This window comes from Agrobacterium sp. LR_9 (genome assembly GCF_041954855.1).
Lineage (GTDB): Bacteria > Pseudomonadota > Alphaproteobacteria > Rhizobiales > Rhizobiaceae > Agrobacterium > Agrobacterium leguminum.
In genome coordinates, this window is the sequence record NZ_JAVAYA010000019.1 from 1 (window position 1) to 57,318 (window position 57,318).

The following is a 57,318-nucleotide window of genomic DNA, read 5'->3' on the forward strand; positions in this document are numbered from 1 at the left end:
AAAGAGAGCTTTCAAAACCTTTCCAGGTCTAACCCACAGCGAACCGCAGGCTGTATTGAAGGCAACGGCTCCGGATGTGGAGGTTACATCCCCTGCGGGCCGCGATTCATCGCCGCGATACCGGTGCGGCAAATCTCGATCAGGCCGAGCGGCTTGATGATCGCCACGAACTGGTCGATCTTCGACGACTTGCCGGTGATCTCGAAGATGAAATGCTCCACCGTCGCATCCACTACCTTGGCCTGAAACGCATCGGCAAGGCGCAGCGTCTCAGCACGGTCCTCGCCGGAACCGGCGACCTTGATAAGCGCCACTTCGCGCTCGATAGGCCGCTCCTGCCCCAGTTCGCGGGCGCGAACGGTGAGATCGAGAACCCGGTGCACCGGCACGATGCGTTCCAGCTGCGCCTTGATCTGCTCCAGCACGATGGGCGTGCCGCGCGTGACGATGGTGATGCGCGACAGATGCGCCTCATGTTCCGTTTCCGAAACCGTCAGGCTCTCGATGTTGTAGCCGCGGCCGGAGAACAGGCCGATGACCCGGGCGAGAACGCCCGGCTCGTTGCTGACGAGAACCGACAGCGTGTGATTTTCAACGGCGGCCGTTTCCTTCTGGATGAAATAGGCCGAGCCGGTGGGTTGTAGGTGTGCGTTCATGTCCTTTTCCTCTCCCGGCTCAGACTAGCTGACGGCCCTTGGCGTCAATGGCGTTGGCAACCGCTTCATCCGTCGCCTCATCCGGCAACAGCATCTCGTTATGGGCTTTACCAGACGGGATCATCGGGAAGCAATTGGCAAGATTGGCGACGCGGCAATCGAAGATGACCGGCTTCTTGACCGCGATCATTTCTGCAATCTTGTCGTCCAGTTCCTTTGGATCGTCGCAATACATGCCGACCGCGCCATAGGCTTCCGCCAGCTTGACAAAATCGGGCATGGCTTCCGTATAGGAGTTGGACAGGCGGTTGCCGTGCAGCAGCTGCTGCCATTGGCGCACCATACCCATATACTGGTTGTTGAGGATGAAGATCTTCACCGGCAGACCGTACTGGATGGCGCAGGACATTTCCTGAATGCACATCTGGATCGAGGCGTCACCGGCAATATCGATGACCAGCGCGTCCGGATGCGCGACCTGAACGCCGATGGCCGCCGGCAGGCCGTAGCCCATGGTGCCGAGACCGCCCGAGGTCATCCAGTGGTTCGGCTCCTCGAAGCCGAAGAACTGCGCCGCCCACATCTGATGCTGGCCGACTTCGGTGGTGATGTAGGTGTCGCGGCCCTTCGAGGCCTCATAAAGCCGCTGCAAGGCATATTGCGGCATGATGACATCGTTGGAATTCTTGTAGGCGAAGGAGTTGCGGGCGCGCCAGCGCTCGATCTGCGCCCACCAGTCGGCCGTCTGCGCCTTCTCAACCTTCTTCGGCAGAGCGCGCCACAGGCGAACCATATCTTCCAGAACATGGCTGACATCCCCGATGATCGGCACGTCGACGCGAACCGTCTTGTTGATCGAGGACGGATCGATATCGATATGGATCTTCTTCGAATTCGGCGAAAACGCATTGATGCGGCCGGTAATTCGGTCGTCGAAACGCGCGCCGACGCAGACCAGAACGTCGCAATCATGCATCGTCATATTGGCTTCGTAGGAACCGTGCATGCCCAGCATGCCGAGCCAGTTCTTGCCGGAAGCCGGATAGGCGCCGAGACCCATCAGCGTCGAGGTGATCGGGAAGCCGGTCAGCTCCACCAGTTCGCGCAGCAGCCGGGTTGCCTCCGGACCGGAATTGATGACGCCGCCGCCGGTATAGAAAACCGGCTTCTTCGCCTTCGACATCAGGTCGATGGCGGCATGAATGGCGTTCAGATCGCCCTGAACCTTCGGCTTGTAGCTCTCGTGCTGGGTGGCGGCGGAGGGCGGCGTATAGGTGCCGGTGGCGAACTGGATGTCCTTCGGAATATCGACGACGACAGGACCGGGACGACCCGTCTGCGCGATACGGAAGGCTTCATGGATGATGCCCGCCAGCTCGTTGACGTCCTTGACCAGCCAGTTGTGCTTGGTGCAGGGGCGCGTGATACCGACAGTATCGCATTCCTGGAAGGCGTCGGAACCGATGAGCGTGGTGGGAACCTGACCGGACAGGCAGACGAGCGGAATGGAATCCATCAGCGCATCCTGCAGCGGGGTGACCGCATTCGTCGCACCGGGTCCGGATGTGACGAGCATAACGCCAACTTTGCCGGTGGAGCGTGCATAACCTTCGGCGGCGTGGCCAGCGCCCTGCTCGTGGCGCACGAGGATATGCTGGATGTCTTCCTGCTGGAAAATCTCGTCATAGATCGGAAGCACGGCACCGCCCGGATAACCGAAGATGTGCTCGACGCCATTGTCCTTCAGCGCCTGCAGAACGATCTCCGCACCTGTCATGCGATTGCTGTTTTCCGTATTGTCCTTATCCGTCATTGCCTGTTTCCATCCCGCTTTGGCTTTGGATATCGAGGAGCCCGAGGGCCTGTTTGAAGACATAAAAAAAGGCCCCTAGAGGAGCCTCGTTCAGCGCATGGGTGCTTTCGCCGGATGGTTACACCATCCTGCCCATGCGCCGTCCCACCACGATAAGTACGTTAAGATTTTTCATGGGCCGGAGTGTTAGCCACAAAAGCCCCAGCCGTCAACGCATATTGCAGGAAAAAATCGCCGTCGCCTTCTTTTATTACCTGAAAGGCTGCTTGCGCGAAATTTTCGAACGCAGCCGATACACATGTTGTTAAGCATAATCTTTTAATATCGAGAACGCAGATACTGCCCGAACCACCGCGATCATCCGCATGTACCGGGAAAAAATGTGAGTAACGACACGTTTCATAGTGCGTCCCGCATGGACGAAAACGAACGGCGATCCGGCCAGCAGCCGGCGAACCGCATGCTGGGCCGCGTCATCGCCTGTAACGGTGCGCATGCCACCATCGCCGCCGAAACGGAACCCGGCACCACCGATGTCTCGCAGCTCTGGTCCGTCGGACGCCTGATCTCCATCGAGATGGGTACGAGCCGTGTCGCAGCGCTGGTTTTTTCCATGCGAACCGGCGAGGACTACTGGGCGGCGGACAGGCCGAACAGGCTGCTGATCGACGTTGAACTGGTTGGCGAGGTCTATCGCACCGAGGATGGCAGCGAGCGCTTTTCCACCGGCATCTCCCGTTACCCCTATCTGGGTGCGGTGGCGCATCGCATCCGCACCAGCGATCTTGCCAAGATTTACGACAGCGGCAAGCGCGACGCCTGCACGATCGGCAGGCTGACGCAGGACGATACGATCAACGCCACCATCAGCATTCCCCAGATGCTTTCCAAACATTTCGCCGTCGTCGGCTCGACGGGCGTGGGCAAGACCACCGCCGTCTCGCTGCTTCTGAACAAGGCGATCGAGACCGACCCGAAGCTGCGTGTCCTCATTCTCGATCCGCATAATGAATTCGCGGCCGCCTTTCCCGATCATTCGGTCGTCATCGACACCGATACGCTGGATCTTCCCTTCTGGCTGATGCGCCTTGAAGAATTTGCGGAAGTGATTTTCCGCGGACGCAAACCCGTGCCGGAAGAAATGGATGTCCTTCGCGACCTCGTTCCGGAAGCGAAAAAGGCATTTCGCGGCACCGATGGTTCCGCCGTGCGCCGCACGTCCGACAAGAGCGCGATCACGCCGGATACGCCGGTGCCCTATCGCATGGCCGATCTCCTCGCTCTCATCGACGAGCGTATCGGCCGGCTGGAAGGGCGTGGCGAAAAACCCGCGCTGCGCTCGCTGAAAGGCCGCATTCTCTCGGCCATCAACGACACACGCTACAATTTCATGTTCTCCAGCAATACGATCAGCGACACCATTCTGGAGACGGTCGCGCATATTTTCCGCATTCCGGGGGAAGGCAAACCGATTTCGGTGTTCCAGCTCTCCGGCATCCCCTCCGAAGTGGTGAATTCGGTGGTCTCCGTCCTGTGCCGCATGTCCTTCGAACTGGCGGTGCTGGCGCGCGGCTCGCTGCATATGCTTGTCGTCTGCGAGGAAGCGCACCGTTATGTGCCCGCCGACCCCGAGCGCGGCTTTTTCCCCACCCGGCAATCCATTGCCCAGATCGCCAAGGAGGGCCGCAAATACGGCATTTCGCTCGGCGTCATCAGCCAGCGGCCAAGCGAACTGGACCAGACCATCCTGTCGCAATGCTCGACCGTTTTCGCCATGCGGCTGTCGAACGAGATCGACCAGAAGATCATTCTCTCCGCCGTACCGAACGCATCGACCTCGACCACCAGCTTTCTGTCTTCCATCGGCAATGGCGAGGCCATCGCCTTCGGCGAGGCCGTCAATGTACCGATGCGCATGCGTTTCGACCGCGTGGCCACCGCCAAATTGCCGAAGGCGAGCGGCACCATCAGCCATACGAACCATGAAACCCCGGACACGGTCGATCTGAACAACATCGTCACCCGCATGCGCGCCACGGCCAAGCCTGTCATCACCGGCTTCCAGCAAAGCGTCGAAGCAGCCTTTTCCGATCTGCCGGAGCCGGCAGCCGCACCACGGGAGACAGACGATATCGACCGCTGGAAGCGGGAACTGGGAACGGCCGCACCGGAGGGATACGAGCCGTACCGCCCGGACATGCTGCCCGGCCGCACACTCTCCGCATCGCCAAATCCGGCGGCACCCGATGCGGCCTCCGGCGCCGTCAACGAATTGCGCAAGGCGAGTTTCCAGATGCAGGCACAGAATGGCCCACCGCCCGGCGATGCACGTCCTTCGCTCCGCGAAAGCCTGCTGAAGAAACCGCTCGGCAGTCTCTACCGGAAAGACTGATGGGCGCTCTCACGGCTGGATACGTGTCCAGTCGTCCCCCATCTGGTTGCGAAACCAGGTCATCTGCCGTTTGGCATATTGACGTGTCGCGGCCGCCGATTTTTCGATCACCTCCGCCTCGCCGATGCGCCCGGCCAGCATATCGGCAATCTGGGCAACGCCGATCGCCTTCATTGCGGTGGCATCGGATGCGAGGTTGAGCGCGAGAAGCGCCTGCACCTCCTCCACTGCCCCGCTATCCATCATCATCTCGAAACGCCGGTTGATGCGGTCATGCAGCACCGGCCTTTCCGGCAGGACGACGAATTTTTGCGCCCGCTCGGGATCGACGATCATCGGGCCGCTGGCGCGCTGAAAATCCCGGATCGACTTTCCGGTCGCCTTGAGCACCTCCAGCGCCCGGACGATACGCTGGCCGTCTCCCGGCTGCAGCATATCCGCCATGGCCGAATCGTGCCGTGCGAGTTCGGCATGGAGCGCAGCCGCCCCCTCCCCGATCAGCCGGGCGCGCAGCCCATCGCGGATGTCATCGGGAATGGCGGGCATATCGGAAAGCCCACCCGTCAGCGCCTTGAAATAAAGCCCCGTACCGCCGACGATGACGGGCAAACGCCCCTGCCCGCGCAAATCCGCAAGCAGGGCGGAAATCTCCCGCAGCCATTCGCCGGTTGAGTAGAGGCTGCTCGCCGGCACATGGCCGTAGAGAAGATGCGGCACGCCCTCCATCTCGTCTTCGGACGGCCGCGCGGTCAGCACCCGCAGCGTGTCGTAAACCTGCATGCTGTCGGCATTGATGACGACGCCGTCCCGCTCCCGCGCCAGACGAAGCGCAAGCGCGGACTTGCCGCTTGCCGTCGGGCCGGTTATCAGGATCGCATCAAAATTCTCATCAAGGTTTTTCATCATGGCTCTCGTTGCCACGCTTATCGCCAATCCGTCAAATCCTGTTCTGACACCGGCCCTCGGCGAGGCGGCCGCAAAGGCCGTCAACGCATCGGGCCTTTATTGGCTGGCCGATGGCATCGCCTGCGATATCGCCCTGCCTTCCGGCACCGCAGCCGAGCAGGCTCGCAGTGCCATTGCAGCCGAGCTTGTCGGAAAACCGATCGATATCGTCATCCAGGAACAGGATCAGCGCCGGAAGAAACTGCTGATCGCCGATATGGATTCGACCATGATCGGCCAGGAATGCATTGACGAGCTGGCCGCCGAAGTCGGGCTGAAGGAAAAAGTTTCCGCTATTACCGCCCGCGCCATGAATGGCGAGATCGCCTTCGAACCTGCATTGCGGGAACGTGTGGCGCTGCTGAAGGGCCTGCCTGTCTCGGTTATCGACGATGTCATCGAAAAGCGCATCACGCTTACCCCCGGCGGCAGGGAGTTGATCGCCACCATGAAGGCCAAGGGCTATTATACCGCCCTCGTTTCCGGCGGCTTCACCGTCTTCACCGGCCGTGTCGCCGCCATGCTGGGTTTCGATGAGGACCGCGCCAATCTGCTCGGCGAAGCCAATGGCGAACTTGACGGCACCGTTGCCGAACCCATCCTTGGCAAGCAGGCCAAGGTGGATGCGCTGAACGATATTGCCGCAAAGCTCGGCATCTCGCCGGAAGAGGCGATGGCGGTCGGCGATGGCGCCAACGATCTCGGCATGCTGCATCTCGCCGGCGCCGGCGTTGCCCTGCACGCCAAGCCGGCAGTGGCCGCCGAGGCGCAGATGCGCATCGACCATGGCGACCTGACCGCGCTTCTTTACATCCAGGGCTATCGCAAGACGGATTTTGTCACTCCATGATCATCCGAGAGACGCCACGACTCATTCTGCGCGAGTGGAAGGAGAGCGACCGTGACCTGTTCCGCGAAATCAACGCCGACGAAAAGGTCATGGAGTTTTTCCCCTTCCGCCGCAGCCATGCGGAAGCGGACGCCGTGCTGGAAACCATCAACGGCATGATCCGCGGCAGCGGCTATGGCTTTTATGCCATGGAGCTGCGTGAAACCTGCGAAGTCATGGGCTTCTGCGGTATCTCCCCGGTCATGAACCTCGATCCCCCCTTCCCGGTCGGCACCATGGAGATCGGCTGGCGGCTCGCCACCCGCTTCTGGGGCCACGGCTATGTCACGGAAGCGGCGCAGTCGCTGCTCGTCATGGCCTTCGATGAAAAGGAAACGCCGGAAATCGTCTCCTTCGCCGTCCACGACAACCACCGTTCGACGGCGGTGATGGAGCGCATCGGCCTGAAGCGCGATCCTTCGCGCGACTTCGACCATCCGCGCGTGCCGGAAGACACACATCCGCATCTGCGGCCGCACGTCACCTATGCGCTGACGCTGGAAGAATGGCGGGCGCGATAAGACACCTGCCCGCCAGTTCCCAAGGTCATTTCACGGCGGCATTGCCGCCATCGGCGAACAGAGCGGCACCGGCGACGAAGCTCGCCATGGGGCTCGCGAGGAAAAGCGCTGCCCGCGCAATTTCCGGCGGCTCAGCGATACGTTTCATCGCGTGCAGGCCGGCGGCCCATTCCTTCTGGGCGTCGTCTCCCGCAGCAGCTGTATCGACCCCGCCGGGCAGCAGCGCATTGGCGCGAATGCCATTGATCGCATAGTCGGCGGTGATGCCTTTCACCAGCCCCATCAACCCCGCCTTGGCCGCGCCATAAGCCGCCATGCCCGGTATGCCGGCGCTGGTGCCGACGAAGCTCGAGGTGAAGACGATGGAACCGCCACCCCGCATCAACATCGGCGGAATCTGGTAGCGCGCGCCCAGAAAGGCGGAAGTGAGATTGACATTGAGCGCATGATCCCATTCCGCAGGCGAAATCTCCGCCAGCGGTTTCATGGCTCCTACCGCTCCGGCATTGTTGACGCCAATATCGAGGCCACCGAAGACGCTTATGGCCGCATCCGCCAACCGGGCATGGGTTTCAGCAACACCGGCATCGCCGGCAACCGTGTGGACGCAACCGCCGGCCTCACGAATGTCGGCGGCAACCTCATGCAGGGCCTTTTCGCCGCGCGCATTGATGACAACGGCCGCACCTTCGGCGGCAAACAGCATCGCCGTCGCCCGGCCGATGCCGGATGACGCGCCGGTGATGATGGCAACCTTGTTTTCGAGTAATTTCATATTCTTGGCCTCCGTTCGATGGAGACCAAGAATTAGAGAGCAGCCGGGATCACAACCACCCGATTCCTGCCTGACCGGGAGGAAAGCGCCTTATTCCAGCGGCAGCGCCACGACGCGCAGATTACCCTGCGCATCGGCCACCATCATATGCGCATTCTTGCGGCCCTCGGATTTCAGGCCGTTGACGCGCACCAGCACGTCGCCCGGCACTTCCATGAAGTCCTGCCCGACCTCGACGATGATATCGCCGGCCTTCATGCCCTTCTGCTCGGCGGGCGAGCCCGGATCGACGCTCGCCACCAGCACGCCTTCGACGCTTTCGGCAATGCCCTTTTCGGTGCGCAACTCGTTGCTCAGCACCACGAGATTCATGCCGAGCACGCTTTGCGGCGCCTCGCGAACTTCCGGAGTCTGGTCCTGCGCCTGATCGTCGGCGCCGCCATCATCTTCCGGTGCAACCACACCGCCATCGCCGTCTTCGCTCTGCTGATCTTCCGCCGAGGCCTTTTCGTCGGTCGTATCCTGCAATTGCCCGAGCTTGACCTTGACGGTTTCCTCCTTGCCGTCACGCAGGATCACCACATCGACCTCCTTGCCGACCGGGCTTTCCGCCACGATCCGCAAGAGGTCGCGCATCTCATGAATATCCTTGCCGTCGAATTTCAGCACGACATCGCCGGCCTGGATCGGGCCGTTCTCCACCGGTCCGCCCTTGGCGACGCCGGAGATCAGCGCACCCTTGGCGCTGTCCATGCCGAGGCTTGCCGCCACATCGTCGGTGACCGGCTGGACACGAACGCCAAGCCAGCCGCGGCGCGTCTCGCCGAACTCGATGAGCTGCTGGACGATATTCTGGGCAAGCTCCGTCGGCACGGCGAAACCGATGCCGATCGAACCGCCGCTCGGGGAAATGATCGCCGTATTGATGCCGATAACCTCACCCTTCATGTTGAAGAGCGGACCGCCGGAATTGCCCTTGTTGATGGCCGCATCCGTCTGGATGAAATTATCATAGGGACCGGCATTGATGTTACGCCCGCGCGCGGAAATGACACCCACCGTCAGCGAGCCGCCAAGCCCGAAGGGGTTGCCGATGGCCATCACCCAGTCGCCGATGCGCATGCTGCGCGAATCGCCGAACTTGACGGCCTTCAGCGGCGTTTTCGGTTCCACCTTCAGCACCGAAAGGTCGGTCTTGGTATCCGTGCCGACCAGCGTCGCCTTGAGCTTCGAGCCGTTCGGGAAAATCACCTCGATAGCGTCGGCACCCTCGATGACGTGGTTGTTGGTGACAACGTAGCCGGCCGGATCGATGACGAAACCCGAACCCAGCGAACTCACCTTTTCGCCACCCTCGGGCTTCTGGCTGTCGAAATAATCCTTGAAGAATTCCTGAAAGGGCGAGCCCTCCGGCAAACGCGGCGGAACCGGGCCCTTGCCGTCGGTCTTGACGTTCTGCGACGTGGAAATATTCACGACCGCATCGAGAAGCGGCTCGGCGAGATCGGCCACCGATTCCGGCCCATGGCTCTGCGCTCTCGCAGCAACCGGTGCCGTCAGGCTACCTGCCACAAGCGCGATGCCCGCGACGGCGGCGATGCTGCTGCGAAAAGGCGAAAGAAGGGTCACGGCCATAAGCGTCCTCGCGTTTCAAATAGTCTTGCCCTGCATATATCGGCAAAGCATAAGGCGGAATGATGAAGTGTAAAAATACCTTTTCGTGAACAGGCGGGAGACGCCTTGCCCTTAGCCACAGCATTGGCACGAAAACGGACCAAAAAGAAAGGGCCGGTAAAACCGGCCCCTCCAAAATCATTTTTTCCGCTATCAGTTCGCCGGTGCCGGCGCAGGGGCAGCCGGAGCCGCACCGTCGATATTGTTGAAATAACGGAAGAAGGTCGAGTCCGGGGAAAGAACCAGCGTCGTGCCGTTGCCGTTCAGCGCATTGGCATAGGCCGACATGGAGCGATAGAACTCGAAGAAGTTCGGATCGCGCTGGAAAGCCTCACCGAACACCTTGTTGCGCTCCGCATCGCCTTCACCGCGCAGCACTTCGGACTGACGGCGGGCGTCGGATTCCAGCTCGACGACCTGACGGTCGGCGATGGCGCGGCGGCGCTGCGCCTCTTCGTTACCGCGGGCGCGGATCAGTTCGGCCTCGGCCAGACGTTCCGACTTCATGCGCTCGAAGGTCTGCTGCGAGACTTCCTGCGTCAGGTCGGTACGGCGGATGCGGACATCGACGATGCTGATACCGAGCGATTCCGCATCGGGACGCAGATCGTCACGTACTTCCTGCATCATCGATGCACGGGCGTCCGAGAGCGCCGATTCGAAGCCGCGCAGACCGTAGACCCGGCGCAGCGAGGCGTCGAGACGGGTACGCAGGCGCGATTCCGCCGACATCTGGTCACCCGAGACCGTCTGCCGGAAGCGGCGCGCATCCGTGATGCGATAGACCACGAAGGCATCGACCTCGTAGAACTTGCCGCCGGAAACCTGAACACGGATATTGTCGTGATCGAAGCGCAGCGCCCGGTTCTCGATATATTGTACCCGGTCGGCATCCATGAAGGCGAAGGGCAGCTTGAAATAGAGGCCCGGCGCGGTTTTCACATCCTGGATTTCACCGAAGCGGACGACGATGGCCTGCTGGCGCTCGTTGACGACGAAGATCGACGAGTAACCGAGGAAAAGCACGACGGCGAGGCCGACGAGAATGGCAGAAAGACGGTTACCCATATCAGTTGCCTCCCTGCTGTGCTGCGCCCGGATTGTTGCGCATGATCTCGTTCAGAGGCAGATAAGGCACCACGCCCTGTTTTTCGTCGATAATGATCTTGTTGGAGCCCTTCAGAACCTGTTCCATCGTTTCCAGGAACATGCGCTGGCGGGTCACGTCCGGCGCGGTGCGATACTGGTCATAGATGGAGACGAAGCGCTGCGCCTCACCCTGCGCCTCGTTCACGACGCGCGACTTGTACGCATTCGCTTCTTCGAGGATCTGCGCGGCCTGACCGCGAGCGGCGCCGAGTTTCTGGTTGGCGTACTGGTTGGCTTCCTGAACGAAGCGGTCTTCGTCCTGTTCGGCACGCTGCACTTCATCGAAGGCATCGGCCACTTCGCGCGGCGGCGCCGCATCTTCGATCGCCACGGCATTGATGGAAATGCCGGCGCCATAACCGTCCATGGTGGACTGGATGATGGTGCGCACATCCGCCGCAATCGCCTGACGGTTATCGCGGAAAATATCCTGTGCCGGACGACGGCCGACGACTTCGCGCATGGCGCTTTCGGAAACCTGCTGCAGGGTTTCGGCCGGGCTGTCGACGTTGAAGAGATAGGATTTCGGATCCGAAACCGTATAGAGCACCGAGAACTGCACGTTGACGATGTTCTGGTCGCCGGTCAGCATCACGCCGCTCGACGAAGACGATGAGGCCCGCGAACCGATATTCTGCTGCTGCTCGGTGACCTTGACGATTTCAACCGTCTCGATCGGCCACAGATGGAAATGCAGACCGGGCATCGAGATTTCGTCCTTCGGGCGGCCGAAACGCAGTTCCACGCCGCGCTCGTCCGGCTGGACGGTATAGATGGACTGAATGCCGAGGAAAACCAGCACGACGAGAACCACGATGGCAACCGCGCCGCCGTTGAAGCCGCCGGGCAGCACATTCTTGAAACGGTCCTGGCTGCGCCGGATGATCTCTTCGAGATCGGGCGGGCCACCATTGCCGCCGCCACCGCCGCGAGGCCGGTTAGGCCCCTGCCCCCATGGGCCGCCACCGCCGCCCTGGTTGTTTCCTCCACCGCCGCCGCCCCAAGGGCCGCCGCCGCCATTCTGATTGCTCCAGGGCATCAATACCTCTTTATAAAAGCCTCTCCCGGTTCCGTTCGAAAGCGATTGCTCGCGTGCGGCGGGAATATCGACCCGTTATAGGAAGGAGAAGCGTTCGTTTCAACGCAGAGGTGGTAACTAAATACCCAATCAGGGTAAATAGTTCACTTTGACGCGGCTCTTCGCACATAAGTGGTAAACAGAACCGGATAATTGTCCTTTTCCCCTGCGGGAGCAGGGATTTCCTCGATTTTCTCAAAAACGGCAGGATCGATTTCCGGAAAAAAAGTGTCGCCATCGAGCTTTACCGCGACGTGGGTGACGGAAAGTTGATCGGCGAAGGGCATGGCCTGACGGTAAATCTCACCGCCACCGGCCACGAAGACCTCATCCACACCCAGTTCCGCAGCCCTGCTTGCGGCAAGCTTCAAAGCCTCCTCCAGCGAGGAGACGACATCCACGCCTTGCGGCCGGTAATCGGCATTGCGGCTGACGATGATATGCGGGCGGCCCGGCAATGGGCGCTCGCCGACGGATAAAAATGTCTTGCGGCCCATGATGAGCGGCTTGCCCATCGTCATCGCCTTGAAGCGTTTGAGGTCGGTGGAAAGTTTCCACGGCATGTCGAGGTCGCGGCCGATGACGCCGTTTTCGGACACCGCAACGATGATGGTGACACGCGGTTCGCTCATACCGCGATCGGCGCCTTGATACTTGAATCGGCCTCGTAATTTTCCAGCGTAAAGTCTTCGAACTTAAAGCTGAGAAGATCCTTCACATCCGGATTGAGGCGCATCGTCGGCAGGGCCTTGGGCGTGCGGGTCATCTGCAGCTTCGCCTGTTCGAAATGATTGGCATAGATATGCGCATCGCCGAGCGTATGGACGAAATCGCCCGGCTTCAGGCCGGTGACCTGCGCCACCATCAGCGTCAGCAGCGCATAGGATGCGATGTTGAACGGCACGCCGAGGAAAATGTCGGCCGAGCGCTGATAGAGCTGGCAGGAGAGCTTGCCATCGGAAACATAGAACTGGAACAGGCAATGGCAGGGCGGCAGCGCCATCTCGTCCACCAGCGCCGGGTTCCAGGCCGAAACGATGTGACGGCGGGAATTCGGATTGGTTTTCAGGCCCTCGATCAAAAGCGCGATCTGGTCGACATGGCGACCGTCCGGTGCGGGCCACGAGCGCCACTGCGCACCATAGACCGGACCGAGATCGCCGTTCTCGTCGGCCCACTCATCCCAGATGGAAACGCCGTTTTCCTTGAGATAGGCGATATTGGTATCGCCCTTCAGGAACCACAGCAGTTCATGAATGATGGAGCGCAGATGCAGCTTCTTGGTGGTGAGAACCGGAAAGCCTTCGGAAAGGTCGAAACGCATCTGGTAACCGAACACCGAGCGCGTGCCCGTACCGGTGCGGTCTCCGCGGTCGGAGCCGGTTTCCATCACATGCCGGAGAAGATCGAGATATTGTTTCATGCGTTCTGCCGCCGATTCCCTGATATCAGGGCAATATAATAGCACAGGGCGGCAGAACCAATCATCTAATGCGGGCTTATCCCCGTTAAATCAAAGCGACTGGAGCTTGCCCAGTTCCTTGGCGACCAGATAATAAAAGGTCACGCGCGATTTGGAGCGGTCCGCAGCCATGGCCTTGGCAACGGCATCGATTGCCTGATCGGCCGTGCCGTCGGTCACGCCGAGCTTCTTGCCGCACCAGCTCGCCTTCACACGTGCAAGCTCTTCCGGATCGGAAGCGGACACCAGCGAGGAATCCCGGTTGCGCAGGGCGATGCCGAGATGTTTGACGATCTTGCCGACCACCGCTTCGTCGGCTGCTGCGTCGTATTTCTTCACATCTGCGAGATAGTCAGTCATGTCCACTCCTTCGTGTGCCCCCGGCCCGGTGTTGCTTCTGGTGACCGGTTGCATGGACAATGGGACAGCAATCCCTCGTCGTCAAGAATTGTCTAAAGTGCGGGCCGCAATCACGAAACCTTTTCATGGAATTGTCATCACCCCCCTTTTCTCAGGCGGTCGAAACGCCTATATGAGCCTTGCCGGGGCAACCCGGCTATGGCGATAAACGGTCGGTGTAATAAACCTATTGGACCCGGGGGCGGTACCCGGCGCCTCCACCAAAAACCGGCGGACTTTCATGAAACGAAGGCCGGCTTTTGATGGGGGCGAAATAGGATCGACAAGGGCGTAAAGATCGAACTTTTGCTCGGCATGATACCGCCGTTATCGGGTCACAAGTGTAGTTGCAAACGACAACAACGCTAAGGAATATGCTCTCGCTGCCTAATGGCGGTGCGGGAATTCCGCTCTAAAGTCCTCACGGTTAGCCCCGTGAGGCGGGGTTCGGAGGTACCTGGCAACAGAAACCTCCACCTTCTCCATTTTGCCTGAATTGGTTATATGATAGCTGACTCGCAATAGGCATCGGCTTTTCCGTTGCTGCCGTTCAGGACATTGCGTATACTTTGTCAACGCGTGAGCGTCAGGATCGGGAATGATCCCGGCTCAAGGATTACGCGGAGATTCAAAGTGTTACAGCGTCCTTGGCGCGCAAGCCGCGCCGTGCATTAAAAGACGTTCGAATAAGGGAAAGACAGGACCGCATGGGGCAGGATCATATCCGTTACGACATTCTCGCACAGGATGCCCTTCGCGGCGTTATTCGTAAGGTTTTGGGTGAAGTGGCCGCAACCGGCCGTCTGCCCGGCGACCACCACTTTTTCATCACCTTTCTGACCGGCGCGCCGGGTGTGCGGATTTCCCAGCACCTCAAGGCGAAATATGCCGAGCAGATGACCATCGTTATCCAGCATCAGTTCTGGGACCTGAAAGTAACCGAAACCGGCTTCGAAATCGGCCTGTCCTTCTCGGATACCCCGGAAAAGCTGGTGATCCCTTATAACGCCATTCGCGGTTTCTACGATCCTTCCGTCAATTTCGAGCTCGAATTCGACGTGCCTCTGGCCGAAGAGGAAGAAATCGAAGACGCAGAGATCACCGCTTATCCCGTTTCCCATGAGGCCAAGCCCGCTGCCGCTTCCGAGACGCCCAAATCCGGAGAGGAAAAGAAGGAAGGCTCGGTCGTTTCGCTGGATGCCTTCCGCAAGAAGCAATAACGGCTTTTACGCAGCGCTTACGAAACCCGAGGAGACATATCCCCATGGCGGCCGATATCGTCAATCTGCGTCAGTTTCGCAAACAGAAAGCCCGTAGCGAAAAAGAAAAGCAGGCGGAGCAGAACCGCCTGTCCTTTGGCCGCACCAAGACCGAAAAAAATCTCACCTCGGCCCTGAACGAAAAGGCCGAAAAGGCGCTCGATCAAGGGCGGCTCGAAAAAAACGATGACGGGGCCGGCAAAGACTGACAGGCCGGCCGGACGCCGCTGATTTCGGGACTATCGGAAAAGAATCGCAAACAGGGACTTGCCGGGGAGACATGATTCAGACCTCCAACCGGTTTCACCGGAGACCGATCTGATGATCCGCAAGCACTCCGCGACGTTGCACGGCCACCGCACTAGCATTTCACTCGAGGACGCATTCTGGGACGAGCTGAAAACCATTGCGGAAAGACGCAAGATCAGTTTCGCGGCCCTGCTTGCCGAAATAGACGACAACCGCTCCGCCGACAGCAATCTGTCCTCGTCACTGCGGGTTTATGTGCTGAACTGGCTGAAAACCCGCTGAGGTTTTCCGGCGTGAGTAAAGATACGCAATCGGTCACGGCCTGTGGATGCCTCTGTCCGCATTTGTCCCTCCGGACTACAAAAATTACTGCCAAAAACTCGTAACGCCGTGAAAGCATTCATTAAACATTGGCGGCCTAGTCTGCGCTGCAAGGCATTTCCCGTATTGCGTAGCCTTGCTTTCAAATACTGTTCCCCGACCTATCACATCCACCGCGAAGCGTTCCCGGGTTTCCGCCGTTAGGGAACGAGTTTATCATGAGATTCTCGACTCATGCTCGAGGATGATGCAACGTTCCGGGACAGGTTTCCCCACTTTCGCAATATGAAGACCGATCAGCCCTCCCCTACCCGCAAGCTCACGGCGTCGCGGGAGCATTTTCCGGCGCCAGTTGCCGGATGGCATTTTCCGTCGGAGGCACCACCAGAACCGGCGCGGACTGCCGCTCGGGCGTCGGCTGTTGCCCCTGTTCCTGCTGTTGCTGTTGCTGCTGTTGCTGCTGCAACCGCTCCTGCTGTTCCTTTTCCTGACGCAGACGTTCTTCGGCCGCAGCCTTCAAACGCGCCTCTTCTTCGGCCTTGGCCTTGGCTTCCGCCTCCGCCCGTTCCTTCTCGGCCTGCCGCTCGGCCGCCTGCGAGCGATAAAGGGCCACTTCGCGGCGCAGACGCTGCTTTTCGAGAACGCTGGCCTGCATAGCCTCCACCCGGCGACGCTCCTTTTCGAAAGCCCGGAGCGACAGGTAGTTGCTGAGCGCCGAAACGTCGGTCGTCAAAGCCGGCGCCGCAAGCGGGCCGTTATAATTCAGGCGCACCGAAGGCTCGGCCCCCGCAACCGTTTCGGTGCCGGGATTGAACAGGAGATCGAGGTCGCCATTCACCGTCGAAGCCGCAAGATCGACCGTTGCATCGGCCGTCAGCGTTACCGGATCGATCCCCGCACGCAAATTCTTGAAATGAAGCGCGCCGCCATTCAGCGAGAACGGCAAGGTCACATCGCCGAGGCCAATTTCACCCTGCCACAGGCTCTGGTCCACCAGCGGCCGCACCTTGGGCGCGTCGATCGGCTGCTGCAAGCCGTCCGCCGCCTGCAGGATCGGCGGCAGAGTGCCGGGATTGAGCCCCTTCAGCACCAGCCCACCGACCCGGATTTCACCCGAACCGCCTGCCGATTTCAGCATTTGACCGACGCTCTTGCCGGTCGATTCGGCCGTCAGGTCGATGGCGACCCGGCCCGCCGCGACCGGCCCGTTGGCATTCGCCCACAGGATCGGCTCCGGATTGGCGTCGGCGACCGCGATCTTGGTGCGGAAAATGCCCGCCCCCTCGCCCGTCGACATGGCGAGCCGTCCCGTCAGCTTGCCGCCCATGAAGGTGCCGGCAACATCGTCGAGCGACAGGCTGCCCGCATCATGCGTGACCTTGGCCGAAACACCCGTGACCGTGCCGAAAGGGCCGGCCTCGAAGCTTTCCGCTTTCAAGGCAAGCGAAGCCTTGAGCTGCGGGAACGCGGCCATGGCCAGCGGCTTGGCGTTGAGCGCCCCGGTTTCCGGATCGATCACCGGCCCATAGATCGCATCACCCAGCCAGGCGAGATCGGCCGTTCTGACCGCAAGATCGCCGGTGACGGGATAGGGCGCGGCGCGCTGGAAGGTCAGATTGCCCGAGAACGGATTTCCGCCCGCCTGCCCGCCTATCGAGGAAAGCGCGATCTTCTGCCCATCCACCGCCACTTTCGCGTTGGCCTTCAACGCCATGCCGCCGCCAAGCTGCGGCAGCCCAACGGCGTTCATGATGAGATAGGGCTCTATGTCGGCGCTTTCGAGCGCCACGTCGGCGCTGCCCTCACCGAAATTGGCGGACGAAACGGCAAAGGAACCGTTCATCGAAAAATGCGTGCGCTCCGTCGAGAAGCGCAGTTCCGTCTGGGCGGGCGAGCCGAGCGTGCCGTTGAGCTTGATGGATAGAAGGCCCTCGCCATCCGCATCGAAGGGCAGCGGATCGAGCCCCGCCTGCCCGAACAGGATGGCCGTCGACTGGTTTTTCAGAACCGCTTCCAGCGACATGGCGGTATCATCGGTGATCGACAGGAAATCCGGCATCTTGGCCACGGCCGACAGCCGGCTGCCATTAACGGTGCCGGAAACGGCGACATTGGCACCGCCATTTTCGCTATTGACGGAAACGTCCATTGCCAGGTCGGAATTGGCGTACCACGGCGCACTCGCCGCCAGACGGCTGAGGAATGGATGGTTCGGCAACTTCTGCTGCAGCATGGTGAAGAACGGCTGCATATCCGCCGCATGCAGGTTCACCGTGCCCTTGCCCGCATATTTCAGCAGCGAACCCTGCAGCTCACCCCTTGCCCTGACTTCCGCACCGGCGATGTCTCCGGCCGTCATGTTCTCCAGCGAGAGAACGCCGCCCGCCATGGTGAAGGCGGTCTCGACATGATTGGCGGTCACACCGGCCATGTTGAACCGGTCGGCCTTGAATTTCGCGGTAATGCGGTGGTCGAGGACGGAACTGCCGACCTGATCGCCAAGCGCCAGACTGCCGAGCGCCTTCAGCGCATCGAGATCGATTTCATTGCCGGCAAGATCGATGGAAAGATTGGAAGTCTTGCCGTCGGAGCGCCGCTCCAGCTCCCCCTTCAGCGACGCATCGCCGACTGCAAGCTCCAGATTGTCGAAACGCTGGTTGAGCGTCGTCAGCGAGACATCGGCGGAAAAACCGGCGGCATTGAGCTGGCGGATCGCCGGATCGACGGAACCGGAAAGCCAGTTCGCCAGACCCGAGGGCTGGTTGGAGGCGAGAAGCAGATTGCCGTTGAAGGCAGGGCCGCCGAGAAGCGTCAGCGACCCCTTGGCTTCGAGCTGCGTCCGGCCCGGCAGGGTCGCAACCGCATTCACCACCTGCCAGCCGCTGCCTTCAGGGCGCACATCCAGCCTGATGTCGCGAATGGTCGTATCATCGGAAACGAGCGCCGGAAGGCTGATGCTGGCCTTGCCCGGCACCGGCGGCACCGGAATGCGGGCCACCATGGCCGCAAAGGCCTCGATACGCTGGCGCACCGAGGCGGTGGGCTGGCGCGAGGTCTTGCCAGCCTGCACGACGGGCGGCGCAAACCGGGCGACATCGATCTGCTGGCCATCGGCCGTCAGCAGGAATTCCGGCTTGGCGCCGGTATCAAGCGTCGCTTCCCCTGTCACGACATAGGGATTTTCGCTGCCGCCGAGCTCCATTCGGTAGCTCGGTATGCGCACGCTTTCATTGGTGAGTTCAAAGCTGCCGCGTGTGCGGGGCGAGGAAAACAGCGATTGTCCGGCCTGCTGTTTCTGCTTTTCGTCTTCGCGGAAACTGAAGGAGAAAGAACCGCTATAGGCCGGCTTTCCCGCCGTTGCGGCAATCGCGCCATCGAGATCGACCTCGACCGGGTGTTCGTCCGGCACCAGCCGCATCCTCAGCCCCATGCGGCCGGCGGCATAATCCGGCTCGCTGCTGGAGAGCGAGAAGGAGCCCGGATGTCCGTCGACGGCGGCGCGTCCCTCCGCCTTCCACGGCCCGGCCAGCGAATTGGCGGACATGTCGGCATTGAGACCGGTCACGACACGGTTGCGGCCGGATTGCTCATCGATGAATTCGATCTGCCCGCCTTCGATCTGTACGCTTTCCAGAACCACGGTGCGGGCGGGAATTTCCGCCCGGCTGCCACGCATCCAGTCCAGCGTGCCGTCCTTAAGCAGCCTTATCTTGGCCTTGGGTTCCTCGATGCGCATGTCGAAGATACGCGCCTCGCCCGAGAGGAAAGGCGCAAGCTCGGCATCCATGGAAAAACGCGCGACCTGAATGAGCGGCGATCCATCCGCATCCGTTCCGGCGCGCACATCATGCAATGTTACCGAAGGAAAAGGCAGGATACGGGCTTCGACGCGGCCATGCACCACCACCTTTTTGCCGAGAATACGGCTTGCCTGATCCTCGAAATCGCGGCGGAAATCCGTCCAGTCGACGAAATAGGGAATAAGCAGCGCCGAAAACAGCACCACGGCCAGCAGTCCGCCCAGAAAAACCAGAATACGTCCGAGCACTGACCTGCATCTCCCTTCGCGAACGCTGCAAACCTATTCTTTTCTGCCTTAACGGCAAGCAGCCTTTTGTACCAATCAAATATGAGAATGATCAGACAAGCCGGAACAACTTGCCCGGATTGAAGATGTTATCGGGATCGAGCGACGTTTTGATGGCGCGCATGAGATCCAACGCATTGCCGGCCTCTTCGGCGAGGAAACTCATCTTGCCCTGTCCGATGCCGTGTTCACCGGTGCAGGTGCCGTCCATAGCGATGGCGCGGCGGTTGAGACGGGCGACGAAGGCTTCGGTTTTCGCCACACTTTCCGCGTCCTTGCCATCGAACAGAATAAGGACGTGGAAGTTCCCGTCGCCCGCATGGCCGACGATGGGTGCCAGAAATCCGTTTTCCTGAATATCCCGCTGCGTTTCCACCACGCAATCCGCGAGCCGCGAAATCGGCACGCAGACATCGGTGGAAAGCCCGTCGAGATGCGGCGCGAGCGCGCGAGAAGCCCAATAGGCATCGTGCCGCGCTTTCCAGAGCTTGTTGCGCTCGGCAGCGTCGCTCGTCCAGCGGAAATCGACGCCGCCGCATTCGGCGGCGATTTCGGCGAACTGCTGCGATTGCAGCGCCGCCGTTTCCTCGGTGCCGTGGAATTCCACGAAGAGTGTCGGCTTCTCGGCGTAGTTCAGGCCGGAATAGGCATTGCAGGCCCGCACCTGCACTTCGTCCAGCAATTCGATGCGGGCGACCGGAACCCCCATCTGGATCGTCATGATGACGGCATCGCAGGCCGCCTTGATGCTGTCGAAGGTGCAGACCCCGCCGGCGATTTTTTCAGGAATACCCTGCAAGCGCAGCGTAACGGAGGTAATGACACCCAGCGTTCCCTCTGCACCGACGAAAAGCCGCGTCAGATCGTAACCCGCAGACGATTTGCGGGCACGGCGGGCGGTGCGGATTTCCTCGCCATTGGCAACGACGGCGGTGACGGCCAGCACATTGTCCTTCATCGTGCCGTAACGCACGGCATTGGTGCCGGAGGCTCGCGTCGAGGCCATGCCGCCGATGGAGGCATTGGCGCCGGGATCGATGGGGAAAAACAGGCCGGTATCGCGCAGATAGACATTGAGGTCCTCGCGCGTCACACCCGGCTCCACCGTCACGTCCAGATCTTCGGCATTCACCTCAATGATGCGATTCATCCGGCTGAAATCGATGCAGATTCCGCCGTTCGGCGCATTCACCTGCCCTTCCAGCGAAGAGCCCGTTCCGAAAGGAATGACCGGCACCTTATATTGCGCGCAGACCTTTACCACGGCCTTCACATCATCGGCGCTCTCGGCAAAAACGACGCCGTCAGGGGCCTGCAGCGTCAGATAAGTGGTGGTGTGGCCATGCTGTTCGCGGAACGCCTGTCCGGTCTGGAGCCTGTCTCCAAGCTGCTGCTTCAGCACCGCGAGTGCCGACGCGATGCCCTCTTCGTTCCGCTTTCCCGCCACCACATCTTTCAGCGCCATCGTCCGTCTCCACCGCAACATCTGCCCGTAAAGGATTCGATCCGTTACGAAATTCCGTCAGGTGGTATGGGATAAGGTTAACGCTTTGTCCAGCATCGCGATTGCGCCAAACACTGTTTGGCGGCAACCGCTTTTATTCCGCCGCCAGCAGCGGCTTGTCCTCTTCCAGCGCCTTGCGGCGGGCGGCAAGTTCAAGCTCGCGGTGAAGACGGATTTCCTCATCCGCCTGCGGTTTCGCGAAGCGGGCGATCAGCAGGTAGGAGACCGGCGTGATGTAAAGCGTCACCAGCGTCGCAAAACCGAGGCCGCCGACGATGACCCAGCCGAGCGCGATGCGCGCTTCCGCGCCAGCACCCTGCGCCAGCACCAGCGGAACACCGCCGAGAATGGTCGCAATCATCGTCATCATGACAGGGCGCAGACGAATGCTGGTGGCCTTTTCAATGGCTTCCCGCACGGTTGCGCCCTGATCGCGCAGATGATTGGCGAATTCCACGATGAGAATACCGTTTTTCGCCATCACCCCGACGAGGAGTACGAGCCCGATCTGGCTATAGACGTTGAGGCTTGAACCGGTAACGAGCAGCGCGATGACCGCGCAGGCAAGGCCTAGCGGCACCGTCGTCATGATGATGACCGAGCTCAGCACGCTTTCGAACTGCGCAGCAAGCACGAGGAAGATGATGGCGATGGCAAAACCGAAGGTCAGCAACATGCCGCTCGAATTTTCCTCGAGCGTCGCCGCTTCGCCCAGCGGCAGCAGGCGTGCGCCGGCCGGCATGACGGATTGCGAAAGCTCATTCACCTTTTGCAGCGCCTCACCCAGCGAAACGCCGTCCTTGAGATTGGCGGTAAAGCCGACGGAGGGAAGCTGCTGCTCGCGGTTGAGCTGCGGCGCAACCGCATTTTCCTTCAGCGTGGCGATGACCGACATCGGCACGATCTTGCCGTCGCCCGTCTTCAGGAAGACGTTTTCCAGATCGGTCGGATCGTTGATCGGCCGGGTGGAAGACAAAAGCCGCACGGGAATCGCATCGCCATCCACGAAGACGTCGACAATCGAGCGCCCTTCCAGCAGCGACTGCATGGCGCGCGACAGGCCGGTGATATCGATGCCGAGATCCGACGCACGCTCGCGGTCGATGGAGACGGAGATTTGCGCCTGATTGGGTTCATTGTCGAAACGCGGCGTATCGAACAGGCCGCTTTCCTCCATGGAAAGCAGCAATTTCTGCGTCGCCTCGGTCAGCGCCGCATAGTTGCTGCCAACCATCGCCATCTGCAGGCCGTTACCGGCACCGCGAATTCGCAGGCTGTTCGGCTGCATTGCATTGCCGCGCAGCGCCGGCACCCTGTTGGCGGCGGAAGTGACATCGGCGGCAATCTGGTTCTGCGTGCGCTCACGATCTGCCCAGGGCGCAAGCGTCAGCACCATGAAACCGGTATTGGACGAGCCGTTCATGCCGGTGATGGAGTAAATATTGCGGATTTCACCGCTGTCGCGCAGCGGCTGCAGGTTTTCTTCGATCCGCTGCAACTGGTCGCGGGTATATTCGAGGCTGACGCCCTGCGGCGCGGTGACCCGCATCATGATCGAGGCGCGGTCCTCGCGCGGCGTCAACTCGTTCTGGATCATGCCGAAGGCGATCCACGACAGGCCGGAAAAGATCAGCGCCACGACGATGACGATCAGCGGATTGTTGAGGCAGGCGGAAAGCGTCGTTTTGTAGGTGGAGGCAAAGACATTGCCGAACCATGCGAGCGGCCCCGTCGGCTCCTTCAACCCCTCCTTCAGCATGCGCGAGGCCAGCATCGGGCAGAGCGTCAGCGCCACGATGGAGGACAAGCCCACCGCGAAGGCCAGCACGAAACCGAATTCACGGAACAGACCGCCAAGCTGGCCCGGCAGGAAGGAGAGCGGAATGAACACGGCGGCAAGCGTCGCCGTCGTCGCGATGACCGCGAAAAAGACTTCCTGCGTGCCGAGAACGGCAGCGGCCCGCGGCCCCATGCCTTCCGCCCGGCGGCGCACGATATTTTCCAGCACCACGATGGCGTCATCGACCACGAGGCCCGTCGCCAGAACGATGGCAAGCAGAGTCAGGATATTGACCGAAAAGCCGACCATATAGATGGCGACAATGGTGCCGATCAGCGCCACCGGCATGGTGATTGCCGGGATGAGGGTGGCGCGCCAGTCGCGCAGGAAGAGATAGAGCACGACGACCACGATGATCGCCGAGAGACCGAGCGCCAACTCGACCTCATGCAGCGCGCCTTCAATGAAGACGGCATCGTCACTGGTGACGACGATACGCGTACCTTCGGGCAGATTGGCCGACATGGCGTCGACGGCGGCCTTCACGCCGGTCGAGATGCTGAGCGTGTTCGACTGCGCCTGCCGGATGACACCGAGACCGACACCCTGCACGCCGTTGGAGCGCAGCGAGGTGGATTCATCATCCGCGCCCAGCATGACGGTCGCGACGTCCCTGAGGCGGATATTGTTCTTGATCAGGAGATTGGAGAAATCCTCGGGCTTCGTCAGGCTGGCGGTGGCGCGCACGACGATGTCCTGCGTCGTGCTTTTCAGCGACCCCGCCGGCACGTCGAGGGCTGCGCTGGCAAGCGCGTTCGAAACATCGGTCACCGTCAAACCGCGGCTGGCGAGCGCCGCCTGATTGAGATCGACCCGGAAAACCTTTTCCTGATCGCCGTAAAGCTCCACATCGGCCACGCCGTCGACGGCAGCCAGACGGTCGATGATCTCGTCATCCACAAGCTTGGTCAGGTCTTCCATGCTGAGCGTGGAGGAAGTGACGGCAAGGCGCATGATCGGCTGGCTGTCGGAATCTGCCTTGATGATCTGCGGTTCGTCGGCATCGTCAGGCAGCTGATTGGTGACGCGGCCGATGGCGTCGCGCACATCGTTGGCGGCAACCGCCAGATCGACATTGTCGCCGAATTCCAGCGTCACGCGGCTGGTGCCGAATTGCGAGTTGGACGAGATGGATTTGACGCCGCTGACCCGCGCCACCGCACCTTCGATGGTCTGCGTCACTTCCTGATCGATGGTTTCGGGCGCCGCCCCCTCATAGGTGGTCCTGACGCTGATCGTCGGCCGGTCGACGTCAGGCAGTTCACGCACTTCAACGCCCACCAGCGCTGCAAGGCCGGCAACGACCAGCAGCGTGTTGAGAACCGCCGCCAGAATCGGCCGGCGCACGAACAATGCCGTAAAGGCGAGCTTGGAATCCTGCCCGGAGGGTGGCTGCGTCGTCATTGGCTGGCAACCTCTTCAGGCTTCGGCTGGTTGCCAACGCGGACCGCGCCGCCTTCCCTCACACGCTGAAGGCCCTCGATCACGACAGGTTCGCCATCCGCCAGCTCCGCCTTGACGAGAACGGCATCGGGATTGCGTTGCACGATCTGCACCCGCACTTTGTTCGATTTATTGTCGGCCACGCGCCAGACGTAAGAGCCTTCCGCATCCCATTGCACGGCCAGCGGATCGACCGAGGCATAGGTTTCCCCGGCAAAACGCATGGTCACGCCGAAGGACATGCCCGCCCTCAGCTCGTCCTTTTCATTGCCGAATTTCGCCCGGATACGGATCGTGCGGCTCGCCTCATCGACGCGGTTGTCGACCGCCTCGATCTCGCCCTTGAAGGTCTCACCCGGCCGGGAAATGGACGTGGCCTCCACCGGCATGCCGACCTTGATCGCGGTTGCGAACCGCTCGGGAGCCCAGAAATTGACGAGAATTTCCGAACGGTCATCGATGCTGACGATGGTTGACTGCGTGGTGACGTTATCGCCGATATTGGCGGCGACGATACCCGCCACACCCTCTATCGGCGCAACGATGTCGCGCCGCTTGAGATTGAGTTCGGCCGTGCTCAGCGCAAGCTTGGCGGCTTCCTCGGCAATCTGCGCATCCAGCACATCGAGGCGGGAAACGGATTTCAGGTTCTTGTAGGAATTGGATTTTTCAACGGCGCTGCGCAGCGCCACCTGCGCCTTGTCGCGCTCGATCACCTGCTCCTCGTCGTCGAGCCGCGCCAGCACCTGCCCCTTCACGACACGTGCGCCGGACGACGTGCGAATTTCGGAAAGCGTGCCGGAAGCCTGCGGCATGACGACAACCGACTGGATCGCCTCGCCATTACCGATGGCGTTCAGCCGGTCATTGACCGTGCCTTTCTTCACCGGGGCCGTCACCACCAGTGTGGCGTTGCCGTTGCGGCGCGCACCGCCGGCGTTTTGACCCGAACCGGGCGTAGCGGCGGCAACCTCGACGGCGCCGGCAGGCGTTTTGCCAAGCCCCATGCTGGCGAGCACATTGCGGGCTTCGGGCGAATAGAAGCCCCAGAGACAGAGCCCCGCTCCCACCACGGCAACACTGACACCCACCTGTTTCCAGACCCGCATATATTTCTCCGGTTGATCCGCGCAGCATAAAGCATTCCCGAAAATCTGCGTTCCGGGACAGATGCAGTATTCCTGCTTGGCTGAGGCAAGGCAACGCACAAATCCGTTCCTTACGTAATTGTAATTTGGGCGCAATTGCCGCCAGAAGCAGCCAATCTGCAATCCATCCGTGCATTCCTGTCGCAAATATTCGCCATTGGGCTAATCTGCGCCCTCGATACGCCATAACCGGAGGGAGCCATGAGCACCGTGACGAAGACCGAAAACCCGGAAACCGACCCGCGCGTCAAGGCGGTGTTCGATGACATCCGCGCCACCCGCAAATCGGATTTCATCAACAATATGTGGCTCTACCTCGCCTTCGATGCCGATCTGCTTGAAAAGACATGGGGTGAGGTCAAGGCGGTGATGGCGACACCTTCGGCGCTCGATCCCGTGGTGAAGGAAATGCTCTATATCGCCGTTTCCGTCACCAATGGCTGCTCCTATTGCGCCCATTCCCACACGGCAGCAGCAAAAGCCAAGGGCATGACGACAGAGCAGCATGCCGATTTGCTGCGCGTCATCGCGCTTGCCGCCAAGACCAACCAGCTTGCGGTGGCGCTGCAAGTGCCCGTTGACGCCGCTTTCGACGCCGACAGGCAGATATGAAACGAAAAAATGCCTTGGAATGGGCGTTTTGACGGTTGATACCGGAATAAAAGCAGAACACGGTTCTGGCCTTTATATCCCGAATCACTACATTGGGCCGCATGAGCAACAGTTTTGACGATATGCCGTTCTTCGATGAGGAACCCGCCGCACCGCGCAGGGCAACGAACAATGCCGGTGCGGAAAGCGGCGGCGGGCTTGGCATTGCCGCCCGCGCCATGGCGGCGCGCGATCAGACGCGTGCTGCGCCCGACTATCTTTCCGGCCTCAACCCGGAACAACGCGATGCCGTGGAAACGCTGGACGGACCCGTTCTCGTGCTCGCCGGCGCCGGCACCGGCAAGACCCGTGTTCTGACGACCCGCATCGCCCATATTCTGGCCACCGGCCGCGCCTATCCAAGCCAGATTCTTGCCGTGACCTTTACCAACAAGGCTGCCCGCGAGATGAAGGAACGTATCGGCGTTCTCGTCGGCGGCGCTGTCGAGGGCATGCCGTGGCTCGGCACCTTCCACTCCATCGGCGTCAAGCTGCTGCGCCGCCACGCCGAACTCGTCGGCCTGAAATCGGACTTCACCATTCTCGATACGGATGACGTGGTGCGGCTGATCAAGCAGCTCATTCAGGCCGAAGGGCTGGACGACAAGCGCTGGCCGGCAAAGCAGTTCGCCGGCATGATCGACGGCTGGAAGAATAAGGGCCTGACGCCGCCGGACATTCCGGAGGGCGACAGCCGCGCTTTCGCCAATGGCAAGGGCCGCGAACTTTACTCCGCCTATCAGAACCGCCTGAAAACGCTGAACGCCTGCGATTTCGGCGACCTTCTGATGCATCCCATCAGCATCTTCCGCCGCCACACCGATATTCTGAAGGAGTATCACCAGAAGTTTCGTTACATTCTGGTGGACGAATATCAGGACACCAATACGGCGCAATATATGTGGCTGAGGCTGCTTGCCCAGCGCGCCAAGGGCGAACCGCAGAACGTCTGTTGCGTGGGCGACGACGACCAGTCGATCTATGGCTGGCGCGGTGCGGAAGTGGACAATATCCTCCGCTTCGACAAGGATTTCCCCGGCGCCAAGGTCATCAAGCTCGAGCGCAACTACCGCTCCACCGAGCATATTCTCGGCGCGGCCGGCCATCTGATCGCCCATAATGAGGGTCGTCTCGGCAAGACGCTCTTCACCGAACGCAGCAGCCCGGATGACGAAAAGGTCGTGGTGCATGCCGCCTGGGATTCCGAGGAGGAAGCCCGTGCGGTCGGCGAGGAGATCGAACAGCTCCAGCGCAAGAACCATAATCTGAACGACATGGCGATCCTCGTCCGCGCCTCCTTCCAGATGCGCGAGTTCGAAGACCGTTTCGTGACGCTTGGCCTCAATTACCGCGTCATCGGCGGCCCGCGCTTTTATGAGCGCCTCGAAATCCGCGACGCCATGGCCTATTTCCGCCTTGTCTGCCAGCCGGCTGACGATCTCGCCTTTGAGCGGATCGTCAATACGCCGAAGCGCGGTCTTGGCGATACGACGATCCGTAACCTGCACGACTATGCCCGCGCCCGCGATATTCCGATGCTGGCAGCGGCCGCCGACATCATCGAGACCGACGAGCTGAAACCGAAGGCGCGCAAGGCGCTGTTCGATGTGGTACAGGATTTCCGCCGCTGGCAGGGCCTCTTGGAAAACACCGAGCACACCACGCTTGCCGAGCAGATTCTCGACGAAAGCGGCTATACCGCCATGTGGCAGGCCGACAAGACGGCCGAAGCGCCCGGACGGCTTGAGAACCTGAAGGAACTCATCCGCTCGATGGAGGCCTTCGAGAGCATGCGCGGATTCCTCGAGCACGTCGCCCTCGTCATGGATGCAGAGCAGAACGAAAATCTCGATGCCGTCTCCATCATGACGCTGCACTCCGCCAAGGGTCTGGAATTCGACACCGTCTTCCTGCCCGGCTGGGAAGAAGGCCTGTTCCCGCACCAGCGGGCGCTGGACGAAGGCGGGCGCTCCGGTCTGGAAGAAGAACGCCGTCTCGCTTACGTTGGCATCACCCGCGCCAAGAAGCTCTGCCATATCTGGTTCGTGTCGAACCGGCGCATTCACGGGCTGTGGCAATCCACCCTGCCCTCGCGTTTCCTCGATGAATTGCCGCCCGCCCATGTGGATGTCGCGGCATCCGACAGCAGTTACGGCGGTTATGGCGGACGCGGCGGCTATGGTCAGTCGCGTTTCGACAAGGCCGATCCTTTCACAAACAACTATTCCACCCCCGGCTGGAAGCGCGCGCAGCAGAACCGCAGCGACGCCACCCGTGACAATTGGGGCACCCGCTCCGGCCATGCGGTGGAACGGATCGGTTATGGCGAAAGCGGCCCGCGCACCCGCACGATCGACGGCGAACTGGTGGCGAAATCCGTCGCCGACACGCCATCGAAATTCTTTGTTGGCGACCGCGTCTTCCACCTCAAATTTGGCAATGGCAACATCTCTGCCATCGAAGGAAACAAGCTGACGATCGACTTCGATCGCGCCGGGCAGAAGCGTGTGCTAGACGGATTTGTGGAAAAGGTCTGATTCGGCAACCATGAGTGCCTGAAGGGTGCTTTTTCCGTAGCCCGCGTCATGCCGTTGCAATAAAGGAGTTGCAATGGGGAAGTGGAACAGGCGAGGACACCGTTGCATATATTACCGAAAAGCCAGCGCAGGCTCGCCGTTTTCCTGATCAATATGGATAGCGCCACCAAACGCCTCGCGGATATGACCGCGCGCCTCGATGCCATGGGGCTCAAGGCGGAGCGTGTCCCCGGCGTCAATGGCAGGGAACTGAATTACCCCATCCCGGAATTCAGCGAGATTTCCTACATGCTCATGCATGGCCGCCGCACCTCGCCGCCGGAAATCGGCTGCTATCTCAGCCATGTCGCCTGCGCCAATAAATTCATGGCGGGCGATGCCGATATCGCGCTCATCCTCGAGGATGACGTGGTCTTCGACGATGATTTTCTCAACGCCATCGACGAGGCGGTGCTGAATGGCGGCGACTGGGATTTGCTGCGGCTCACGACCGTCAGCAATGGCCGCAAATTCCCGTTCCGCCAGCTTTCCAATGGTCGTTCGCTCGCCATTGCCATCACGCGGGAAAAAGGATCGGGAGCCTATCTCGTCAACCGCCGCGCCGGAAAATGGATATCGAAGCTGATCCCCATGCGGCTCGCTTATGACATCGCATTCGATCTGGAATATCTCGCAGGGCTGAAGGCGGCCTTCCTCTACCCGCTCTGCGCCACGCAGGATGCGGATGGGGAAAGCCAGATCCAGAACAATCTGCGCATCTACCGCCTGCCGCGCTGGCGCTATTTCACCGTTTTGCCCTATCGCGCCTATCTGGAAACCAGCCGGTTCCTGCTGCGCGGCATTCGCTTCGCAGTCGCCAAAGTGTCCGTTGCGATGGAGCGCGGCAAAGGCAAAACCGCCCCAGCCGGTCGTTGATCGATCCGTCTTATACTTCGCCGGGCGTGAAGCCGACGAGGTAGACCGCCGCGATCACGGCTGCGAGAATGAAAATAGAAATGACGAAAATCGTCATCCGGTTCAATGGTTTGCGCGTCGTCTTCTTCATGGTGGAATAATGCGTGGCCGCATCGCTTGTTCCGCAACGCACAGGATAATGTCGTCTAAAACCGTGAGCCGGCGCAATTCGATTCCGCTTCAGGCACATATGGGCTAAAGCTCGTCTCCATCTTCAGCTTTCCGGCCCGCCATGACAGACACGACGCATCCACGCCTCAACCCGCTGCATCTTGCCGCCGCCTTCGCCAGCGGCTGCCTTTTGACATTGATGGTGCATTTTAACGGTCAGCTTGCCCATTACGGCAATGCGCTGTTTTCCTCGTGGACGGCGCATGGCACCGGCACGGTGGCGGCGCTGATCTATCTCGCCATCATGCGCCCGAAGAAAGAAGTGGGCGCGGCGGAAAAACCGAAAGCGCCGCTCTGGGCCTATTGCGGCGGGGTCGTGGGTGCGGCTATCGTCATCCTCACCTCCACCGCCGTCAATTCGCCGCTGGCGCTTTCCGGCACCATTGCGCTCGGGCTTGGCGGACAGGTGATCTTCAGCCTCCTGGCGGATCTTTTCGGCCTTTTCGGCCTGCCCAAAAGAAAGCCGGACCTGCGGGACATGGCGGCGGTGGCGCTCATTCTCTGCGGCAGCGCACTCATCATCCTTGTCGGGAGAACGGCATGATCGTCTGGATCGCCATGGCCTTTACCGGCGGCGTCTTCGTGGCGCTGAGCCGCCAGATCAACGGCCGTCTCAGCCTGTCCAACTCACCGCTCATCGCATCGTTCTGGAACCACATTGTCGGTTTTGCCGTACTGACGGTCATTGGCCTCATCGTCGGCGGCCTCATTCCGCCGGGCGCCGCCGATGCGCCCTGGCTTGCCTTTATCGGCGGGCCGATCGGCGTCGTCTTCATCGCTTCGGGAAGCTGGCTCATTCCGCGCATCGGTGCGGTCAATACCGCCCTTCTGGTCATCAGCGGCCAGATGGTTTCAGGCGTGGTTCTCGATCTTTTCGGCGATCATCCGCCGAAACTCTGGGCAAGCGCACTCGGCATTCTGCTTATCCTCGCCGGCATGGTGCTGACACAGCGGCGCGGTCGCTAGAGCATTTCCAGCAAAAGTGCGCAGCGGTTTTACATCAGAAAAATGCGGAAAGCTCAGGAATCGCTGCCGCGCGAAAACATGCCGAGCAGGGTCTTGCCACCGCTTTTACCGCCGCTGCTTGCAAGTGTCGGCCGGTTGCCGTTCAACTTCGGCACCACCACCATGCGCTTGACTTCGCCGCGCTTGAAGGCCGCAAGGAAGCGCGGGTAATCCCGAAATACCACGCAGCCATTCGATTCACCGCGTTTCGCCAGCATGTAGGTATGCGCCAGAAGACCGTCGCGGCCGTGCGGGTTGACGCCGTTTTCGGGCGTCAGGCGAATGGCCTCGACGCCATGGAACCGCGCCTCGCGCATCGTCAGACGATAGCTGGAAGGCGGCGTCGAACCGCGCATTCTCACATGCACGTAATCGGGGTTGTCGCGCATCTTGCCGATGCCGGAATGCGCTTCGAGCTTCTCGCCATTCGGCATGTGCACCACGCCGGAGGAAATATCGTAGATCGCCGTGCCGTTGCCGCGATCCGGCCACGGAACCGCATCCATCTTGCTCGGCTCACGCATCGGATTGTCAGGTTTTGCAAAGGCGAGCATGGCGCCGGTGCTCTGCTTCGGCGGCGCAGGCGCGCGAAGGGGAACCGGCGCATCGAAAGCCGGTGCCGAAGCGACGTCGGGAACATGGCCCTCGGTCTTGGACGATGTCGCGGGACGCGGTGACGGCTCAACCGTCTCAGCCATCGCCACCTCGGGACGGAAGCTCGGCAGCGGCACATCATCGGGCAGCAGGCTGCTTGCCTCTTCCTCGATCTGCGGCCGCGCCAGCGCCACTTCAAATGCCGGGTGCTGCGGAACGGCGCTCTGATAGGCAACCTCGGGGGTGCGACCCAGCGCCGAATCGACGATCGCCGACGGCTTGAGCGCGGCAAGCTGCTTCACGGTCGCCTGCCCTTTTGCGTTGGCAGCCGCGCCGAAGCGCTCACTGAATTCCTTCGCGCCGATCTCGGGCATGATGCCGGCGAGGCGAACCGCCTTCTGCTGGCCATGGCTGTGGTCGCTCAGGCGAGAAAACTTGCGCACGTGAATATCCCGCGCGGCCGCGTGGGCAATTGCCGTCTCAGTGGAAGCGAATCGCGTCACCAGCGTCTTTTCAAACTGCCCGACACCATGCGAAGCGGCGGCCATGCTGTGCAGCGAGGCAAAGGCAGCGAAGGCGAAAAGGCCGGCAAAGGCGCCGCCGCCGAGAAGGGCGGACATTCGGCCGAACGCAAAGGATTTGCCTCTCTTGACGGAAGACGAACCGGCAAGACCGGCGCCATTATAGGCCGCAGCAGAAAACGCCATGATACTCGTTACTCGAACCGTTCACGCACACCCGGCCGACGCCGGAGGGATTTAGGGACATCCGAAGGGCGGGCAAACACCACGCCGGTTTCGGAACTGACTGGTTCGAAGCATGACGAATTATGGTAACCAAAGTGTTTACGAGTCCCTGCAAAAATAATTCGTTAAGGTCTGCGCATTGTAAGGCGAAGGCAAAACAATGACTTGCGCCGAGACTGCGTGCATCCGCACCGCATCTTCCCGGGAAATGCCCCTCAAAGGGTCGTCATCGGCCTAAAAAATTTCCGTCGCCGCATTGTCAGGTAAATTCCGACTTGGCCGGAAATTTGCTGCAAATGCGGCAGGACTGCGACAGGGCAAGCCCCCTGCCCGAAACACCCGTGCCTGCCGGAGAGGTCGAAAGGGGCTTGATCCGTTAAAGCCGGCTTGGCATCCTGCCCTGAAAAGGGAGGCACATCATGAAGGCGCTGCTGCTCATCGATATCCAGAACGGTTTTTGCCCGGGCGGCAATCTGGCCGTTGCCGATGGCGACATGATCGTGCCCATCGCCAATGCCCTGATCGACAATGGCGGCTACGATCTCATCGTCGCCTCGCAGGACTGGCACCCGGAAAATCACGGCAGCTTCGCCTCCCAGCATCCCGGCAAGAAACCCTTCGACATGGGCGAACTCTCCGGCAAACCGCAGATGATGTGGCCGGACCATTGCGTGCAGGGCACGCCGGATGCGGAATTTCATCCCGACCTCAAGACGGACGCCTTCGATTATATTCAGCAGAAGGGCGAAAACCCCGCCGTCGACAGCTATTCCGCCTTTCGCGACAATGATCAGGGCGCGACGACGGGACTGGCCGACTATCTGAGCCGTCAGGGTGTCACGCAACTCGACGTCTGCGGCCTTGCCACCGATTATTGCGTCAGTTTCTCGGTGCTCGATGCCCTCGACATGCTGCCCGGTGTGAATGTCCGTTTCATCGAAGATGCCAGCCGTGGCATCGATCCGCAGGGCATCAAGGCCGCGATTGCGACGATGCGGGAAAAAGGCGCGGCCATTCTCAAAAGCCGCGACATTTTGCGGGACTAGTTTAGCGCGGCTTCGGCTTCTCCAGCACGTCGATATCGCCTGCTGCATCCTCAAGGCGTCTCAGGATCGCGGCATGCGCATCCCTGAGCCCCTCATTATAAAAAACATGCCCCAGCTCCTCGGCCAGAAAATCCACGAAGATTTCCGCCTGCAGATGGCCGATCTCGGCTTCGGTCTCCCGGGCAAGATAGTCCCGGATACGTGCGGCCAGGGCGGCCTTTTCCTGCTTTTCCAGCATCGATCTTCCAACGTCTGACTATTGAGGGGTACGGGAGGACGGCGGTGAAACTATCCGTCCGGCACCGGCCATATGGGGCGTTACCGTAACGGAAGCTTCAAGGGAATCAATCGATCCATTCATGCAATTCGTTTGCCAGCCGGGCGGGACGGCGATAGAGCGGCGGGCAAGGAGTTTCCAGAAATGTTCAATGCAGATTTTCGCGAGGGATTGAAGAGCGGTTTCCCGATCGCCCTCTCCGCCGCCCCCTTCGGTGCGCTGTTCGGCGCGGTCGCAGTCGATAACGGGCTCAGCGTCACCGAGGCCACGATCATGAGCGGCACCGTCTATGCGGGCGCGAGCCAACTCGTGGGTATCGAATTGTTCGGCCAGAAGGTTGCCCCCTGGCTGATCGTTCTTTCCGTCTTCGCCGTCAATTTCCGCCATATCCTCTATTCGGCCGCCATTGCCCGAATGATCTCGAACTGGTCTTTCCTGCAAAAAGCCGCGGGCTTCTTCGTGCTGGTCGATCCGCAATTTGCCGAATCGGTCAGGAAATACGAAAATACCGGCACGGTCGGCTTTTCCTGGTACATGGGCTTTGCAGCGCCGGTCTATGTGCTGTGGCTGGCCATGACCATTCTCGGCGCATCGCTCGGCAATATGGTCGGCGATCCAAAAGCCATCGGTCTCGATGTACTGCTGCCGATCTATTTCATGGGCATGGTCTTGAGCTTCCGCCAGCGGGAGAATTTCTACCCTGTCATGCTGGCAAGCGCGGTTGGCGCAACGGTCGCCTATCACATCGTCGGCTCGCCGTGGCATGTCAGCCTAGGCGCCGTCGCCGGAATTCTCGTTGCGGTCATCTATCCGCCGAAGCCGAATTCTGAAAGCGGGGTGGAAACGCCATGAGCGACATGCTGCACACCGATACGCTGATCCTGATCGCGCTCGCCGCCATCGCCACCTATCTGACCCGCATCGGCGGTTATGTGCTGATGACGCGGATGAAATCCATCCCGCCGCGCATGGAGGCGGGACTGAACGCCGTTCCCGTGGCGGTTTTGACCACGCTCGTCGCACCCGCCTTTTTCGAAGGCGGATACGAGGTGAAGATCGGCATGGTTGCAGCGCTTCTGGTCTGCCTGCGCTTTCCCGGCCTGACGATGCTCGCCGTCGGCTGGGCCATCGTCATCGCCATCAGGCATTTCGGGCTGCTTTAAGCGACCCGCTCCAATGGCTTCGTCGCGGCAACGAGCCACGCCTTAACCTCCTCGTCGGTGATCAAGGGAGAAAGCTTCTCCAGAACCCCGGCGTGATAGGCGTTCAGCCAGTCCAGTTCTTCATCGGTCAGGAGAGCGGCGACGACCAGCCTGCGGTCGATGGGGCACCAGGTCAGCGTTTCGAAGGAGAACATCGGCTGGTCGCCGCCGGCCACCTCTTCCGCCTCGCGTACATAGATGAGGTTCTCGATGCGGATGCCGAAAGCGCCGGGCCGGTAATAACCCGGCTCGTTGGACAGGATCATGCCGGGCAGAAGCTCCTGCGTCGAAAGCCGCGAAATGCGCTGCGGCCCCTCATGCACCGAAAGATAGGAGCCGACGCCGTGGCCGGTGCCATGGGCGTAATCCGCTCCCGCCTTCCAGAGCGCAATGCGCGCCAGCGGATCGAGATCGCAACCGCGCGTTCCCTTCGGAAACCGCGCGGTGCTGATGCCGATCATGCCCTTCAGCACCAGTGTAAAGAAACGCTTCTGCTCTTCCGGAACGGCACCGATTGCGACGGTACGGGTGATATCCGTGGTGCCGTTGACATATTGCGCGCCGGAATCGACGAGGAACATCTCGCCGTCCGCAAGTGTGCGGTCGGTATCGGTGGTGACGCGGTAATGGATGATGGCGGCATGTTCGCCGGCGCCTGAAATCGTATCGAAAGACACGTCCTTAAGCGGGTTTTGCAGCCCCTGCCCCACCTTGACCCGAGCGGCCTCCAGCGCCTTGACGGCGGCGATTTCGGTGACGCTGCCCGGTTGCTGGCGGTCCAGCCAGCAGAGATATTCGACCATGGCCGCGCCATCCTGCACATGGGCGGCTGCCGAGCCGGCGAGCTCCGCCTTGTTCTTGCGCGCGCGCGGCAGGCGAACGGGATCGGCCTCCTCTATCAGCGAGCCGCCTGCCGCCGTGATTGCGCCGGTCAGCGCCACCGGAGTCAGATCCGCATCCACCATGACGCGGCCCTTGGCGCTGGCAATGGCATGCAGACGGTCAGCGATCTTCGACGGCGGCAATTGTGTCGCAAGCTGCGCCAGATAGGCCTCGGTCTCGATGCCGGTCTTACGCTTGTCGAGAAAAATATCCGCCCTGCCATCGGCATAGATGATGGCGCGGGCGAGCGGGTGCGGCGTATGCGGCACGTCATTGCCGCGAACATTGAAAATCCAGGCGATGGAGGATGGATCGGTAACCAGCAGGGCATCCGCGCCTTTTACCGAGACCGTCTCCGCCAGCGAGGCGATCTTTTCCTTCGCCAGCCTGCCGGTAAAGGCCTCGGGCTGGATAACGACGGGTTCCAGCGGCTCGGAGGGACGGTCCTGCCAAAGGGCATCGAGCGGATTCTTTTCCAGGAGAACGACCGAACCGCCCTTGCCGGCAAGCACCTTTTCCAGCCGCTTCAACTCCGCGCCGGTGTGCAGCCATGGATCGATGCCGAGCCGGAAACCCTGTGGAGCATGTTCGGCCAGCCAGACGGAGGGCGGCGCGCCAACCAGATCGCCGCCGCTGAAGACCGATTGATCGACCTGCGACTTAAGCTGCGTCGTATAACGGCCATCGACGAAAACCACCGCCTCCGTGCGCGTCACCAGCGCAATGCCGGCGGAACCGGTAAAGCCCGTCAGCCAGGACAGGCGCTCGGCGCACTCCGGCACATATTCCCCCTGATATTCATCGGCGCGCGGCACCAGAAAACCGTCGATGCCAAGGGCATCGAAACCGGCGCGCAGCGCCTCGACGCGGGCCTTGCCAAATTGCGGCGCAGATTTGTTTTCGAAGGTCTGGAACATGGGCGTCTTTCGGGAACTGTCATGGAGAAAAGCTGCAAGGTGCGCCGTCAAATCATTGGCGCGTAACGACAATGCCATGCGGACAAAGCCGGTTTCAAGCCATATATGACAGACCGGATTGCGGCGACAAATTGTGCACATTTTGCGAAATAAGTAATACTCAAGGCAAAGTGACATGCGATAAATGCATATCTACCCTGAGATATCCCCTCTAACTAAACAAAAACACATCGCTTATCTTCAGATCAACACAGCGAGAGAGACACTCTCCTGGCAAACAAGGATTTGAAGCAATGGCAAAATCTTTCCTCCGCACCGCCTTCGATCGCGTCGTTGAAGCACGCGAGCGTCAGGTCAGCCGCCATGTCAACGCCGCCCTTCTGAACCTCGACGACAAGTCGCTCGAAGCGCTCGGCATGAACCGCGCCGATCTGCGTCGCAAAGCAAACTCCAGCTACGTATTCTGATGACGTCCGGCGCGGCGATCCTCCCTCCACCGCGCCGAACAGGAATACGTCGACCCGCTTGAGCAAGCTCCTCCCATGCTCGCGGGTTTCCAGGCGGCGCGAAAGCGCCGCCTTTTCTTTTGCCCGAAAGGGATGTTGCCGCTGGTTCAGTCTTTACGCAGATGCAGCGTGACCCAGCCGTTGCGCCAGATGGTGCGGACATGGGAAAGCCGGGCGCCATTATAGGCGGAAAGCACCTTCCAGCGCTGTGAGGCCAGAATGCCGGACAGGATGACGGTGCCGCCGGGCGCCAGATGCGTGACGAGCTGCGGCGCCATCTTGATGAGCGGCCGGGCCAGAATATTGGCGATGATGAGATCGAACGGACCATGCTTGCGGAAGGCGTCCGAGTGGAAGCCCGGCGCGGTCTCCAGCGCCATCCCGGAGACGATGCCGTTCAGCCGCACATTCTCCTTCGCCACCTTGATGGCGATGGGGTCGATATCCGTCGCCAGCACGGGAATGGGGCGCATCTTGCGCACGGCAATCGCCAGAACGCCGCTGCCGGTGCCAAGATCGAGCGCGTTGCGCACGGTGCGCGCCCGCAGAACCTCCTCAATCATCTCAAGGCAGCCGGCCGTCGTGCCGTGATGGCCGGTGCCGAAAGCCTGCCCGGCCTCGATTTCGATTGCCAGATCGTTCGCCCGCACCTTGTCGCGATCATGCGCCCCATGAACAATGAAACGCCCTGCCCTGACCGGTTTCAGCCCCTCGAGCGACTTTGCGATCCAGTCGACATCCGGAACGGTCTCCTTCTCGATGACGAGATCGGGAAAGGCCGGAGCAAGCAGGGCGCTGACACGCTCGCGGAACTCTTCCTCCTGCTCGGCCATCAGATAGACCGAAGCTTCCCAGATATCGCGCTTCTCATCCACCTCGGTCGTGGCAATCGCGACATCCTCCTCGCCGAAATAGTCCGACATGAGATCGAGGATTTCACCCGCCTGGATTTCGGTCGTGGTGACGTAAAGTCGGATTTCGCTCACGGCGGGCTGCTTTCTCTGGATGAGGTTATTGTTCTTGCCTTTGCCACAAAACCTCGGCCAGTCCAATAAGCCCCGCGCAATTATGCCGCCTCTATCAGCCCTTCAGAAGATTCTGAAGCTTCTGCTCGGCAACTTCCGGGTTTTCGCCATAAGCAATGGTGCCGGAAAAACGGCCATTGGCATCGAGCAGGATGACGGACGCCGTGTGATCCATGGTGTAATCGCCATTCGGATCCTTCTCGTCCACCGGCACCTTCTTGGCATAGATGCGGTAGCCCTTCAGCGTTTCGGCGATCTTGTCGGCCGGGCCGGTGATGCCGGTGATGCGCTTCGAGACGTTCGAGACATATTGCTGCATGATCTCAGGCGTATCGCGCTCGGGATCGACGGAGACGAAATAGGCCTGCAGCTTGTCGCCGGCCGGGTCCACCTTCTCCATCCAGCCATTCAGCTCGAAAAGGGTTGTCGGGCAGACTTCCGGGCAATGGGTGAAACCGAAGAACAGCGCTGTCGGCTTGCCTTGAAAGGCCTTTTCGGTGATCGGCTGGCCGTTTTGCGCCGTGAGTTGGAAGGGCACGCCATAGGCCGTCTCCACCATTTCATTACGCGTCTTCGTCATTTCGATCGTCAACCAGCTGACGACACCGGCGAGAACGAGCACGACGGCCCACAATACGATGCGAATATTTCTCATTGTCCAATCCTACCCCGAAAGCCGGCGGCATATCGCAGGCTTTGGCAGACAGATAACGAAAGGCGACGGGGACGGCAAATCAACTGGGCGTATTTGCGGGAACCGCGCTGATTTGTCACAAATCCGCAGCCGGAAAACCCGTCACAGGCACCAGGCGATGCCGCTCTGCACCGTGGACAGGAAAATATCCGTGCCGTGCCGCACCCAGCCGTCAAAGGCAAGAAGCACGATGGCAAGCGAGGCCACAGCGGCAAGACTAGCCAGAATAAACTTCAGCGGATGGGAAACGAGTGCGTTCATACGCCCATCATAACCTGTTTGTGTGAGCGCGAAAACCGCCAAAATACTGGGTTTTGCCGGCGGGGCAGCAGCAATTGTTAGGGAAAGTTTAAAATCTTGCTGTGCATTATGACCATAGCGGTTTTTAAGCCTCGACATGATGTCTCCCGGTCCATTCTCCGGCCACCGCATAAAGCTCAATCCTGCGCGGGCCTGTTAGAGAGCCATCAGAGGAAACCTGCCGTCATGTCCAACGCCATCAAGCAATCCGGCGCATATCTCGAAATCGTTTCCTTCCATCTGGGCGATCAGGAATTCTGCATCGACATCATGGCGATCCGCGAAATCCGCGGCTGGGCGCCGGTTACCCCGATGCCGCACACCCCGCCTTATGTTCTCGGCCTCATCAACCTGCGCGGCGCCGTCATTCCCGTCATCGACATGGCCGGCCGCCTCGGCATGAAGATGACCGAACCGTCCGAACGCTCCGCCATCATCGTCACCGATATCGGCGGCAAGCTGGTCGGCCTGCTGGTGGAACAGGTCTCCGACATGATGACCATCCGCTCCGAAGACCTGCAGCCCGCGCCCGATATCATTCCGGAAGAACAGCGCAGCTTCTGCCGCGGCATCGTGGCGCTGGAAAAGAGCATGGTCTGCTTCCTCAACCTCGACACCGTGATTGCGGACGAGCTGGCACGCGAAGCAGCTTGATTAAGCCGGCTCTTGCCTCTTGATAGGATTTGTAGCGCCTAGCGCCAGCGCCGTCGAAGCGGCGCGGGTTGCATAGTCCGGCAGTCCCGTTTCAGAAGTACTCCGTCACCCCGGACCTGATCCGGGGTCCAGCGCGATCAAGTCCTTGATCGCGAAAGACTCTTTCATGGCGCAGACGCGCCGTGGCTGGATGCCGGATCAAGTCCGGCATGACGGACAGGGTCGGACAAAATCTTACGGCTTGCCCTGTTGCCATGTGACCTGCTGATTATAAAGTGGCACCGTGGAAATCGCCATCTTTGCCGAGCCGTCGGTCAGTTCCCGCGCATGCACCAGATAGATCAGCGTGTCATTGGCCTTGTCATAAACGCGGCTGACGACGAGCTTCTTCCAGACCAGCGACATGCCCTGCCGGAACACCTCTTCCCCGCCCTTTGAGAGATCGATATCGCCGATCTCCACCGGCCCCGTCTGGCTGCAGGAAATGGCATTGTTGGAAGGGTCTTCGAACCAGTTGCCGTTCTTCAGCCGGTCGATGACGCCGCGCTCGAAATAGGTAACGTGGCAGGTGACACCCTTGATCTTCGGATCGGCGATCGCCTCGATAACGATATCATTGCCGATCCAGTCGACGCCGACCTCGCCCACCACCTGCGAATGCGCCGCTGTCACCGGAAGCAATGCAAGAAAGCCCGCAAACAAACCCGACAGAGTTTTCATCGTCATCGCATCTTCTCCGTTACGCTGCTTCAAACATAAGTGCGGGGAACGGTTACGCAACCCGGGAGACGGCGCGTTTTTTTCATGCTGCAGGGCTGGTAGCCGGTGGAGGTGAGACGCCCCGCGACCATGCCGATCTTTTCCGGCAGATCGCGGATATGGGCAACGCGCAACGCCTTGGCCGCTGCAATCGACGCGGCCGCGCAGACGACGGCATCCTCGGCGGCATTGTGATGCACGAAACGCAGTTGGAGGTGATGGGCGATGACATTCAGCTTGTGCGACGCCAGATTGGGCCAGACATGCCGGGCGATCTTGACGCTGCACAGATAGGAAAGATCGGGATAGGACTGCCGGTATTTATCGAAAGACGCCCGCATGACGCTGAAATCGAAGGCGGCATTATGGGCGATCATCGTCGCACCATGGAAGTCGTCGATGAACTCCTCCATCACATCAGGGAATTCCGGCGCATCTTCGACATCGGCCGGGCGGATGCCATGCACGGCGATGTTGAAGGGCGAAAACCGCATGTCCTTCGGCCGGATCAACCGTTCCTCGACGCGAACGATCTCGCCGCCCTCTATCCATGCAAGCCCGACGGAGCAGGCACTGCCCCGTTCCTCATTGGCGGTCTCGAAATCGATGGCGATGGTTTTCAAGAGTGATTCCCGTTGTTTCATTCCGGCATAGACCGGATTGACGTCAAAGAGAACCAGCCTCGGCAGAACCCGCTTCCGAAAGCATCCAGTCGATGAGCTTCACCAGATCGGGATTGTCCAGCATGCGCCGCGGATAAACGAGGAAATAGGCGAGCGTGCTGGCCATGTCCTTACCGAAGGGCGCAATCAATGCGCCCTCCGCAATTTCGCGGGAAACCAGCGAACGCCGGGTCAGCGCAATGCCGTGCCCGGCCTTGGCCGCATCCAGCGCGCCATTGCTGTCGATGAAGACAGTGCCACCGGAGGCATCCACGTCCGATGCTCCCGCCGCCTCCAGCCAACGCCGCCATTCATTGCGGTTTTCATCGTGCAGAAGCGGAATGGATTTGAGATCCCCCGCCTCCTGAAGCGGCCCATATTTCTCCAGAAGCTGCGGTGAACAGACCGGTAGGGTGCTGTCATCGATGAAGCGGATGCTCTCCAGCCCTTCATACCGACCGAAACCGTGTCGCACCGCCAGATCGACGTCGTCCCTTGAAAAATCCACCAGCCGGTTCGTCACGCTGATGCGGACATCCACCTGCGGGTGTTGCTGCTGGAAGGCAGGCAATCGCGGCATCAACCATTGAACGGCGAAAGTGGGCGTGCAGCTCAGCGTCAGAACCGTGATCTCGGAGCGCGCCGTCAGTTCCGCCGTCGCCTCGCGCATCATCCGGAAGGCGGTACGAAGCGCGCCGTAATAACGCTCCCCCTCACGCGTCAGCTGTATGCTGCGCGGCTTGCGGAAAAACAATTGCACGCCAAGCCGCGCCTCCAGCTCCCGGATTTGCAGGCTGACGGCACCGGGCGTGACATTCAACTCATTGGAAGCAAGCGTGACGCTGCGATACCGCGCTGCGGCCTCGAAGGCCTGCAACCCTTTCAGAGACGGAAGTTCGGCTGCCATGATTTAGCTCATCTCAATTATCGAACGAGAAACAATCGTTTGAAAACACCATAAAACAGGAAGTAAATAGACACAACAAGACCTGAAACGCAGTGAGAACCACCCATCCCCAGATTGAGCAAAACTCAACCGATATCGGGTGGATGGCGGCGAGCCGGCCTGCGATCATGTCGATACTCATGCTTTGGGAGATGACGATGGCGATACAGAAACAGATGGATGCCGGTGAATGGGCCATGCTCGTCGCGCTTTCGCTTCTGTGGGGCGGATCGTTCTTTTTCATCGGTGTCGCCGTCAAGGAACTGCCGCCCGTCACCATCGTCACGCTGCGCGTCAGCCTGGCGGCAATCGCGCTTCTCATCGTCTGCCGCATAATGGGCCTTCGCCTGCCGCGTGAATGGGCGGTGTGGCGCGCCTTTTTCGGCATGGGCCTGCTCAACAACATCATCCCCTTCTGCCTGATCGTCTGGGGCCAGACCCATATTGCCAGCGGACTAGCCTCGATCCTCAATGCCACCACGCCCCTCTTCACCGTCATCGTCGCCCATTTTCTCACCGCTGACGAGAAGATGACCGGCAACAAGCTCACCGGCGTGCTGATCGGCTTTGCCGGCGTGGCGACCATGATCGGCCCGGCCGCCTTCACCGGCTCATCCGGCCTCTGGGGCCAGATCGCCATTCTCGGCGCGGCCATCTCCTATTCTTTCGCGGGCATATTCGGCCGCCGTTTCAAGGCCATGGGCGTACCGCCGCTGATGACCGCCACCGGCCAGATCTCCTCCTCGGCACTGATGCTCATCCCGGCCGCCCTTCTTATCGATAAACCATGGACGCTCGCCATGCCGGGCCTCGGAACCTGGGGCGCGCTTGTCGGCATCGCCCTCTTGTCGACGGCGCTCGCCTACCTGATCTTCTTCCGCATCCTCGCCAGCGCCGGCGCCACCAACCTTGCCCTCGTCACCTTCCTCATTCCCGTCAGCGCCATCCTGCTCGGTTCGCTGCTCCTCGGCGAGCAGCTGGAGATGAAGCACTTCGCCGGCATGGCGATGATCGCCGCCGGTCTTGCGGCGATCGACGGCAGGCTGCCGGCAAAACTCAGAAGCCTGCTGCGCAACGCACCCGCTTGACAGGGCCATGCGGCAAAAGCATTCTGCGCGCATGATCGCAACGAAACAGAACACCACCCGTCGCCATACCATCACCGGCCACCCGGCAGGCAGAGGTATGTCGTCGCGTTAAGCGATCCATTTCCACCCTGCCACCAGAGCAGGGTTCGCAAACCTGCTCCCATACGCCCAAGGAGACAGGCATGCAGAACATGAAATTTGCCGATAATGAAGATTTGCAATTCAGCTTGAACGAAGTCGTCTTGCGTGCGGCGCGTCTGGACGATGCCGAAGCCCTGACCGAAATGTTCAACCTGCCCGGCGTCCGTCACGGCACGCTCCGACAGCCGTTTCAGTCCGTTGAAAAAACGCGAAAATCGATGGAAAACCGCGGCCCGAACGATATCGCCATCGTTGGCGAGTGGCGTGGAAAGATCGTTGCCAATGCTGGACTGTTTCGCAGGGCGGGAAGGCAGTCCCACATCGCCGATCTGGTGATCAGTGTTCACGACGATTTTGCGGGCAAGGGCGTCGGATCATATATTCTCGGGGCGTTGATCGACACGGCCGACAATTGGCACGATATACGCCGCATCGAACTGAACGTCTTCACCGATAATCTCCCTGCAATCCGGCTTTACGAGAAATTCGGTTTCGAACGCGAAGGCACCCTACGCAACGACGCCTATCGTGACGGAAAATACGTCGATGCCCACGTGATGGCGCGTCTTCGATAGTTCCGGTCAGTTGTCCAGGTGATCCGCAAACACTTCCCGAATGGTCCGGCGCGACCATTCGGCCATTTTGTCGTTACGCCCGCGCTCCGCATCCAGCACGATCAATGCCTTCCACAGCGCCCAGCCGCGCCCGCGCTGCCATGTCGCCTCATCCAGATCCAGCGCCCGGCGAAAAACGGCGCGGCTTTCCGCATCGAGCACATTCCACGCGAGGATGAGATCGGAAGACGGATCGCCGACGCCGGAACTGCCGAAATCGATGACGGCCGAAAGCCGGCCGTCCTTGACCAGCAGATTGCCCTCGGCAATGTCGCCATGTACCCACACTCCCCGCTTGCGCCAATGGCTCGAAAGCGCAAGCTGCCATATCTCCATGGCCAGCGCCTGATCCACCTCATCGGCAAGCCGCGCCGCCGAAACCTTCGCCTCCCCGTCATAAACCGAAAGCGAGCCGCCGCGATGGAAGTTATGCGCGCCTGCGGGTGGGCCATCCGAAGCGTCCACTCGATGCAACGCCTTTAAAAAAACGGCAACATTGATGGCGATGGCTGAAAGATCAACGCGATCCAGATGCCGGGCGAGCGGTTCGCCCTCAAGCCAGCAATAGACGGACCAGCGGAACGGAAAACCCTGTCCCGGCTGCCCGAGCGCCAATGGCACAGGGATCGGAAAAGGCAGGAGCGGCGCAAGCGCCGGCAGCCACCGATGCTCCTTCTCCACCTGCGCAACATACCGGGCGGCACTTGGCATGCGGATCAGCATGTCATCGCCAAGACGGAAGCTGCGATTGTCCCAGCCGCTCAGTTCCACCGGCCGGATATTTAACCCCGCCCATTGCGGAAACTGGCTGTCAACCAGCGCCCGGACCTGCTCTGTGCTGACGACAATGCGGTCATCCATGCTGTGCTCTCCGTGTCAGTCGCAAAGCTCTAGCGGCAGAGATCAACATGCCATGACGGTGTATGTATCAGCCGCCGATCAAGGCCAGCCACTCGTCCTCATCCATGGTCTGCACGCCCAGTTCCGTCGCCTTGGCAAGCTTGGAACCCGCCCCCGGTCCCGCCACCAGAATATCGGTCTTTTTCGAGACGGAACCGGCCACTTTCGCGCCGAGGCTTTCGGCACGCGCCTTGGCCTCGTCACGGGTAAATTTCTCCAGAGAACCGGTAAACACCACCGTCTTGCCCGCCACCGGACTGCCATCGGTCGAGGGCTTCTCGGCTTCCTTCGGGCGAAGCTCCCGTATCAGCCGGTCGATGACATCGAGATTGCGCGGCTCCTTGTAGAATTCGATGATGGCGCGGGCCACCACTTCGCCGATGCCGTCGATGCTGTTGAGTTCGGCCCAGGCATCGCTCGCCGGATCGGCCGCCGCCTTCATGCTCTCTTCGAAATGTTCGTAAGTGCCATAGGAGCGCGCCAGAAGCTTCGCCGTGGTCTCGCCCACATGGCGGATGCCGAGCGCGAAGATCAGCCGGTGCAGATCGATCTCGCGGCGGGCATCGATGGCGTCGAACAGCTTTCTAACGCTGACCTTGCCGAAGCCGTCGATATTCTCGAGTCTGGTCAGTTGCGAGGCTTCCTGCCGCGCCTTGAGGGTGAAAATCTCAGGCGCAGTCTTGATCGAAAGCGCCGGATCATCACTTTCGAAAAAGAAATCGATCTGTTTGGTGCCAAGCCCTTCGATATCGAAGGCATTGCGCGAAACGAAATGTTTGAGATGCTCCACCGCCTGCGCCCGACAGACGAAACCGCCCGTGCAGCGCGTGACCGAATCGAGCTTGCCGGTTTTCTCATTACGCTCCCGCACCGCATGGCTGCCGCAGACCGGACATTTTTCCGGGAATGGATATTTCACCGCATCAGTAGGGCGCTTTTCCAGAAGCACATCCAGCACCTGCGGAATGACGTCACCGGCGCGCTGGACGATCACCGTGTCGCCGATACGGATATCGTGGTCCTCCGGGCGTATGCGCTCGCCGCTATTGCCGATGCCTTCGATATAATCGGCATTATGCAGCGTCGCATTGGTGACGACGACACCGCCGACGGTGATCGGGGTGAGACGCGCCACGGGCGTCAAGGCACCGGTGCGTCCCACCTGGATTTCGATATTTTCGACGGTGGTGAAGGCCTGCTCAGCCGGAAACTTGTGCGCAGTGGCCCAGCGCGGGCTGCGCGAGCGGAAACCAAGCCGCTCCTGAAGATCGAGCCGGTCGACCTTATAGACCACGCCATCGATATCATAATCGAGATCGGGCCGTGCGACGCCTATTTCATTATAATGCTCAAGCAATTGTGCGGCGGAGGTGAATCGCTTCATCAGCGGATTGACTGGAAAGCCCCAGTCCCGGAATTTCTCCACGATGCCATATTGCGTATCGGCGATCCGCGCCGGCTGGCCGCCATTCGAAACCTCGCCCAGCGCATAGGCGAAGAACCGCAGCTTGCGTTTCGCCGTCACATTGGCGTCGAGCTGGCGCAGGGAACCGGATGCCGTGTTGCGCGGGTTCACATAGGTCTGCTTGCCTTCGGCCTCCATCTGGGCATTAAGCGCCAGAAAGTCGCTCTTGGCCATATAGACCTCACCGCGTACTTCCACCACATCGGGCGCATCGGCGGGCAGCTCGTTCGGAATTTCCTTGATGGTCCTGATATTGGCGGTGACATTTTCACCGGTGGTGCCGTCTCCGCGCGTCGCCGCCGTCTTCAGCCCGCGGTTCTCATAGCGGATCGACATGGAAAGCCCGTCGATCTTCGGCTCGGCGGTGAAGGCGATGGAATCGTCCGGCAGATGCCCGAGGAAGCGATAGACGGAACTCACGAAATCCCGCAAATCCTCTTCCGAAAACGTGTTGTCGAGCGAAAGCATCGGCCGCGCATGCACGATAGGTGCGAAGGTCGGAAGCGGCGCGAAGCCGACTTTTTTCGACGGGCTGTCGGCCCGCACCAGCGCCGGGAAAGCTGCTTCGATGGCATCGTTGCGCCGCTTCAGCGCATCATATTCGGCGTCCGTAATCTCCGGCGCATCCTTGCCGTGGTAGAGCGCATCGTGGCGGGCAAGCTCGGCCGCCAGAAACGCAAGCTCGGAAGAGGCTTCAAGCTCGGTGAGGTTTTCGACGGATTTCTGGTCTTTCGACATGACGGCCTCTTTTGCGAATTACCGAACGCTTTTAGCCGAAATAACAAACATTAAAAACAGTTTTGCCGCTGGACTCACAAGCCGGATTCGCTCTCGCAACGCTATCGGTAGCCGTCAGTCCTTGGCCGCTAGCAGGCGAGCCGCCGCAGCCCTCGCCTCGTCCGTCACCGACGCGCCGGCGAGCATGCGGGCAATCTCTTCGGTGCGGTGCTTCGGCTCCATGGTGGCCACGCGCGTGGCGATGCGCTCGCTGCCGTCGCCGGATGGGCCCTTGGAAATGAGAAGATGGGTCGCCGCCCGTGCCGCCACCTGCGGCGCATGGGTAACGGACAGAACCTGCACGGTTTTCGACAGGCGGCGCAGCCGCTGGCCGATGGCATCCGCCACCGCGCCGCCGACACCCGTATCGATTTCATCGAACACCAGCGTCGGTGCCGAACCGCGATCTGCCAGCGCCACTTTCAGCGCCAGCAGAAAGCGGGACAATTCGCCACCCGAGGCCACCTTCATGATCGGTCCCGGCCGTGTGCCCGGATTGGTCTGGACGTGGAATTCAACCGTGTCGATGCCGTCGGCCGTCGCCTGTTCGGCATCGGAGGTCACCTCGACGGTAAACCGCGCCCGCTCCAGCTTCAGCGCCGGCAGTTCTGCCATCACCGCATTGGAAAGCGCATCCGCCGCATGGCGGCGTTTTTCGGAAAGCGATTGCGCGGCACGGTCGAAATCAGCCTTCACCAAGCCGAGATTGGCCTCGAGCTTGCCGAGCTGTTCTTCGCCGGCATCGAGATCGGCGAGATCGGCCACCATTTTTTCGGCGAGAGCCGGCAAGTCCGGCACGGCAACGTTATATTTACGCCCGGCAGCGCGCAGCGCGAACAGCCTTTCCTCCACCCGCTCCAGCTCACGCGGATCGAATTCGGTGCGGCGCAGCGCCGCCTCCACTTCCATCTGCGCATTGGAAAGGCTGTCGAGCGCGGCGTCCAGCAATTGCACCGTGTCTTCCAGCAATCCCGGCGCTTCGTGGCTCTTGCGCTCCAGACGCCGCATCATTGAGGCGATGACAGGCACAGGCGACGCATTGCCGTTCAGAAATTCGCTGGCCTCGGCGATATCGCCGGCAATGCGTTCGGACTTCTGCATCACCGCCCGGCGTTCGGCCAGCTCATCCTCTTCACCGTCGCGCGGCGAGAGCGTTTCCAGTTCCTCGACGGAAGAGCGAAGGTAATCCGCCTCGCGCGCTGCCGCCTCCACCTTGGCGCGGTGCGTCTTCAGCGCACGCTCGGCATCCTTCCAGGTGCGGTAGAGGCCCTGAACGGCGCGAGCCTCATCGCTCAGCCCGGCAAAGGCATCCAGCAGCGTGCGGTGTGCATCGGTATCGACAAGCGCGCGATCATCATGCTGGCCATGGATTTCGACCAGCAATTGCCCGAGCTGGCGCATCATCTGCACGCTGATGGCCTGATCGTTAATATAGGCCTTGGTGCGACCGTCAGAGGATTGCACCCGGCGGAAAATCAGGTCGCCATCGTCGTCGAGACCGTTTTCACGCAGGAGAAGCCGTGTCGGGTGATTGTTCGGGACTTCGAAAGTGGCGGTCACCTGCCCCTTCTCTTCCCCGTGCCGCACAAGGCCGCCATCGCCACGCCCGCCAAGCGCGAGCGAGAGACTATCGAGAAGAATGGATTTGCCCGCACCCGTCTCGCCCGTCAACACGGAAAGGCCCGCCTCGAAACCGAGGTCGAGCCTTTCGATGAGAACGATATCGCGAATCGAGAGCTGGACCAGCATGGCCTATGCCCCGTCTCAGGCGCCGATGAGCTTCTTGCCGGCGCGCGAAATCCAGGACCCCTTGTTTTCCCGCGGCTCCAGCCCGCTGCCCTTCAGCAGCTTGTAGGAATCCGAATACCATTGGCTGTCAGGATAGTTGTTGCCGAGAACGGCGGCCGCGGTCTGCGCTTCGTCCACCAGGCCCATCGCATAATAGGCTTCCGTCAGACGCGCCAGCGCTTCCTCGATCTGGTTGGTGTTCTGATACTGCTCTACGACGATGCGGAAACGCGAAACGGCGGCGAGATATTCCTTGCGCTCAAGATAATAACGGCCGACCTGCATTTCGCGGCCGGCGAGCTGGTCGCGGGCGAAACGGATCTTGGCCTGTGCGTCGGCGACATATTCCGAATCGGGATAGTCGTTGACGACCTTGTTCATCGCCTCGACGGTGCGCTGTGCGGCGCGCTGGTCCTGCGTGACGTCGGAAATCTGCTTCGAATAGGCAAGTCCGATCATGTACTGAACGTAAGCGGCATCCTTGGAGCGCGGATATTGGCGCAGGAACCGGCTGCCATTGGTAATGGCCACATCGTTCTTGTTGGTGCGCGTGGCAATGAAGGTCTGCATCACCAGCGCCTTCTGGCCCCATTCGGTGAAGGGGTACTGCTTGTCGATCGCCTCGAACTTGCGTGAGGCTTCCGTCATGTTACCGGCGTTCATGTTGGCAAGCCCCTGCTTGTACAGAACATCCGGCGGATCGGTCTCGACGCCGAGCTTGGTGATGTCGATATCCGGATCGGACTGGCAGGCCGTGACGGCGACACTCGCGCCGACCAACATCAACGAGACGGCGATCCCCCGCATCGTACCCTTCATTGCACCAGACCCTACATGCTTCATTCGACAGTTCCCACTTCCCGCGCAAATACATAAGCATCGGCTTTGCACTGGCGTTCTAGCCATAAAAGCATCCGCAGGGCAACGCAATGATGACGCATTAACGCATTTTTATGGCATCGACCCGTGCAATCGCATGAATATCAGGCGATATTACGCAACTTCTTGTTCCCATCACGAAAAAGCCGCCCCAAAGGGAGCGGCTTTTTCTGTCAATTGATAGCCTGCGAAGGAATTCACGCAGACCAGGGTGCGAATTCCGGCATGTTGACCGCAACGAATTCGCGGGCGCGTACCATCTGGTTGCGGGCAGCCGGCGCTTCGACGATCTCATAGGCGGTGCGGTCGCTCAAAAGCGCCTTCAGCGCATTCGCATTGACCTTGTGGCCGCCGCGATAGGAGCGGTAGCAGCCGATGAACTGCGCACCGGCAAGCGCCAGGTCGCCCACGGCGTCCAGCGTCTTGTGACGGACGAATTCGTCCTTGGCGTAACGCAGGCCTTCCATGTTGATGACGCTGTTGTCGTCGGAGATGACGACCGAATTCTCAAGCGAGGAACCGAGCGCATAACCGGCGGCCCACAGGCGCTCCACATCACGCATGAAGCCGAAGGTGCGGGCGCGCGACAGCTCGTTCTTGAAGCTCTCCGCCGTCAGGTCGCCCTTCCAGGACTGCTTGCCGATCAGCGGCGTATCGAAATCGATGTCAACCTCGAAGCGCGTACCGTCATAGGGACGGAATTCCGCCCAGGAGGCGCCCGAATCGATGCGCACCGGCTTGGTGACGCGAATATAACGGCGCTTCACGCCGAGGCTCTTGATGCCGACCGATTCGATCGCTTCGATGAAAGGTGCAGAGCTGCCATCCATGATCGGCGCTTCCGGACCGTCGACTTCAACGATGAGGTTATCGAGGCCCATGGCGTAGATGGCGGCCATGACGTGCTCGATCGTCGCAACCGACTGGGAAAGCGAACGGCCGAGCACGGTGCACAGGTCGGTATTGCCGACATTGGCCGAAACCGCCTTCAACTCGGTAACGCTGCCATTGTCATGAAGGCGATGGAAGACGATGCCCGTTCCGGCTTCTGCGGGCTGGAAGGTCATCGAAACCGGATTGCCGGAATGCACGCCAATGCCTTTGAGCTGAACAGCATTTGCGATAGTTGTCTGAAATCCGAGCAGTCCGATAGTCATGCGAATATGCCTTGTTTTGCAAACCGCGCCGCTTGAGCGCCGTTCAAGTTTTCGAGCCGGTCTGGCAACCGGCCAAGTCCGTATTTTCCTTTACCCAGCCTCATACATACGCACATGTAGGTGCCACGACAAATCACTGTTCGTTTCGGATTGTTACACGCGTAAGCTTTTGAAAATACGAATTAATTTAGTGTTAATAACGTAAAATAAACAAAACGCCCGGATCGTGAAACCCGGGCGTTCGAAGAGGCGGATGGAATCGCCCTTAGTTGGACTGGCGGCGCAGGAAGGCCGGGATTTCCAGCTGGTCGTCGTCGTGGTGGCTGGCCGAAGAAGGCGTTGCGCGGCCGTGGTCGTCAAGCTGGCCACGACGCGGTGCGTAGAGGCTGGCTTCCGGCGAAAGCGGGGCGCGGCGCTGCTGCGGCGCCATGCTCGGCGCATCCATCATGTCGGACGGAACTTCTTCTTCTTCGCGGCGGCCAAGCGAGTTGGTGATGCGCTTCAGAAGACCCATCGGGCCACGCTCTTCCTGCGCGGCAGGAGCGGCATGGGTGCGATGTTCCATCTCGGCCTTGACGACCGGCGGGAAGTCTTCGACCTTCGGCATGCGAACCGGCTCGGGCTGGCGGGCAACCGGTGCGGGTTCCTGATAGACCGGAGCCTGCGGCTGCTGCATGCGCGGCGCCGGAGCGGCAACCTGTTCCGGAGCATGATAGACGGGCGCCGGAGCGACCGGTGCCGGAGCGGCCTGCTGAACCGGCTGGGCCGGACGGAGAGCCGCCGGCGCTTCAGCCGGAGAAGATGCGAACAGCTTGCTCTGCGGACGGAAATCCTGAGCCGGCTGCTGGTGTGCGGCGAAACCGAGTTCGCGTTCCATTTCGGCTTCTGCCGAACGGATGGTCTGGGCGATCGGGTCTACGGCCTTCTGTGCCTGCGATACTGCTGGAGCAGGCTGAACTGCGGCCGGAGCGGAAGCAACGGCCGCGGAAGGACGGATAAGCGGCTTGGCAACGGCTGCTGCGGCACGCATATCGGCAACGTTCTGCTCGCCGACGCCAGCAACGCGGTCGATGCCGGTCGCAACGACGGAGACGCGGATGAGACCTTCCAGAGCTTCGTCGAAGGTTGCGCCGAGGATGATGTTCGCATCCGGATCGACTTCTTCGCGGATACGGGTCGCAGCTTCGTCGACTTCGAACAGGGTAAGGTCGCGACCGCCGGTGATGGAGATCAGCAAGCCCTGTGCACCCTTCATCGAGGTTTCGTCGAGCAGCGGGTTGGCGATTGCCGCTTCCGCAGCCTGCATCGCACGGCCCGGACCGGAAGCCTCGCCGGTGCCCATCATCGCGCGGCCCATTTCACGCATGACCGAGCGAACGTCGGCGAAGTCAAGGTTGATGAGACCTTCCTTCACCATCAGGTCGGTGATGCAGGCAACGCCGGAGTAGAGAACCTGGTCGGCCATGGCGAAGGCGTCGGCGAAGGTCGTCTTGTCGTTGGCAATACGGAAGAGGTTCTGGTTCGGAATGACGATCAGCGTATCGACGGACTTCTGCAGTTCCTCGATGCCCTGTTCGGCAAGACGCATACGGCGGCCGCCTTCGAAGTGGAAAGGCTTGGTGACGACGCCGACCGTCAGGATGCCCTTGTTGCGGGCGGCCTGTGCGACGACGGGAGCAGCACCCGTGCCGGTGCCGCCGCCCATGCCGGCGGTGACGAAGCACATGTGGGTGCCGTTCAGGTGGTCGATGATCTCATCGATGCATTCTTCAGCGGCAGCGCGGCCGACTTCCGGCTGGGAACCGGCGCCGAGGCCTTCGGTGACGTTGACGCCGAGCTGAATGACCCGATCTGCCTTGGTCATGGTCAGTGCCTGGGCATCCGTGTTGGCGACGACGAAGTCGACGCCCTGAAGGCCGGCCGTGATCATGTTGTTGACAGCGTTACCACCACCACCGCCAACACCGAAGACGGTGATGCGTGGCTTCAGCTCTGTGATATCAGGCTTCTGCAGCTGTATCGTCATTTTAACATTCCTTCTTTCTCTGGCCGCATCGCCCCGCTGGCCGATTCTTGAAAACTCAACTCTGAAACCTCCGGCTTACGCCACGAGGCCACTCAAAAACTCTCTTTCAGCCATTGCCCCACCCGGGCTATCCGGCCGCTACCGTTACCAAACGGCGAGAAGATTCCGCCTTGCGCCGCATGAATTTCGATGTCCGCCACCTGCGGATAGATCATCAGTCCGCAGGCGGTTGAAAATGCCGGTCCCTTTGCCGCGACCGGAAGACCGGCGACCCCCATGGGGCGGCCGATACGAACGTTGCGAGCAAGAATGCGCCGTGCCGTTTCCGGCAGCCCCGTCAGCTGGCTTGCGCCGCCGGTCAGGACGACGCGCTTGCCGACAATCGGGCTGAAGCCGGACTTCTGGATGCGATCACGGATCAATTCCAGCGTCTCTTCGATACGTGCCCGTACGATACGGGTGACCAATGCTCTTGAAACTTGCGATGGTTGATCGCGATCATCTTCGCCAATCGGCGGGATCGAAATCATGTCGCGCTCATCCGCGCCATTCAGCAAAGCCGAACCATGCACCACCTTCAGTCTCTCTGCATCTTCGATTCGTGTCGAGAGGCCACGTGCAAGATCTGTCGTAACGTGATGGCCGCCAAGGCCGATCGCATCGGTGTGAATGAGGCGGCCTTCGGCGAAAACCGAGATCGTCGTGGTGCCGCCGCCCATGTCGATGGCCGCGCAGCCGAGTTCGACTTCATCGTCCACCAGCGCTGCAAGACCGCTGGCATAGGGCGTCGCTACCATGCCTTCCACGGAAAGATGCGCACGGTTGACGCAAAGCTCGAGGTTCTTCAGCGCTGTGCGCTCGACCGTGACCACATGCATGTCGACACCGAGAAGATCGCCATACATGGAGAGCGGATCGCGAATGCCGCGCTCGCCATCCAGCGAGTAACCTGTTGGCAGCGAATGCAGGATGGCCCGGTCCTGACGCATGGATTGCTGGCTTGCCGCCACCAGAACCTTGCGCAGATCGCTTGCTTCCACTTCCTGCCCGCCGAGATCGATGCTCGCGGTATAGATATCGCTTGCCAGCCTGCCGGCCGAAACATTGACGATCAGGCTGTCGACGGTAAGCCCCGCCATGCGCTCGGCCGCATCAACGGCGAGACGGATAACGCCTTCCAGCGCGTCGAGATCGGCGATCACGCCGGATTTCACACCGCGCGACCGCTGATGGCCGATGCCGATGATTTCCACCTTGTGGGTGCGGCCGGGCAGGATTTCGCTTTCCTGGCGCGGCGTCAGCCGGCCGATCATGCACACGACCTTGGTCGAGCCGATGTCGAGCACCGAAACGATGTGGCTGCGTTTGGAAGAAAGCGGCTTCAGGCGAGGCAGGCCGAAATGGGAAGAACCGAAAAAGCTCATGTGTTCTTCTCCGCCTTCTTGAGAGCCTTGGTGCGCGCATCGACAGCGGCCTGACGGCGTTCCGTGGCGCCCTCGGTCAGCTGGATCGTGGTGCGGTCCGCAAGCCGGAGATCGACGGCGGCGACATCGCGCGACAGCACCTTTTCCTCGAGATCGAGCCGCGCCAGCAATTGCAGCGCCTGCGGCAGGTTTTCTTCCGGCAGCTTGACGACGATGCCGTTATCGAGATGCAGATCCCAGCGACGGCCGGCAATGCGGACATAAGCGCGGACACGGTTGCGGATTTCCGGCCAGTCGGCCAGCTGCTCGACGAAACCGGCAGCACCCGTTTCCGCGTCACGGCCGACGAAGAGCGGCAGGGCGGCGAACTTATTGTCCCGCAGCGGCGCAATCACGCTGCCGCTTTTTTCGATCAGCGACAGTTCCGTTCCATGCTGCCAGATGCCGAAGGCCTGACGCTCCTTCAGCCGGACTTCCACGGTCTTGGGGTACACCTTGCGGATATCGACATCTTCCACCCAGGGAAGCTGCACCAGCTTGCGGCGCGCCGCATCGATATCGAGCGCGATCAGCGAGGTGCTGCCATCGAGGCCGAGAAGCTGGAACACTTCGATTTCGGAGGTTTGCAGATTGCCGGAAACCTTCACGTCCTCGACCGCAAAGCCTGCTGCCGACGTCGTGGTCTGGGTAACGATATTGGTGTGCCCGCCGAGCGACATGCCGTAAAGCCCGGTCACCGCGTAAAAAGCGACGGCCGAAATCGTACCGGTATGGGCGGGAATGTGAATGCGTCCGGTCGCAAGGCTGACACCGAAACGCACGAAGCGACGCAGGGGACGCGGCAATACCATGCGGTCGTCGGCGCTGGCCGCCGCCGCGAATTGTTCGCGCTTTTTTGCCGTCGACTTTTTGCCGATCACCGCAAACACGAAGCGTCCTCCACCATCCAGCTGACAAGGTTACCAAAGGAGCGGCCAGCATGAGCCGCCATTTCCGGCACCAGGGAGGTCGGCGTCATGCCCGGCTGCGTATTCACTTCAAGCCAGATAACTTCGCCATCTTCTGAGAAACGGTCGTCGTAACGAAAGTCTGAACGGCTTACGCCACGGCATCCGATCGCCCGATGCGCCATAACCGCCAGTGTTTGAATTTTTTGGTAAATTTTCGGTGAAATTTCTGCGGGAATGACATGTTTCGAGCCACCAGCCGCATATTTCGCATCATAATCATAGAAATTGTGACCGAGCGGCACCACTTCGGTGACGCCCAGCGCCTCACCGTCGAGTACACCGCAGGTCAGTTCGCGGCCGTGAATATAGCGCTCGACCATGACCTGATCGCCGTAGCGCCATTCCGAAGAGGTGAGGATTTGCGGCGGATGCGACTGGTCTTCCTTGACGATCACGACGCCGAAGCTCGAACCTTCACGCACCGGCTTCACGACATAAGGTGGTGCAAGCGGATGTTCGCTGGTGAAATCGAAGCGGTTCATGACGCGCTCGGCAGCCACCGGGATGCCGGCAGCAGCGGCAACCTTCTTGGCCTGCGCCTTGTCCATGGCGAGCGCGGAAGCGAGCACACCGGAATGGGTATAGGGAATGGCGAGATATTCGAGAATGCCCTGAATGGTGCCGTCTTCGCCAAAGGGACCGTGCAGCGCGTTGAAGGCGACATCCGGGCGCAGCTCGGCAAGCACAGCGGCGATATCGCGCCCCACATCGACCCGGGTGACCTTATAGCCCTCGTCTTCCAGAGCCTGCGCGCAAGCGTTGCCCGACGACAGGCTGACCGGCCGCTCCGACGAAAATCCACCCAAAAGAACAGCTACGTGCTTGCCGCTCATCGAACCCTCTGACACCAACTCTCCGTTACGAACCACGCTCCGAAACCACCGAATTTTGACGAACGGTGATTCTGGCACATGACCCTTGAGATCAGTTAAACGCCATTAAGGTTAATGAATCGTTTACTTTCGTTAACCGCCGCGTCCAACGTGCCGAGTTTCGTTAAAGAATCAGCACCGATCCGGATTCCCTCCTTGGAATCAGAGAGTTGCATGGATTGCAACATGCAGGTTTTCAATGATCGGAAATAAAACGATGCTCGCGCGCCTGCCGCCCATCGATAAAGGCAAGGCCGAAACGTTAACAGACGGGATTATTCCCCAGGGAAAATTATCTGGCGTTTCAGCGTTTTAAAACCGCGGCCTGAATCAGTCTCTCAATCGCCAAAGCATCCCCGGGAGGCATAACCATACGTATCGCACTGATGGATCACATTATCTGCATTATTTCTTTTTTAGCATTCCATAAGAACAAAAATTGCGTTAACGCAGTGGTCGCCTCCCAAGGCATGACATTGCAATCATCCAAAATGGAACCAATACCATGACCGACGCGATATCTCCGGTATCGCCGACCGCTGACACTTCGAACGTTGTAAAGACAAATTCGCCTGCACGAGTTCTCACTGCCAGCCTGGTCGGCACGACCATCGAGTTTTTCGATTTCTACGTTTACGCCACGGCCGCAGTGCTCGTGTTCCCCACTTTGTTCTTCCCGAACAATGACCCGATGACGGCGCTTCTGGCGTCCTTCGCCACCTTCTCCATCGCCTTTTTCGCCCGCCCGCTGGGCGCTGTGGTCTTCGGCCACTATGGCGACCGCGTCGGCCGCAAGACCACCCTTGTCGCGGCGCTGCTGACCATGGGCGTCTCGACTGTCGTGATCGGCCTGCTGCCCTCCTATGAGACCGCCGGCGTTCTGGCCCCGCTGCTGCTCGCGCTTTGCCGCTTCGGCCAGGGTTTCGGCCTTGGTGGCGAATGGGGCGGCGCCGTCCTGCTCGCCACGGAAAACGCACCTCCGGGCAAGCGCAGCTGGTACGGCATGTTCCCGCAGCTCGGTGCACCCGTCGGCCTGTTCCTTTCG

Annotated in this window: 51 protein-coding genes and 1 other RNA gene (1 of these 52 only partly in view); 20 read left to right on the forward strand and 32 right to left on the reverse strand. The window is 60.5% G+C overall.

The window, feature by feature from the left end; all coding sequences use genetic code 11:
* Positions 1 to 83: 83 nt before the first annotated feature.
* Entirely contained in the window at positions 84 to 656 is a 573-nt protein-coding gene (gene ilvN, locus RAC79_RS19445) for an acetolactate synthase small subunit (RefSeq protein WP_003522378.1), read from the reverse strand.
* A gap of 19 nt (positions 657 to 675) precedes the next feature.
* A complete protein-coding gene (locus tag RAC79_RS19450; protein WP_035239227.1) occupies positions 676 to 2,469 on the reverse strand; it encodes an acetolactate synthase 3 large subunit in 1,794 nt (597 codons plus the stop codon).
* Between the two features lie 382 nt (positions 2,470 to 2,851).
* Between RAC79_RS19450 and RAC79_RS19455 the strand changes: the two genes are divergently transcribed.
* On the forward strand, positions 2,852 to 4,861 hold the full coding sequence (locus RAC79_RS19455; protein WP_174039472.1) for an ATP-binding protein: 2,010 nt from the start codon (positions 2,852 to 2,854) through the stop codon (positions 4,859 to 4,861).
* A 9-nt stretch (positions 4,862 to 4,870) separates the two neighbouring features.
* Here RAC79_RS19455 and miaA read toward each other — a convergent pair whose 3' ends face one another.
* Complete coding sequence (miaA, locus tag RAC79_RS19460) at positions 4,871 to 5,767, reverse strand: tRNA (adenosine(37)-N6)-dimethylallyltransferase MiaA (protein ID WP_142845300.1); 897 nt, start codon at positions 5,765 to 5,767, stop codon at positions 4,871 to 4,873.
* Here miaA and serB point away from each other — a divergent pair.
* Positions 5,766 to 6,656, forward strand: coding sequence for a phosphoserine phosphatase SerB (gene serB / locus RAC79_RS19465; RefSeq protein ID WP_142845299.1), 891 nt, complete (start codon positions 5,766 to 5,768; stop codon positions 6,654 to 6,656). The two genes, miaA and serB, sit on opposite strands and share 2 nt — an antisense overlap.
* Entirely contained in the window at positions 6,653 to 7,216 is a 564-nt protein-coding gene (locus RAC79_RS19470; RefSeq protein ID WP_065655842.1) for a GNAT family N-acetyltransferase, read from the forward strand. The genes serB and RAC79_RS19470 overlap by 4 nt, the downstream gene beginning before the upstream one ends.
* Positions 7,217 to 7,241: 25 nt before the next feature.
* Here RAC79_RS19470 and RAC79_RS19475 read toward each other — a convergent pair whose 3' ends face one another.
* The 7 genes from RAC79_RS19475 to RAC79_RS19505 form a co-directional block, all read right to left on the reverse strand.
* Positions 7,242 to 7,991 (reverse strand): SDR family oxidoreductase, encoded by a 750-nt coding sequence (locus RAC79_RS19475; RefSeq protein ID WP_174039473.1) that lies wholly within the window; start codon positions 7,989 to 7,991, stop codon positions 7,242 to 7,244.
* Between the two features lie 90 nt (positions 7,992 to 8,081).
* Positions 8,082 to 9,626 (reverse strand): Do family serine endopeptidase, encoded by a 1,545-nt coding sequence (locus tag RAC79_RS19480; RefSeq protein WP_142845296.1) that lies wholly within the window; start codon positions 9,624 to 9,626, stop codon positions 8,082 to 8,084.
* Positions 9,627 to 9,818: 192 nt separating this feature from the next.
* Positions 9,819 to 10,733, reverse strand: coding sequence for a protease modulator HflC (hflC, locus tag RAC79_RS19485; protein WP_174036209.1), 915 nt, complete (start codon positions 10,731 to 10,733; stop codon positions 9,819 to 9,821).
* A gap of 1 nt (position 10,734) precedes the next feature.
* A complete protein-coding gene (gene hflK, locus RAC79_RS19490) occupies positions 10,735 to 11,853 on the reverse strand; it encodes an FtsH protease activity modulator HflK (protein ID WP_003522368.1) in 1,119 nt (372 codons plus the stop codon).
* A 143-nt stretch (positions 11,854 to 11,996) separates the two neighbouring features.
* Positions 11,997 to 12,524: a dihydrofolate reductase gene (locus RAC79_RS19495; RefSeq protein ID WP_174039474.1), complete on the reverse strand. Its 528-nt coding sequence runs from the start codon at positions 12,522 to 12,524 to the stop codon at positions 11,997 to 11,999.
* Positions 12,521 to 13,315, reverse strand: a complete 795-nt coding sequence (locus tag RAC79_RS19500; RefSeq protein WP_174039475.1) for a thymidylate synthase — start codon at positions 13,313 to 13,315, stop codon at positions 12,521 to 12,523. Before RAC79_RS19500 ends, RAC79_RS19495 begins: the two co-directional genes overlap by 4 nt.
* Before the next feature lie 90 nt (positions 13,316 to 13,405).
* Entirely contained in the window at positions 13,406 to 13,714 is a 309-nt protein-coding gene (locus tag RAC79_RS19505) for a DUF2853 family protein (RefSeq protein ID WP_003522365.1), read from the reverse strand.
* Between the two features lie 142 nt (positions 13,715 to 13,856).
* On the opposite strand from RAC79_RS19505, the gene ssrA reads away from it, so the two are divergent.
* From ssrA to RAC79_RS19525, 4 genes are all read left to right on the forward strand, one after another.
* Positions 13,857 to 14,231: a transfer-messenger RNA gene (ssrA, locus tag RAC79_RS19510) on the forward strand.
* 229 nt (positions 14,232 to 14,460) lie between these two features.
* Complete coding sequence (locus RAC79_RS19515) at positions 14,461 to 14,973, forward strand: SspB family protein (RefSeq protein WP_020812051.1); 513 nt, start codon at positions 14,461 to 14,463, stop codon at positions 14,971 to 14,973.
* A 44-nt stretch (positions 14,974 to 15,017) separates the two neighbouring features.
* Complete coding sequence (locus RAC79_RS19520; RefSeq protein ID WP_065655837.1) at positions 15,018 to 15,221, forward strand: DUF4169 family protein; 204 nt, start codon at positions 15,018 to 15,020, stop codon at positions 15,219 to 15,221.
* Between the two features lie 112 nt (positions 15,222 to 15,333).
* The gene (locus RAC79_RS19525; RefSeq protein WP_003522362.1) at positions 15,334 to 15,543 is read left to right on the forward strand and encodes a ribbon-helix-helix domain-containing protein; all 210 of its coding nucleotides are present in this window, start codon (positions 15,334 to 15,336) and stop codon (positions 15,541 to 15,543) included.
* Between the two features lie 358 nt (positions 15,544 to 15,901).
* Here RAC79_RS19525 and RAC79_RS19530 read toward each other — a convergent pair whose 3' ends face one another.
* The 4 genes from RAC79_RS19530 to RAC79_RS19545 form a co-directional block, all read right to left on the reverse strand.
* Positions 15,902 to 19,630: an AsmA-like C-terminal region-containing protein gene (locus RAC79_RS19530; protein WP_174039476.1), complete on the reverse strand. Its 3,729-nt coding sequence runs from the start codon at positions 19,628 to 19,630 to the stop codon at positions 15,902 to 15,904.
* A gap of 91 nt (positions 19,631 to 19,721) precedes the next feature.
* Positions 19,722 to 21,134 (reverse strand): FAD-binding oxidoreductase, encoded by a 1,413-nt coding sequence (locus RAC79_RS19535; RefSeq protein WP_125145609.1) that lies wholly within the window; start codon positions 21,132 to 21,134, stop codon positions 19,722 to 19,724.
* Positions 21,135 to 21,267: 133 nt separating this feature from the next.
* A complete protein-coding gene (locus tag RAC79_RS19540) occupies positions 21,268 to 24,417 on the reverse strand; it encodes an efflux RND transporter permease subunit (protein ID WP_003522359.1) in 3,150 nt (1,049 codons plus the stop codon).
* Complete coding sequence (locus RAC79_RS19545; protein ID WP_149740965.1) at positions 24,414 to 25,565, reverse strand: efflux RND transporter periplasmic adaptor subunit; 1,152 nt, start codon at positions 25,563 to 25,565, stop codon at positions 24,414 to 24,416. The genes RAC79_RS19540 and RAC79_RS19545 overlap by 4 nt, the downstream gene beginning before the upstream one ends.
* Positions 25,566 to 25,805: 240 nt before the next feature.
* Here RAC79_RS19545 and RAC79_RS19550 point away from each other — a divergent pair, with 240 nt between their 5' ends.
* From RAC79_RS19550 to RAC79_RS19570, 5 genes are all read left to right on the forward strand, one after another.
* A complete protein-coding gene (locus RAC79_RS19550) occupies positions 25,806 to 26,216 on the forward strand; it encodes a carboxymuconolactone decarboxylase family protein (RefSeq protein WP_174039477.1) in 411 nt (136 codons plus the stop codon).
* Positions 26,217 to 26,317: 101 nt separating this feature from the next.
* A complete protein-coding gene (locus RAC79_RS19555; protein WP_174039478.1) occupies positions 26,318 to 28,792 on the forward strand; it encodes an ATP-dependent helicase in 2,475 nt (824 codons plus the stop codon).
* 102 nt (positions 28,793 to 28,894) lie between these two features.
* Positions 28,895 to 29,707: a glycosyltransferase family 25 protein gene (locus RAC79_RS19560; protein ID WP_174039479.1), complete on the forward strand. Its 813-nt coding sequence runs from the start codon at positions 28,895 to 28,897 to the stop codon at positions 29,705 to 29,707.
* 271 nt (positions 29,708 to 29,978) lie between these two features.
* Complete coding sequence (locus RAC79_RS19565) at positions 29,979 to 30,461, forward strand: DMT family transporter (protein WP_065655829.1); 483 nt, start codon at positions 29,979 to 29,981, stop codon at positions 30,459 to 30,461.
* The gene (locus RAC79_RS19570; protein ID WP_078051864.1) at positions 30,458 to 30,883 is read left to right on the forward strand and encodes a DMT family transporter; all 426 of its coding nucleotides are present in this window, start codon (positions 30,458 to 30,460) and stop codon (positions 30,881 to 30,883) included. Before RAC79_RS19565 ends, RAC79_RS19570 begins: the two co-directional genes overlap by 4 nt.
* 53 nt (positions 30,884 to 30,936) lie before the next feature.
* Here RAC79_RS19570 and RAC79_RS19575 read toward each other — a convergent pair whose 3' ends face one another.
* A complete protein-coding gene (locus RAC79_RS19575; protein ID WP_174039480.1) occupies positions 30,937 to 32,223 on the reverse strand; it encodes a DUF2778 domain-containing protein in 1,287 nt (428 codons plus the stop codon).
* A 458-nt stretch (positions 32,224 to 32,681) separates the two neighbouring features.
* On the opposite strand from RAC79_RS19575, the gene pncA reads away from it, so the two are divergent.
* Positions 32,682 to 33,308: a bifunctional nicotinamidase/pyrazinamidase gene (gene pncA, locus RAC79_RS19580; RefSeq protein WP_174039481.1), complete on the forward strand. Its 627-nt coding sequence runs from the start codon at positions 32,682 to 32,684 to the stop codon at positions 33,306 to 33,308.
* 1 nt (position 33,309) lies between these two features.
* Here the strand turns inward: pncA and RAC79_RS19585 are convergent, their stop codons facing one another.
* Complete coding sequence (locus RAC79_RS19585) at positions 33,310 to 33,546, reverse strand: DUF2164 domain-containing protein (RefSeq protein ID WP_003522348.1); 237 nt, start codon at positions 33,544 to 33,546, stop codon at positions 33,310 to 33,312.
* Positions 33,547 to 33,729: 183 nt separating this feature from the next.
* Between RAC79_RS19585 and RAC79_RS19590 the strand changes: the two genes are divergently transcribed.
* Together RAC79_RS19590 and RAC79_RS19595 are read left to right on the forward strand one after the other, a co-directional pair.
* The gene (locus RAC79_RS19590) at positions 33,730 to 34,437 is read left to right on the forward strand and encodes an AzlC family ABC transporter permease (protein WP_065655825.1); all 708 of its coding nucleotides are present in this window, start codon (positions 33,730 to 33,732) and stop codon (positions 34,435 to 34,437) included.
* Complete coding sequence (locus RAC79_RS19595; RefSeq protein WP_065655824.1) at positions 34,434 to 34,748, forward strand: AzlD family protein; 315 nt, start codon at positions 34,434 to 34,436, stop codon at positions 34,746 to 34,748. Before RAC79_RS19590 ends, RAC79_RS19595 begins: the two co-directional genes overlap by 4 nt.
* Here the strand turns inward: RAC79_RS19595 and RAC79_RS19600 are convergent.
* Positions 34,745 to 36,586 carry an aminopeptidase P family protein gene (locus tag RAC79_RS19600; protein WP_174039482.1) on the reverse strand — a complete coding sequence of 614 codons (1,842 nt, stop codon included), beginning with the start codon at positions 36,584 to 36,586 and terminating at the stop codon, positions 34,745 to 34,747. The genes RAC79_RS19595 and RAC79_RS19600 overlap by 4 nt on opposite strands.
* Before the next feature lie 293 nt (positions 36,587 to 36,879).
* On the opposite strand from RAC79_RS19600, the gene RAC79_RS19605 reads away from it, so the two are divergent.
* The gene (locus tag RAC79_RS19605) at positions 36,880 to 37,053 is read left to right on the forward strand and encodes a hypothetical protein (RefSeq protein WP_020009313.1); all 174 of its coding nucleotides are present in this window, start codon (positions 36,880 to 36,882) and stop codon (positions 37,051 to 37,053) included.
* A 146-nt stretch (positions 37,054 to 37,199) separates the two neighbouring features.
* Here RAC79_RS19605 and RAC79_RS19610 read toward each other — a convergent pair whose 3' ends face one another.
* The 3 genes from RAC79_RS19610 to RAC79_RS19620 all read right to left on the reverse strand — a co-directional run bounded on the left by RAC79_RS19610 (position 37,200) and on the right by RAC79_RS19620 (position 39,210).
* Positions 37,200 to 38,078: a 50S ribosomal protein L11 methyltransferase gene (locus tag RAC79_RS19610; RefSeq protein WP_174039483.1), complete on the reverse strand. Its 879-nt coding sequence runs from the start codon at positions 38,076 to 38,078 to the stop codon at positions 37,200 to 37,202.
* 94 nt (positions 38,079 to 38,172) lie between these two features.
* Positions 38,173 to 38,772, reverse strand: a complete 600-nt coding sequence (gene sco / locus RAC79_RS19615; RefSeq protein ID WP_003522341.1) for a cytochrome oxidase assembly protein Sco — start codon at positions 38,770 to 38,772, stop codon at positions 38,173 to 38,175.
* Between the two features lie 141 nt (positions 38,773 to 38,913).
* The gene (locus RAC79_RS19620) at positions 38,914 to 39,210 is read right to left on the reverse strand and encodes a hypothetical protein (protein ID WP_236780873.1); all 297 of its coding nucleotides are present in this window, start codon (positions 39,208 to 39,210) and stop codon (positions 38,914 to 38,916) included.
* Positions 39,211 to 39,297: 87 nt separating this feature from the next.
* Between RAC79_RS19620 and RAC79_RS19625 the strand changes: the two genes are divergently transcribed.
* A complete protein-coding gene (locus tag RAC79_RS19625; protein ID WP_003522339.1) occupies positions 39,298 to 39,765 on the forward strand; it encodes a chemotaxis protein CheW in 468 nt (155 codons plus the stop codon).
* A 234-nt stretch (positions 39,766 to 39,999) separates the two neighbouring features.
* On the opposite strand, the gene RAC79_RS19630 is transcribed toward RAC79_RS19625, so the two are convergent.
* Genes RAC79_RS19630 through gcvA form a run of 3 tightly spaced genes read right to left on the reverse strand, consistent with a single transcriptional unit; the run spans position 40,000 to position 42,093 of the window.
* Positions 40,000 to 40,491, reverse strand: a complete 492-nt coding sequence (locus tag RAC79_RS19630; protein WP_174039484.1) for a CreA family protein — start codon at positions 40,489 to 40,491, stop codon at positions 40,000 to 40,002.
* 23 nt (positions 40,492 to 40,514) lie between these two features.
* A complete protein-coding gene (locus RAC79_RS19635; RefSeq protein WP_374997436.1) occupies positions 40,515 to 41,168 on the reverse strand; it encodes a 3'-5' exonuclease in 654 nt (217 codons plus the stop codon).
* A 22-nt stretch (positions 41,169 to 41,190) separates the two neighbouring features.
* Positions 41,191 to 42,093: a transcriptional regulator GcvA gene (gene gcvA, locus RAC79_RS19640; RefSeq protein ID WP_142845287.1), complete on the reverse strand. Its 903-nt coding sequence runs from the start codon at positions 42,091 to 42,093 to the stop codon at positions 41,191 to 41,193.
* 197 nt (positions 42,094 to 42,290) lie between these two features.
* Here gcvA and RAC79_RS19645 point away from each other — a divergent pair, with 197 nt between their 5' ends.
* Positions 42,291 to 43,220 (forward strand): DMT family transporter, encoded by a 930-nt coding sequence (locus RAC79_RS19645; RefSeq protein WP_161987905.1) that lies wholly within the window; start codon positions 42,291 to 42,293, stop codon positions 43,218 to 43,220.
* Between the two features lie 182 nt (positions 43,221 to 43,402).
* The gene (locus RAC79_RS19650) at positions 43,403 to 43,936 is read left to right on the forward strand and encodes a GNAT family N-acetyltransferase (protein WP_142845286.1); all 534 of its coding nucleotides are present in this window, start codon (positions 43,403 to 43,405) and stop codon (positions 43,934 to 43,936) included.
* Between the two features lie 6 nt (positions 43,937 to 43,942).
* On the opposite strand, the gene RAC79_RS19655 is transcribed toward RAC79_RS19650, so the two are convergent.
* The 9 genes from RAC79_RS19655 to RAC79_RS19695 all read right to left on the reverse strand — a co-directional run bounded on the left by RAC79_RS19655 (position 43,943) and on the right by RAC79_RS19695 (position 56,234).
* Positions 43,943 to 44,836 (reverse strand): aminoglycoside phosphotransferase family protein, encoded by an 894-nt coding sequence (locus RAC79_RS19655; protein ID WP_174039486.1) that lies wholly within the window; start codon positions 44,834 to 44,836, stop codon positions 43,943 to 43,945.
* 67 nt (positions 44,837 to 44,903) lie between these two features.
* Positions 44,904 to 47,078 (reverse strand): NAD-dependent DNA ligase LigA, encoded by a 2,175-nt coding sequence (gene ligA / locus RAC79_RS19660; protein WP_174039487.1) that lies wholly within the window; start codon positions 47,076 to 47,078, stop codon positions 44,904 to 44,906.
* A gap of 114 nt (positions 47,079 to 47,192) precedes the next feature.
* The gene (gene recN, locus RAC79_RS19665; RefSeq protein WP_078051854.1) at positions 47,193 to 48,866 is read right to left on the reverse strand and encodes a DNA repair protein RecN; all 1,674 of its coding nucleotides are present in this window, start codon (positions 48,864 to 48,866) and stop codon (positions 47,193 to 47,195) included.
* 15 nt (positions 48,867 to 48,881) lie between these two features.
* Positions 48,882 to 49,748: an outer membrane protein assembly factor BamD gene (locus tag RAC79_RS19670; protein ID WP_003522209.1), complete on the reverse strand. Its 867-nt coding sequence runs from the start codon at positions 49,746 to 49,748 to the stop codon at positions 48,882 to 48,884.
* A 233-nt stretch (positions 49,749 to 49,981) separates the two neighbouring features.
* The gene (gene lpxC, locus RAC79_RS19675) at positions 49,982 to 50,941 is read right to left on the reverse strand and encodes a UDP-3-O-acyl-N-acetylglucosamine deacetylase (RefSeq protein ID WP_003522208.1); all 960 of its coding nucleotides are present in this window, start codon (positions 50,939 to 50,941) and stop codon (positions 49,982 to 49,984) included.
* A gap of 265 nt (positions 50,942 to 51,206) precedes the next feature.
* The gene (ftsZ, locus tag RAC79_RS19680; RefSeq protein WP_003522207.1) at positions 51,207 to 52,967 is read right to left on the reverse strand and encodes a cell division protein FtsZ; all 1,761 of its coding nucleotides are present in this window, start codon (positions 52,965 to 52,967) and stop codon (positions 51,207 to 51,209) included.
* A 92-nt stretch (positions 52,968 to 53,059) separates the two neighbouring features.
* Positions 53,060 to 54,391, reverse strand: a complete 1,332-nt coding sequence (gene ftsA, locus RAC79_RS19685) for a cell division protein FtsA (protein ID WP_374997437.1) — start codon at positions 54,389 to 54,391, stop codon at positions 53,060 to 53,062.
* Positions 54,388 to 55,320 (reverse strand): cell division protein FtsQ/DivIB, encoded by a 933-nt coding sequence (locus tag RAC79_RS19690; RefSeq protein ID WP_003522205.1) that lies wholly within the window; start codon positions 55,318 to 55,320, stop codon positions 54,388 to 54,390. Before RAC79_RS19690 ends, ftsA begins: the two co-directional genes overlap by 4 nt.
* Positions 55,308 to 56,234, reverse strand: coding sequence for a D-alanine--D-alanine ligase (locus RAC79_RS19695; protein WP_059756663.1), 927 nt, complete (start codon positions 56,232 to 56,234; stop codon positions 55,308 to 55,310). Before RAC79_RS19695 ends, RAC79_RS19690 begins: the two co-directional genes overlap by 13 nt.
* Before the next feature lie 544 nt (positions 56,235 to 56,778).
* Between RAC79_RS19695 and RAC79_RS19700 the strand changes: the two genes are divergently transcribed.
* Positions 56,779 to 57,318, forward strand: partial view of an MFS transporter gene (locus tag RAC79_RS19700; protein ID WP_078051851.1) — the beginning only. It continues 765 nt past the right edge of the window; only the first 540 of its 1,305 coding nucleotides appear in the window; it begins with the start codon at positions 56,779 to 56,781; its stop codon lies off the right edge, out of view.

Bases quoted from the DNA above. Each gene is read 5' to 3' on its own strand.
- ilvN (WP_003522378.1), bottom strand. From the start codon at position 656: ATGAACGCACACCTACAACCCACCGGCTCGGCCTATTTCATCCAGAAG.
- RAC79_RS19450 (WP_035239227.1), bottom strand. From the start codon at position 2,469: ATGACGGATAAGGACAATACGGAAAACAGCAATCGCATGACAGGTGCG.
- serB (WP_142845299.1), top strand. From the start codon at position 5,766: ATGGCTCTCGTTGCCACGCTTATCGCCAATCCGTCAAATCCTGTTCTG.
- miaA (WP_142845300.1), bottom strand. From the start codon at position 5,767: ATGATGAAAAACCTTGATGAGAATTTTGATGCGATCCTGATAACCGGC.
- RAC79_RS19470 (WP_065655842.1), top strand. From the start codon at position 6,653: ATGATCATCCGAGAGACGCCACGACTCATTCTGCGCGAGTGGAAGGAG.
- RAC79_RS19475 (WP_174039473.1), bottom strand. From the start codon at position 7,991: ATGAAATTACTCGAAAACAAGGTTGCCATCATCACCGGCGCGTCATCC.
- RAC79_RS19480 (WP_142845296.1), bottom strand. From the start codon at position 9,626: ATGGCCGTGACCCTTCTTTCGCCTTTTCGCAGCAGCATCGCCGCCGTC.
- hflC (WP_174036209.1), bottom strand. From the start codon at position 10,733: ATGGGTAACCGTCTTTCTGCCATTCTCGTCGGCCTCGCCGTCGTGCTT.
- hflK (WP_003522368.1), bottom strand. From the start codon at position 11,853: ATGCCCTGGAGCAATCAGAATGGCGGCGGCGGCCCTTGGGGCGGCGGC.
- RAC79_RS19495 (WP_174039474.1), bottom strand. From the start codon at position 12,524: ATGAGCGAACCGCGTGTCACCATCATCGTTGCGGTGTCCGAAAACGGC.
- RAC79_RS19500 (WP_174039475.1), bottom strand. From the start codon at position 13,315: ATGAAACAATATCTCGATCTTCTCCGGCATGTGATGGAAACCGGCTCC.
- RAC79_RS19505 (WP_003522365.1), bottom strand. From the start codon at position 13,714: ATGACTGACTATCTCGCAGATGTGAAGAAATACGACGCAGCAGCCGAC.
- RAC79_RS19515 (WP_020812051.1), top strand. From the start codon at position 14,461: ATGGGGCAGGATCATATCCGTTACGACATTCTCGCACAGGATGCCCTT.
- RAC79_RS19520 (WP_065655837.1), top strand. From the start codon at position 15,018: ATGGCGGCCGATATCGTCAATCTGCGTCAGTTTCGCAAACAGAAAGCC.
- RAC79_RS19525 (WP_003522362.1), top strand. From the start codon at position 15,334: ATGATCCGCAAGCACTCCGCGACGTTGCACGGCCACCGCACTAGCATT.
- RAC79_RS19535 (WP_125145609.1), bottom strand. From the start codon at position 21,134: ATGGCGCTGAAAGATGTGGTGGCGGGAAAGCGGAACGAAGAGGGCATC.
- RAC79_RS19540 (WP_003522359.1), bottom strand. From the start codon at position 24,417: ATGACGACGCAGCCACCCTCCGGGCAGGATTCCAAGCTCGCCTTTACG.
- RAC79_RS19545 (WP_149740965.1), bottom strand. From the start codon at position 25,565: ATGCGGGTCTGGAAACAGGTGGGTGTCAGTGTTGCCGTGGTGGGAGCG.
- RAC79_RS19550 (WP_174039477.1), top strand. From the start codon at position 25,806: ATGAGCACCGTGACGAAGACCGAAAACCCGGAAACCGACCCGCGCGTC.
- RAC79_RS19555 (WP_174039478.1), top strand. From the start codon at position 26,318: ATGAGCAACAGTTTTGACGATATGCCGTTCTTCGATGAGGAACCCGCC.
- RAC79_RS19565 (WP_065655829.1), top strand. From the start codon at position 29,979: ATGACAGACACGACGCATCCACGCCTCAACCCGCTGCATCTTGCCGCC.
- RAC79_RS19570 (WP_078051864.1), top strand. From the start codon at position 30,458: ATGATCGTCTGGATCGCCATGGCCTTTACCGGCGGCGTCTTCGTGGCG.
- RAC79_RS19575 (WP_174039480.1), bottom strand. From the start codon at position 32,223: ATGGCGTTTTCTGCTGCGGCCTATAATGGCGCCGGTCTTGCCGGTTCG.
- pncA (WP_174039481.1), top strand. From the start codon at position 32,682: ATGAAGGCGCTGCTGCTCATCGATATCCAGAACGGTTTTTGCCCGGGC.
- RAC79_RS19585 (WP_003522348.1), bottom strand. From the start codon at position 33,546: ATGCTGGAAAAGCAGGAAAAGGCCGCCCTGGCCGCACGTATCCGGGAC.
- RAC79_RS19590 (WP_065655825.1), top strand. From the start codon at position 33,730: ATGTTCAATGCAGATTTTCGCGAGGGATTGAAGAGCGGTTTCCCGATC.
- RAC79_RS19595 (WP_065655824.1), top strand. From the start codon at position 34,434: ATGAGCGACATGCTGCACACCGATACGCTGATCCTGATCGCGCTCGCC.
- RAC79_RS19600 (WP_174039482.1), bottom strand. From the start codon at position 36,586: ATGTTCCAGACCTTCGAAAACAAATCTGCGCCGCAATTTGGCAAGGCC.
- RAC79_RS19605 (WP_020009313.1), top strand. From the start codon at position 36,880: ATGGCAAAATCTTTCCTCCGCACCGCCTTCGATCGCGTCGTTGAAGCA.
- sco (WP_003522341.1), bottom strand. From the start codon at position 38,772: ATGAGAAATATTCGCATCGTATTGTGGGCCGTCGTGCTCGTTCTCGCC.
- RAC79_RS19620 (WP_236780873.1), bottom strand. From the start codon at position 39,210: ATGTCGAGGCTTAAAAACCGCTATGGTCATAATGCACAGCAAGATTTT.
- RAC79_RS19625 (WP_003522339.1), top strand. From the start codon at position 39,298: ATGTCCAACGCCATCAAGCAATCCGGCGCATATCTCGAAATCGTTTCC.
- RAC79_RS19630 (WP_174039484.1), bottom strand. From the start codon at position 40,491: ATGACGATGAAAACTCTGTCGGGTTTGTTTGCGGGCTTTCTTGCATTG.
- RAC79_RS19635 (WP_374997436.1), bottom strand. From the start codon at position 41,168: ATGAAACAACGGGAATCACTCTTGAAAACCATCGCCATCGATTTCGAG.
- gcvA (WP_142845287.1), bottom strand. From the start codon at position 42,093: ATGGCAGCCGAACTTCCGTCTCTGAAAGGGTTGCAGGCCTTCGAGGCC.
- RAC79_RS19645 (WP_161987905.1), top strand. From the start codon at position 42,291: ATGGCGATACAGAAACAGATGGATGCCGGTGAATGGGCCATGCTCGTC.
- RAC79_RS19650 (WP_142845286.1), top strand. From the start codon at position 43,403: ATGCAGAACATGAAATTTGCCGATAATGAAGATTTGCAATTCAGCTTG.
- RAC79_RS19655 (WP_174039486.1), bottom strand. From the start codon at position 44,836: ATGGATGACCGCATTGTCGTCAGCACAGAGCAGGTCCGGGCGCTGGTT.
- ligA (WP_174039487.1), bottom strand. From the start codon at position 47,078: ATGTCGAAAGACCAGAAATCCGTCGAAAACCTCACCGAGCTTGAAGCC.
- recN (WP_078051854.1), bottom strand. From the start codon at position 48,866: ATGCTGGTCCAGCTCTCGATTCGCGATATCGTTCTCATCGAAAGGCTC.
- RAC79_RS19670 (WP_003522209.1), bottom strand. From the start codon at position 49,748: ATGAAGCATGTAGGGTCTGGTGCAATGAAGGGTACGATGCGGGGGATC.
- lpxC (WP_003522208.1), bottom strand. From the start codon at position 50,941: ATGACTATCGGACTGCTCGGATTTCAGACAACTATCGCAAATGCTGTT.
- ftsZ (WP_003522207.1), bottom strand. From the start codon at position 52,967: ATGACGATACAGCTGCAGAAGCCTGATATCACAGAGCTGAAGCCACGC.
- ftsA (WP_374997437.1), bottom strand. From the start codon at position 54,391: ATGAGCTTTTTCGGTTCTTCCCATTTCGGCCTGCCTCGCCTGAAGCCG.
- RAC79_RS19695 (WP_059756663.1), bottom strand. From the start codon at position 56,234: ATGAGCGGCAAGCACGTAGCTGTTCTTTTGGGTGGATTTTCGTCGGAG.